The sequence below is a fragment of the Candidatus Fukatsuia symbiotica genome (assembly GCF_003122425.1).
GTDB classification, from domain to species: Bacteria; Pseudomonadota; Gammaproteobacteria; order Enterobacterales; family Enterobacteriaceae; genus Fukatsuia; species Fukatsuia symbiotica.
This window is the reverse complement of record NZ_CP021659.1, coordinates 2,763,581-2,821,251: the sequence shown is the minus strand read 5'-3', so window position 1 is coordinate 2,821,251 and position 57,671 is coordinate 2,763,581. Positions and strand designations below refer to the sequence as shown.

The following is a 57,671-nucleotide window of genomic DNA, read 5'->3' as shown; positions in this document are numbered from 1 at the left end:
GTCTTGGTGTCACCATTTAGTGAATAAACAACATGAAGGACGTTTTTACGCATTGAAAGGGTTGAAACCAAATGACGAGTTAGCGAACTTACCTGCAGGAATAACCACAGAATTAATAGTTAAATTGCAAATACCAAATCTGCCTGAAGCACGTCATTTAGTTATTTTAAAATAAGGTTACTACTGTGCTAACCGCCAGGTACGGAACAACTTAAATTTCCTTCTTCACACTTTAAGTAACGTTGGAAATCGTTGATCCGTAATTGAGTTTGAGAATTCAAACAGCTAAGCAAGATCATGGGATAAACGCTCCCTTGAGCCACACTAAACGAAAAGAAAATCGCATTCTGCATCGCAATAGGATAACCAGGCACGCTGGGCTTTAACTAAAAGCTCAGTGCCGTTTTTATCACCTTTCAGATGTTGAACGATCAGCTTGTAGAGAACATTGAGTTCTGCATCCGACTGTTTGTAGAGTTTGTCGTAACATTCATTTAACTCCCTCTGGCTACTGTTGGGATTATCGCAATTTTGCACAGCATAAACCCATTGTGTCGATGTGAGTAATAATAACGCCCACAAAAAAGAAAAAATAATGCCCATTTTTATGGTCTTCTTAAATAATAGGGAGGTTAAATAACCTTAGGTCAATACATACAATATTTTACTTGTAAAAACCGTAGATGAATCGCGTTTTTTAATAATACTTCACCTTTTCGTTACTTATAGATTGAATTCATTTGATTGCATCGTATAATTTGCTCGCTTTCGGTTGGTTGAGCTCCTTGTGTTCAAAGCTTAAATCGGGTTAAGCCATGAGTACCAGTAACACAGTAATTTTACTGCACTCGAGTGTATCAGAAAGACAAACAGCTCATAGCACAGTAGGTTTCGCAAGAGGTCTACAAATTATCAATAATTATCAGTGACGGTAGAGGCATCATGTCTGCATCAGGAGAAAGCCCCTCTCAACAAGAGTATATAACTCACCACCTGAATCACCTTCAGTTGGATCTCCGCACTTTTGAGCTAATCAATCCCGACTCTGTGGGTTCTGCCTCGTTTTGGACGTTGAACATTGATTCGCTGTTTTTTTCCTTTGTGTTGGGTCTCTTCTTTCTGCTTGTTTTCCGCAGGATAGCGGCAGGTGCCACCAGTGGTGTACCCGGTAAGTTACAGACCGCGGTTGAGTTAGTTATTGGCTTTGTTGACAGCAATGTGCGGGATATGTATCACGGCAAAAGCAAGGTTATCGCACCACTCGCCTTAACAGTGTTCGTTTGGGTAGTGTTGATGAATACCATGGATTTATTGCCGATTGATTTACTACCCTATATCGCTGAGCATATTTTTGGATTACCGGCGTTACGTGTGGTTCCTACCGCTGACGTAAGTATTACCGTATCAATGGCATTGGGTGTGTTCATTCTGATTCTATTCTATAGCATTAAAATGAAGGGGGTTGGCGGCTTCGTGAAAGAATTAACCCTGCAACCTTTTAATCACCCGATATTTATTCCAGTCAATCTGGTCCTTGAAGGTGTTAGCCTGCTGTCTAAACCTGTTTCACTGGGTCTACGACTGTTCGGCAATATGTATGCAGGTGAGTTGATCTTCATCCTGATTGCCGGTCTGTTACCTTGGTGGTCACAGTGGTTGTTAAGTGTGCCTTGGGCCATTTTTCATATCCTGATCATTGCGCTACAGGCCTTTATTTTCATGGTTCTGACGATTGTCTATCTCTCGATGGCATCTGAAGAGCACTGATTTTTTTATACTACTGTGTTTTAACTTAATATGGAGACTATCATGGAAAACCTGAATATGGATCTGCTGTACATGGCTGCCGCTGTAATGATGGGGTTAGCGGCAATCGGTGCTGCGGTCGGTATCGGCATCCTGGGTGGTAAACTTTTGGAAGGTGCAGCACGTCAGCCTGATTTAATTCCCTTGCTACGTACACAATTTTTTATCGTCATGGGACTGGTTGATGCGATCCCTATGATTGCCGTTGGTCTTGGTCTATACCTGATGTTTGCTGTTGCGTAAAAAAAGTAGCGTATTTCTCTCTACTATCAATTTATGCTCATCTATTAACTTTTAAAGAGGCATTGTGCTGTGAACCTTAACGCAACAATCCTCGGCCAGGCCATCGCGTTTTTTCTGTTCGTCATCTTCTGTATGAAGTATGTGTGGCCGCCGATTATGGCTGCCATTGAGAAGCGTCAAAAAGAAATTGCTGACGGTCTTGCTTCTGCGGAGCGTGCCAAAAAAGACTTGGACTTAGCGCAAACCAATGCGACTGACCAATTGAATAAAGCCAAAGCACAGGCTCAGGTGATCATCGAGCAAGCAAGTAAACGTAAAGCTCAGATCCTTGAAGAAGCGAAGACCGAGGCTGAACAGGAACGTAACAAAATTGTAACGCAAGCACAGGCTGAGATAGAGGCTGAACGTAAGCGCACTTATGAAGAGTTGCGTAAACAAATCGCAATGTTAGCAATAGCTGGCGCTGAGAAAATTATCGAACGTTCCGTGGATGACGCTATTAGTAGCGACATCGTTGATAAAATGGTTGCTGAACTGTAAGTGAGGGGCTAATGTCTGAATTTGTTACTGTAGCTCGCCCTTACGCCAAGGCTGCTTTTGATTTTTCTGTTGAGCATCAAGCGGTTGGACCTTGGCAAAATATGTTAGTGTTTGCTGTCGAAGTGGCGCGTAATGAACATATTGCCGAATTGCTTTCCGGTTCTTTGGCACCAGAGGCGATGTCAGAAATATTTATTGCCGTTTGTGGTGATCAACTTGACGAATTCGCTCAAAATTTTATTCGGGTTATGGCGGAAAATGGTCGTTTACGGGTTCTGCCCGAAATACTTGAACAGTTTATTCAGCTACGAGCCTTACTGGAATCAACCATCGACGTTGAAGTTTCCTCAGCGAGGGTGCTAAACGATATACAGCGAGAAAAAATATCTGCTGTGATGGAAAAGAAGCTGCTACGTAAAGTTAAGCTGAACTGCAAAATCGATAAGTCTGTCATTGCTGGTGTGGTTATTCGTGCTGGCGATATGGTGATAGATGGCAGTGTACGTGGTCGTCTTGGACATCTGTCAGACATCTTGCAGTCTTAAGGGGACTGAAGCACATGCAACAACTCAATTCCAATGAAATTAGTGAACTGATCAAAGAGCGGATTGCTCAGTTTAAGATAGTGAGTGAGACTCACAATGAAGGGACTATTATTTCCGTTAGCGATGGCATCATCCGTGTACATGGTTTAAAGGATGTGATGCAGGGAGAGATGGTCGCACTACCGGATAACCGTTATGCCATAGCATTAAACCTGGAACGTGATTCCGTGGGTGCCGTAGTAATGGGATCATACGCTGATCTTGCTGAAGGTATGAAAGTCAAGTGTACTGGTCGTATCTTGGAAGTGCCCGTTGGCCGCGGCTTGCTAGGTCGTATTATCAATACGTTAGGTGCACCTATCGATGGCAAAGGTCCAATAGAAAACGATGGTTTTTCCGCCATTGAAGCCATTGCACCTGGGGTAATCGAACGTCAATCTGTTGATGAACCGGTTCAAACAGGCTATAAATCTGTTGATGCGATGATACCCATTGGTCGTGGTCAACGTGAATTGATTATTGGCGATCGTCAAACGGGTAAAACGGCACTGGCGATCGATGCGATAATTAATCAACGCGATTCTGATATTAAGTGCGTTTATGTCGCTATCGGTCAAAAAGCCTCAACAGTAGCAAATGTCGTCCGCAAGCTCGAAGAGCATAACGCCTTAGCGAATACCATAGTAGTGGTAGCGACAGCCTCTGAATCTGCTGCGCTACAATATTTGGCACCTTACTCCGGTTGTGCTATGGGGGAATATTTTCGCGATCGTGGTGAAGATGCATTGATTGTTTATGATGACTTATCCAAACAGGCTGTAGCATATCGCCAAATTTCCCTGTTACTTCGTCGTCCACCTGGTCGCGAAGCTTACCCGGGTGATGTGTTTTATCTTCATTCGCGTTTGTTGGAGCGTGCTGCTCGTGTTAATGCTGCTTATGTCGATGTTTTCACCAAAGGCAAAGTAAAAGGTAAAACCGGTTCTCTCACGGCTTTACCTATCATAGAAACACAAGCCGGTGACGTTTCTGCATTCGTGCCAACAAACGTTATTTCGATTACTGATGGTCAGATCTTCCTTGAATCGGGTTTATTTAACGCGGGTGTTCGTCCAGCAGTTAACCCTGGTATCTCGGTATCCCGTGTTGGCGGTGCCGCGCAAACCAAAATCATTAAAAAATTGTCCGGTGGTATCCGTACCGCCTTGGCACAGTATCGTGAGCTCGCTGCTTTCTCCCAGTTTGCCTCTGATTTGGATGATGCAACACGTAAGCAACTAAATCATGGTCAAAAAGTGACTGAATTGCTGAAACAGAAACAGTATGCGCCTATGTCCGTTGCTCAACAATCTTTGGTGCTCTTTGCGGCGGAACAGGGTTATCTGGCGGATGTTGAACTGGCTAAGGTCAGTAGCTTTGAAGTGGCGTTATTGGCTTTTGCTGACCGTGAATACTTCGAATTCCTGCAACACATTAACCAAACTGGTGCGTATGACGATAAAATTGAGGGTAAGTTAAAAGATATCCTGGAAAAATTTAAGGCAACTCAGTCCTGGTAATAAGGAGAAGCAGCAATGGCCGGAGCAAAAGAAATACGTTCCAAGATCGCCAGTGTGCAAAACACGCAAAAAATCACCAAAGCCATGGAGATGGTTGCTGCCTCCAAAATGCGTAAATCGCAAGAACGTATGGCAGCTAGCCGCCCTTATGCGGAAACGATACGTAATGTAATTGGGCATCTCGCACTAGGTAATCTGGAATATAAGCATCCCTATCTAGAAGAACGTGAGATTAAACACGTGGGGTATTTGGTAGTTTCCACTGACCGTGGTTTGTGCGGTGGCTTGAATACTAACCTGTTCAAGAAATTGTTGGCTGAGATGCAAAATTGGTCAGAAAAAGGCATTAAATGTAATTTAGCCTTGATTGGATTGAAAGCAGTCTCTTTTTTTAGCTCTTTCGGTGGTAATAGTGTAGCAAGCAACATCGTTGCCGAGGTGACGGGGATGGGAGATAACCCGTCGCTGTCAGAACTTATCGGTTCAGTGAAAGTTATGTTGCAGGCCTATGATGAAGGCCGTCTGGATAAGTTGTATATTGTCAACAACAAATTCATCAATACCATCTCTCAGGAACCACAAATCGTACAGTTATTACCTCTCCTTCCTGCGGAAGAGGGTGAACTGGAGAAAAAATCCTGGGATTATCTGTATGAACCCGATCCTAAGGTCTTACTGGATAAGCTTTTGCGCCGCTATTTAGAATCGCAGGTTTATCAGGGGGTAGTTGAGAATCTGGCTAGCGAACAGGCAGCGCGCATGGTCGCGATGAAAGCCGCCACTGATAACGGCGGCAGTTTGATCAAAGAGTTACAGTTGATTTATAACAAGGCGCGTCAGGCTAGCATCACTCAGGAACTTACCGAAATCGTCGGGGGAGCCTCCGCGGTTTAAAGTAAAATTTTACGTGTTACGTAGAGGATTTAAGATGGCTACTGGAAAGATTATCCAGGTAATTGGCGCCGTAGTGGACGTCGAATTTCCTCAAGACGCGGTGCCTAAGGTGTACCATGCTCTTGAGGTGAAAGGAGCAGCGAGTAAGTTAGTGTTGGAAGTACAGCAACAACTCGGAGGTGGTGTTGTTCGTTGTATTGCAATGGGATCTTCAGACGGTTTACGGCGCGGATTACGGGTAATCAACCAAGGTAATCCGATCAAGGTACCTGTTGGTAAAGCGACGCTTGGTCGGATCATGAACGTGTTGGGTGAACCCATCGACATGAAAGGTGCCATTGGCGAAGAAGAACGTTGGGCGATCCACCGTGAAGCGCCTCGTTATGAAGAACTTGCCAATTCACAAGATTTACTAGAAACCGGGATCAAAGTAATGGATCTGATCTGTCCGTTCGCCAAGGGCGGGAAGGTCGGTCTGTTTGGTGGTGCTGGCGTGGGTAAAACGGTAAATATGATGGAGCTTATCCGCAACATTGCGATTGAGCATTCAGGTTACTCGGTGTTTGCCGGGGTTGGTGAGCGTACCCGTGAAGGTAACGACTTCTACCATGAAATGAAAGATTCTAACGTATTAGATAAGGTTTCTCTGGTATATGGCCAGATGAATGAGCCACCAGGCAACCGTCTGCGTGTGGCGCTGACTGGCCTCACTATGGCAGAGAAATTTCGTGATGAAGGGCGTGACGTTCTGTTTTTCGTCGATAATATTTATCGTTATACCTTGGCGGGTACCGAAGTTTCGGCATTGTTGGGGCGTATGCCATCAGCGGTAGGTTATCAACCCACTCTGGCAGAAGAAATGGGAGTGTTGCAGGAACGTATTACCTCGACGAAAACGGGTTCTATTACCTCAGTACAGGCTGTCTATGTGCCTGCTGATGATTTGACGGATCCATCACCTGCTACCACCTTTGCTCATTTGGATGCAACTGTTGTATTAAGCCGTCAAATTGCTTCTCTGGGTATCTATCCGGCAGTTGATCCACTTGATTCTACCAGTCGTCAACTTGATCCGTTGATTGTTGGTCAGGAGCATTATGATGTTGCTCGGGGGTTCAATCGATTCTACAGCGCTACCAGGAACTAAAAGACATTATTGCGATTCTGGGGATGGACGAATTATCGGAAGAAGATAAGCTGGTTGTCTCCCGCGCCCGTAAAATTCAGCGTTTTCTGTCGCAACCGTTCTTTGTTGCGGAAGTGTTTACCGGTTCTCCAGGCAAATTCGTCTCGCTAAAAGATACTATCCGTGGTTTTAAAGGCATTATGGACGGTGATTATGATCATCTGCCAGAGCAGGCGTTCTATATGGTTGGTACCATTGAAGAAGCTGTGGAAAAAGCCAAAAAACTGTAACACTGCTGACAGGAGGGTGACATGGCTACAATGACTTACCGTCTGGATGTGGTCAGTGCAGAAAAGAGGATGTTTTCTGGCCTAGTACAAAAAATTCAGGTGACGGGTAGTGAAGGAGAATTGGGCATTTATCCAGGCCATGCTCCGCTATTGACTTCCATTAATCCTGGCATGGTACGTATTGTTAAACAGTTCGGTGAAGAAGAATTTATTTATCTTTCTGGTGGCCTCCTTGAGGTGCATCCGAATGTTGTAATCGTACTGGCTGATACCGCTATTCGTGGGGAAGATCTCGATGAAGCAAAGGCGCTGGAAGCTAAGCACAAAGCAGAAAGCCATATTAATGATTCTCACTGTGATGTTGATTATGCCCAGTTATCTGCTGAACTGGCAAAAGAGATTGCGAAACTACGTGTAATCGAATTGATCAAAAAAGCGATGTGATCGTATTGATTAAGAAAGTGATGTACCTTTGGCCCACCCTTGGTGGGCTATGTTGTTTCATTAGACTTCTTGCAAAACCTCGTCCTATATTCAACCATTCAATTAGAGTAATCAGGTTATTTATGTCAAACAGTTTAAGTGTCGTCATTCTTGCTGCCGGTAAGGGAACACGGATGTACTCAGCACTGCCTAAGGTGTTACATCCACTGGCAGGCAAACCTATGGTGCGGCATGTCATTGACGCTGCCTTAGAATTAGGAGCGAGCAACATTCATGTGGTTTATGGGTATGGTGGCGAATTACTTAAAGAGACGTTGATTGATCTTGAATTGAATTGGGTCTTGCAACAGCAACAGCTTGGCACCGGACATGCTGTGCAGCAAGCAGCACCCTATTTTTCTGCTGATGAAGATGTTCTGGTGTTATATGGCGACGTGCCCTTGATCACAGTGGAAACATTAAAGCACTTGTTAGCGGTCAAGCCTACGGGAGGTATCGGTTTGCTGACAGTCAAGCGGGATGATCCCTGTGGTTATGGTCGCATTTTACGTGAAAACGGTGATGTTATCGGCATTGTCGAGCATAAAGACGCCAATAACAGTCAGCGAGCAATCAACGAAATCAATACCGGTATTTTGGTTGCTAATGGTGCTGATCTGAAACAGGGGTTGTCTATGCTAAATAATGACAACGCCCAAGGTGAATTTTATCTCACTGATATCATCGCGTTTGCTCATGCTGAGGGTAGAAAAATCGCTACCGTCCAGCCTGCTCGTTTTAGTGAAGTTGAAGGTATTAATAACCGCTTGCAGCTTGCACGTCTTGAGAGGGTATTTCAAATGGAGCAGGCAGAGAAATTACTTTTATCTGGCGTAACTTTGCTCGATGTGGCGCGTTTCGATTTACGTGGTGGTTTGACCTGTGGTTGCGACGTTACTATTGATACCAACGTGATTATTGAAGGTAGTGTCACCTTGGGAGATCGGGTACATATCGGTGCTGGATGTATTTTAAAAAATTCGCGGATTGGTGATGACTGTCAAATTAAACCTTATACCGTACTGGAAAATGCCTCTTTGGAGGCGACTTGCAGCGTTGGTCCTTTTGCTCGCTTACGTCCAGGGAGTGAGTTGGCTGAGGGGTGCAGGTTGGCAACTTTGTCGAGATTAAAAAGACACGTTTGGGCAAAGGCTCCAAGGCGGGTCATCTTTCTTACCTTGGAGATGCTGATATTGGTTCTGGCGTGAATATCGGAGCAGGAAGCATCACTTGTAACTATGATGGTGCTAATAAATATAAAACGATCATCGGTAATAATGTTTTTGTTGGTTCGGCTAGCCAATTTGTAGCACCGATTAAGGTGGCAAATGGGGCGACCATCGGCGCCGGTACGACAGTAACAAATGATATTGCTGAAAACGAGTTGGTACTCAGTCGTGTTAAACAATGCAATATTCAAGGTTGGCAGCGTCCGGTAAAAAAAATCGTTAAATAGGAATATAAACTGATGTGTGGAATTGTTGGTGCAGTAGCGCAACGTGATATTGCTGAAATATTGATTGAAGGTTTACGCCGTCTTGAATATCGCGGTTATGATTCCGCCGGTCTAACCGTGGTCGATAGCAAAGGTCAGATGAATAGTTTGCGTCGAGTGGGTAAAGTGCAGGTATTGTCTGATGCTGCTGTAATGCAAAAATTACAGGGTAGTACCGGCATTGCACATACCCGTTGGGCGACTCACGGTGAACCTTCAGAAGTCAATGCACATCCTCATGTTTCGCAACATATTTCTGTGGTTCACAACGGTATTATTGAAAACCATGAATCATTACGCGAGCTATTGATCAGTCGTGGTTATCATTTTACTTCTGAAACCGATACTGAAGTGATTGCTCATCTCGTGAATTGGCAGCAACAGCAAGGTGGTTCTCTGCTCGAGGTGGTTAAAGCTGTGATTGCTCAATTGCGCGGTGCTTATGGTGCAGTGATAATGGATAGTCGTGATCCTGGTCGTTTAGTGGCTGCTCGTTCAGGTAGTCCACTGGTGATTGGTTGTGGCGAGGGTGAAAATTTTATTGCCTCCGACCAATTAGCTCTGCTACCTGTTGCCCGTCGTTTTATTTTCCTGGAAGAAGGGGATCTGGCCGAAATAAGTGCCGATAATCTGAGTATTTTTGATAAACAGGGCAATGTAGTAAAACGCCCAGTAGTTGAATCGCAAACAAAGTATGATGCGGGTGATAAAGGAACCTATCGTCATTACATGGAAAAAGAAATCTATGAACAGCCGATAGCGATTAAAAATGCACTGGAAGGCCGTTTGAATCATGGTAAAGTCGATTTGTCAGAATTGGCTGAAAAACAGGAGTTACTGTCAGGGTACAACATATTCAAATTATTGCCTGTGGCACCTCTTACAATTCAGGGATGGTAGCACGCTATTGGTTTGAATCTTTAGCAGGCATAGCATGCGATGTTGAAATTGCCTCTGAATTCCGTTACCGCAAATCTTGCGCACGTACAAATAGTCTACTGATCACGTTGTCACAATCGGGAGAAACGGCAGATACGCTGGCGGCATTACGTCTGTCTAAAGAGCTTGGCTATTTAGGTTCATTGGCGATCTGTAACGTTTTGGCGTCTTCATTAGTACGTGAATCCGATATGGCATTGATGACTAAAGCCGGTACTGAAATTGGTGTTGCTTCTACCAAGGCATTTACGAGCCAACTAACCGTGTTGTTAATGCTGGTGGCCTACATTGGGTGTTTGCAAGGTCAAGAGGAAAGTCGGGAACATGATATTGTGCAGGCACTGCAAAAATTGCCTGCCAGAATAGAACAGATGTTGGCACTGGATAAAACCATTGAGATGTTGGCACAAAATTTTGCTGATAAAAAGCATGCGTTGTTTCTTGGGCGAGGTGATCAATATCCGATTGCTATGGAAGGTGCCCTAAAGCTAAAAGAGATCTCTTATATTCATGCTGAAGCTTACGCTGCCGGTGAGTTGAAACATGGCCCGTTGGCACTGGTCGATAATGAGATGCCGGTTGTTGTTGTCGCGCCAAATAATGAACTGCTAGAAAAACTGAAATCGAATATTGAAGAAGTACGCGCCCGAGGGGGCAGTTGTATGTCTTCGCTGATCAAAATGCGGGTTTTAGTGACAGTAATGGCATGAAAATTATTCCATTACCACATGTAGAAGAAATTATCGCGCCCATTTTTTATACCGTGCCACTGCAACTGCTTGCCTATTATGTCGCTCTGATTAAAGGCACCGATGTCGATCAACCGCGTAATTTAGCAAAATCGGTGACGGTTGAATAAGCGTTGTGAATCCTATCTTTATACAATTCTTCATTAGCTACTGTTATTCGTTAGTGAGTTGCTGATTAAGAGACTCTCTTGGCCTATTATTAGGCCTTGTTTTTTCTTAGTTAAAGAAATTAATTGAATTGAGGATAAATATTATGCTAAGCGTTGGTGCTACTGGTGCTGGAGAAGTTCCATACCAGTAGATGAGAGCTGATTCCATATCATCTCAGCCTGTTTCAGCAGGAAATGCTGGAGTAGTCCCAGAAGTACTGTTGGAAAAAGGAAAATTAAAAAACTGCCTGCTTGATTACATAGATATATTTTGGGCTAAAATAAAAGAACCGTTGAAAGAATTAAACGTAGGGTTCGAGCCAGGATCAAAGTTAAATGCAGATCATGTCTCAAGTATTAATAAGGCAGCAAAATCATTGAATGAAGCTGTAAAGAAATTAAGTAAAACGGAAAAAACTAAGATTACGTGTTTGGGCGATGAATATACTGTAGTAATACAATCTATAATTAAGATCTGCGAAAATACTGCAACATTTAAGCCTAATAAATTCAAACCTCTCATTACTTTACAAAATACTCTTATCGGCCTTATAAAAGAAGAAAGTTCTAAAAAAGAATCATTTTTGGAAAGATTAACAGGTGTATTTAGTTCTGGAGGACCAAGCAGTAGTGATACAATGAAACTACTTCAAGACTATTCATAAAAAATAACACTCTAATTAAGAATGAATAAGTGCCCCCTATATCGAGATAAAAATGTTTCATCAGATTGTTAATCACGAGATAGTGAGGCATTTATGGAATATATTACTAAACATTGTGAATGTGTCAACAAACGGCAGAAAAATCTTAATGTTTAATTAAAGTATTAGGATCTGTTGTTGTTGTCAGTGAAAATCTGAACATCTCGGAACGCCCATTTTTGTTATAAAGGAAGGATCCCATTTCAACATCAAGAAAATAAAAAATGGAAAGAGGTTGGGAAAAGCCCTTAATCATGCAAAAACCGTGATAAAAGTGTGAATCGGAAACTTTATTAAACATCAAGTTAATAAAAGTTACTTTTCTATCCAATTTTTGACCTACGATATTCTCGATTATAGTCAGTACAGCTATCAGGGTATCTTCTTCTTTAGGTTTTGGAATGGTAGTGTTATCCTTTCGTAAACTCCCTGTTTCTTTCATTAGATCGAAAAAATAGTTCCATACGGTATTTAATTCTTTAGACTTAATGAGTTGTTGCTTTAGTCCTGTGATTGAACATGTACTCATTTTTTTGTATATCCTTTATTCTCAAAAAGTATAATGGGAGGTAATGAAGCCTATAAATCTATCAGCTTTACCGGATATGTACAAAGACCCATTTGATAGAATACTGGTTTCTCAGTCGAAGGTTGAAAAGATGACGTCTATTACTGCGGATGACAAAATAATCGGCTTGGCTGAGAAAATGTATCTAAACCTATTGGCCTGCAATTAGAAAGCGGATCTTTGCATGAGCGAAATTATTTACGGTATTCATGCCGTCAAAGCTTTGTTAGAGCGTGAGCCACAACGTTTTCTCGAGGTTTTTATTCAAAAAGATAACCATGACCGTCGGTTACAAGCGTTGGTTTCTCAAGTGGAAGCCTGCGGTTTAGCGGTTCAGCACGCCAATCGAAAATGGCTGGATTCCCAGGCTGAAGGGGGTGTGCATCAGAGTATTGTGGTGCGAGTCCGTAAAGGACGTCAGTACCAGGAAAGTGATTTGCTTGGTTTGCTAGCCGGTATAGAGACAGAGACCCCCCTTTTACTGGTGTTGGATGGTGTTACCGATCCACATAATTTAGGCGCCTGTTTGCGAAGTGCAGATGTGGCAGGTGTGGATATGGTTATTGTACCTCGTAATCGCTCTGCTTCACTTAACGCCACGGTGAAGAAGGTAGCGAGTGGTGCAGCTGAAAGTGTACCCTTGATTACGGTAACTAATTTGGCACGCACCCTGCGGCTATTAAAAGAACAAGATATTTGTATTGTTGGTACGGCAGGTGAAGCGAAAGAAAGTGTATATCAAAGCAATTTGACTGGGCCTATGGCCTTAGTGATGGGATCAGAGGGGACAGGTATGCGTCGTTTGACTCGTGAGCATTGCGATAAATTAATCCGTATCCCGATGGTCGGTGTGGTGTCTTCTTTGAATGTTTCTGTTGCTACTGGTGTTTGTTTGTTTGAAGTGGTACGTCAACGTAGTCTTATTTGATTGGAAATCATTAGACTTCTTGCAAAAACTACTGTGTGGCGCGGATATTAGCAACGGCATAATAGCTGATTGTTAGACTACAGCGTAGCGCACGCCAAAAATCACTGATGTTGGTTGCACCGAGGAATAAAGCGCTACGTAACCCTAATCTGATAAAACGGCGAGCCAGCTCGGTATGTTCCGGTGAGCTGGCTATTTTTTTACGCATTAGCCCTAAAAAATGGCCGCTTTCACGGTTAGCATGGCGTAGTAATGCTTTGCGTAGCAAGGGATCATCCCCCGTAGTTGTTGCTCTGTCCAGCAATCCCTTAATGATGTCTACATAGCTGTTTGCCCTGTTGTATAGCGATTGGGCAGAGTGTGAATGAGTAATTGACAACGGATTGATGCGATAGCCATAAAATGGTGTCGCACAAAAGCCAATCCGCTGCGCGACTAGCGCCAGATCGGTGGTCCATAAAATATCTTCATGTACCATGTCGTGGATAAACGCCAGTTGGTTATTCACGATGAGATCCCGGCGAACAAATTGTAGCCATACATAATGCAGCCATTCATCTTGTTTAACACTATGAATAATCCATTGTCGACCACTTATTACCTGTCCTGGTGGATGATGATACAGTAAATCTTTTGTGCAACCTTTTGTTGTGTGAAGGGGCGCTTGTTTTGCGTGCTGCGCATGAGGATCAATCCTGAAGCGAAATCCGTTGCCGATGAGTAAATCGACATTTAATCTGTTCGCCTGTTGCACCCAGGTTTGTAACGTATCGGGAGCTAACCAATCATCTGCATCGACGAAAGCAACCCAATGACCACGCGCTTGTGCTAGAGCGCTGTTACGTGCAGCAGCAACCCCTTGATTCGATTGATTAATAATGACTAGTCTGGTATCGGTAGCGGCTATCTCCTGCAATATTACCAGGCTGTCATCTGTCGAACCATCATTGACCGCAATCATCTCCCATGACACACCGGATTGACTGCATAATGAATCCATTAAATCAGTAAGATAAGCAGCACAATTGAACACCGGTACAATAACGCTAACCTCGATTGGCTTCATACTTTTTTTTGTTCCGCTGCAAATTTCTGAGTCATTAGCTCTAGTTTTTCCTGTGCATCCAGCCAATCTATTTCAACCTTTTCCAGTTTGATTTTAGCCTGGGTTTGTTGTTGCAGGCATAGCGTCAGATCGGTTTTGCGAGCCATGTCGTATAACGTGACATCAGCGAGTTTTTCCGTAATGGTCGTCAATTCCGTATTTAATTTCTCTAGCTGTTGTTCCAGTGTCGTCACTTGTTTACGCAAGGGTTGACTTTGACTAAGGAACTCTGCATCGCGCCGTTTTTGGCCTTTAATGGGATTATGTTGCTGCGTTTGCTGACGTTGTAAATCGCCTAACCATTGTTGGTAATCATCCAAATCACCGGCAAAGGGTGCCACCTTGCCATCATGTACCAGATACAACTCATCAGTAGTTGAACGTAATAAATGACGGTCGTGCGAAACCACTACCAGTGCGCCCTCAAAATCAATCAATGCTTCGGTGAGTGCTTGCCGCATATCGAGATCTAAATGATTGGTGGGTTCATCGAGTAGCAATAAATTGGGACGCTGCCAGACAATCAACGCCAGTACTAGGCGTGCTTTTTCGCCACCGGAGAAACTGGCTACCGGATCAATCACCTGCCCTCTCTGAAAACCAAAACCAGCAAGATAGTCACGCAAACGCTGCTCTGTCTCATGGGGAGCCAAGCGATTAATATGCTGCAATGGTGATTCATCAGCCCGTAAATATTCCAGTTGATGTTGTGCAAAGTAACCGAGCTTAATTCCTCTGGATAAGCTGATTTCACCGCTTTGTGGTGTTAGGCTACCTGCCAGCAGCTTAATGAAGGTTGATTTCCCTGCGCCGTTACGTCCCAACAAACCGATACGTGAACCAGGGACTAAATTCAACTTGATCGATTGCAAAATAATCCGCTCACCATAACCGGCACTGACTTTCTCCATCTGTAGTAACGGATTGGGTAGGTTTTCTGGCGTGAAAAAATTAAAATGAAACGGGTTATCGACATGTGCTGGCGCGATTAATTCCATACGTTTCAACATCTTGATACGACTTTGCGCTTGTTTGGCTTTACTGGCTTTGGCACGGAAACGGTCAATATAATTTTGTAAATGTGCCCTTTTTTCTTGTTGATGCTGATAGATTGACTGTTGTTGCGAAAGTTTGGCCGCGCGTTGCCGTTCAAATGATGAATAATTTCCTCTGTATTCGTATAGTGTCTGCTGTTCAATGTGTAAAATTTCATCGATAATAGGATCAAGAAAATCACGGTCATGGGAAATAAGAATCAAGGTGCCGGGGTAATTTTTTAGCCACTTCTCCAGCCAGATAACAGCGTCTAAATCAAGGTGGTTGGTCGGCTCATCTAGCAATAACAGATCTGAACGGCAAATCAGTGCCTGAGCCAGATTAAGGCGCATTCGCCAGCCTCCGGAAAAGGTGTGTACCTCTTGTTGCAGCTGCTGTTGTGAAAATCCCAAGCCATTGAGTAGGCTGGCGGCGCGTGCTTGAATAGTCCAGGCCTGCATGGTGTCTAATTTTCCGTGTAGGTTGGCAATGGCAAGACCATCGTTTTTTTCGTTGGCTGTTTGCAGTTGGGCTTGCAATTGACGAAATTCACGGTCGCCGTCGATAACGTATTCTACTGCCGGTACATCCAAAGCAGGAGTCTCTTGATCGACCCAGGTTAAAGCCCAGTTATTGGGAAAAGTGACGTTACCGCCATCAGCACTGATTTCATTTTTCAGTAGCGCCAGTAGTGTTGATTTACCACAACCATTTTTGCCGATTAGACCGACCTTTCGACCCGGATTAACCGTTGCTGTCGCGTTGTTTAGTAAGACACGGGTACCGCGTCGAATTTGCAAAGAGGAGAAAACAATCATAGCGCGCCGTATGTGCAGAATATGTTAATTTGTAATTATCTTAAGATAGATTAAACCTCTTACGAAATTTAATCTTCGCATGGTAACGGAAAACCATCACCTTGACGACGCTTTAGAGAGGAATGATTTTGCAACCACCTAAAATCCTATTGTTATATGCTCATCCTGAACCACAAAGCTCGGTTGCGAATCGGGTTTTGCTGCAAGCTATTCAAAAATTAGAACATGTTACCGTGCACGATCTCTACGCGCATTATCCGGATTCTTTTATTGATGCCCAGTATGAACAACGATTGTTACAGGAGCATCATGTCATTGTGTTTCAACACCCTCTGTATACCAATAGTTGTCCGGCCTTGCTAAAAGAATGGCTGGATCGGGTATTAGTACGCGGTTTTGCCAATGGACCGACTGGAGGTGCTCTGAAGGGAAAATACTGGCGTTCGGTGATTACTACGGGTGAACCTGATGTGGCGTATCAGTTGGGTGGTTATAACCGTTATCCGATGAGTGATATCCTGCGGCCTTTTGAGCTGACAGCGTTGATGTGCCGCATGCATTGGATGATCCCGATTATCATTTATTGTGCACGGCGGCAAAATCCGGAGTTATTACAACAACAAGCCGATAAATATGCGCAGTGGCTGCAATCGCCATTTGATACCACAGGTACGGTTTTGCAAGAGGTCTAATAATGGAATATCCAATACTATTAATCGCTATCCTGCTGTTTTTATTTGCCGCTGTCGTTGCTGTGCCGATAGCTCAGCGTTTAGGGATTGGTGCTGTCCTGGGCTATCTCGTCGCCGGGATTGCTATTGGTCCTTGGGGATTGGGTCTTATCCGTGATGTCGATGAAATTTTGCATTTTTCCGAATTAGGGGTCGTTTTTTTGATGTTTATCATCGGATTGGAGCTTAAACCGGCAAAATTGTGGCAGCTTAGGCGCTCGATATTTGGCGTGGGTACCGGCCAGGTGGTGATCACTTCAATCATTCTCGGTGCTTTACTTTATGCAACTCATTTCGCTTGGCAAGCGGCGGTAATTGGTGGTATCGGTCTGGCGATGTCTTCTACCGCAATGGCGATACAATTGATGCGTGAAAAAGGGATGAATCACAACGAAGGGGGACAGCTTGGATTCTCGGTGTTGTTGTTTCAAGATATGGCGGTGATCCCAGCATTGGCGTTAATTCCTATTTTGGCAGGCAGCGGCGGAGAGAATAACGATTGGCTTAAAATCAGTATGAAAATGGTTGCTTTCGCGGGGATGTTGATCGGTTGTCGCTATCTGTTACGTCCCTTGTTTCGTTATATTGTCGCTTCAGGGGTACGGGAGGTCTTTACCGCTGCCGCGTTATTGGTCGTGTTAGGTTCGGCCTTATTTATGGATGCATTGGGTTTGTCTATGGCATTAGGCACTTTTATTGCGGGTGTTTTACTGGCAGAAAGTGAATTTCAGCACGAACTAGAAATTGCCATTGAACCTTTTAAAGGATTATTGCTCGGGTTATTTTTTATTTCGGTGGGAATGGCATTAAATATCGGTGTGCTCTTTAGCCATGTGTTGTTAGTGCTGGTGGGGGTCGTGACGCTGGTTTCTATAAAAGCCGTGGTACTCTATGCTTTGTCACGTCTTTTTGCTTTACGCCGCTCAGCACGCTTGCAATTTGCTGGTGTATTGAGCCAGGGAGGAGAATTTGCTTTCGTTCTGTTTTCTGCCGCATTTAGCCAAAAAGTGCTAGCGGCGGATCAATTGGCATTGCTGCTGGTGGTAGTAACACTATCGATGATGACGACACCCTTGCTGATGAAGATAATAGATTGGCTGCTCGCGCGCCGTTATAACACGTCGGAAGAAAATGATGAAAAGCCTTTTGTCGAAGATAATGATCCTCAGGTGATTATTGTTGGATTCGGTCGCTTTGGGCAAGTGATTGGGCGTTTACTCATGGCTAATAAAATGCGCATTACCGTATTGGAACGTGATGTTAGTGCCGTGAGTATGATGCGTAAGTATGGTTACAAAGTCTATTACGGTGATGCTACACAACTTGAGCTTTTACGTGCAGCGGGTGCAGAAAAAGCGAAGGCGATCGTCATCACCTGTCATGAGCCGGAAGATACTATGATATTGGTTCATCTCTGCCAGCAACATTTTCCTAATTTGAAAATCTTTGCCCGTGCAAGAGGTAGAGTGGAAGCACACGAACTGTTGCAAAATGGCATAGAAAATTTTACTCGTGAGACTTTTTCCAGTGCTTTGGAATTAGGACGCAAGACGTTATTAGAATTAGGTATGCATCCCCATCAGGCTTATCGGGTGCAACAGCATTTCCGCCGTTTAGATATGCGGATGCTACGTGAATTGATGCCTCATCATCATGGTGATGTGGCACAGATTTCTAGAGTGAAGGAAGCACGCCGTGAACTTGAGGATATTTTCCAGCGTGAAATGCAAAATGAACGGCGGCAATTAGATGGTTGGGATACATACGAATAATTTTGGAGATCGGTCATGACAATCATGCGTAAAAGGTTTATTGCGGGTGCGATTTGTCCACAGTGTCATGCGTTAGACACCTTGGCATTATGGCGAGAAGAGCAAAAGGAAGTGGTGGAATGTGTGCGCTGTGGTCATCATCAATATCAGCTCGATACGCCCTCGAAAGCTACCCGCTCTGGTGAGCATGTGATCGGTATGTTTCGTCCTCATTAGGCTTTTTGTAAAACCTACTGTGTGCTGCAAATTCTGCGTTACCTGGTGCTCGTAATCCTCATGTACTCGTGTACGCAGCGATTGCTGCGCGCCAGGCGCCGGTTTTGCAAGAAGCCTATTGATATCATCATCAATGAATTAGGGTGTGCTGTACTCGGTTTACAAATGCTATTCTTCAACCCTCTATCCTTTTATATTTTAAAATTTTATGTTACTTAAGTTATTGCGCTCTGTTATTTTAGGTCTGATTTTTGCCTCTATTTTACTGATATTATTACCGGTATTACGTTCGTTTTTTATGGAAAAAAACGAGGGTAGACAGGAGAGTGCTATTAAAGACGTTCCCATCAGTTATAGTCAGGGAGTAAGGCGCGCAGCTCCGGCGGTGGTCAATGTTTATAACCGTAGCCTGGGGAGTGCCACTCGGAATGGCCTCGCGATACGGACGTTGGGTTCTGGCGTTATTATGAGTGATAAAGGGTACATTGTTACTAATAAACACGTCATCAATCACGCAGAGCAAATTATTGTGGCACTACAAGATGGTCGCGTATACGAAGCCTCACTCGTTAGCTCAGACAGTTTGACCGATCTGGCGGTGTTAAAAATTGATGCAGATAATTTGCCGGTGATCCCGATTGATAGCCAACGCATAACACATATTGGTGATGTGGTGCTAGCGATAGGTAATCCCTATAATCTTGGGCAGACGGTCACTCAGGGTATCATCAGTGCGACAGGTCGTATTGGCTTGAGTGATTCTGGGCGGCAAAATTTTCTACAAACCGATGCATCAATTAACCGTGGCAACTCCGGTGGTGCCTTGATCAATACATTAGGCCAGTTGGTGGGGATTAATACTTTATCATTCGACAAAAGCAGTAACGGAGAAACGCCGGAAGGGATAGGCTTTGCTATTCCCGCTGCACTGGCAAGCAAAGTGATGCAAAAACTGATCCGCGATGGGCGTGTTATTCGCGGTTATATTGGTATCACGGGTAACGATTATCCGCCATTTAATGCGATTAATGCTAAACAAGGCGCGACACACGGCATTAAAGTGAACCAGATTTCACCCAGCGGGCCTGCTGCCACAGCGGGTGTACAGGTTGGCGATATTATTCTGAATGTTAATAACAATAAAGTCGTCTCTACCATAGAAACGATGGATCAGGTGGCTGAAATACATCCTGGTACGCCTGTTTCAGTACTGATATTACGTCATGGTCAGCAAATAATATTAAAAATAACCATCAGTGAATACCCGGATAATTGAATCGCTTTGATCTGATCAGTGGCAAAAAAAATCGTGTGTCATTGAGTGAAAGTTTATAGTTTGAGCGGAATATAAAAATAATATTTTTCATTATCTGGTATAAATGTATGCAATTTATTTTTTATGTTTTTGAGGTTGATGATGTTTATATTTGGGGCATTTCCTTATGTAACTCAATTTTTTACAAAAAAGAATCCTCCAACAAAAGAGGATTTAATTAAGACACTCTTTAATAGAATAGAACATTGTTTCTCTGATATTAAAGCATATGATAAATTCTCTAGTCTGTTTAAAGATAATAAGTACACAACATTATCTGAATGTGTCGACTCTTTTGTTGAATTAAAAGACATTGCTGACGAAGCTTATAGGGATAGATTTCATATCGAACAAAACAGCCAAACCTCAAATCTGGAATTTTTTGTTAATGGAAAATTAGTACGCGTATTTGAGTCTAAGCATTTTACTGCGGAAGAAAAAAATGTTAATAATCTTTTTGGTCAAAGAATAAATGATATTGAAGAATATAGAGAAAAAATTAATTTTTCAAAACAGTTGACGAATAAAGTTCAGGAATTGATTAATTCTATACCTATAGATGGTTGTGATCCGTTTGAACAGTTATCTAACGATTTACCTAGACAGAAATATTCTTTTGTAGGATTTAAGGTACCAGAAGTATTTGAAACATTAAAGATTGTATATGACTCTATTAAAGATAAAGATAAAGATAAAGATAAAGATAAAGATAAAAAACAAGCCATTGCATTAAATGTAGTTGCTTCGCAGACTTTTTCTGCACCGTTAATCAAAGTATTAGAGAAATATAAATCTCCATTCTATTATTATATGTTATTTAGTCCTTCTAATAAAGTTCAAGTCTGTCGTGAGGAGAGCGGCAGTATTACCGTGACGACCACATTATCATCAAAAACTGCTGATCAGATCGAATTTATTTTAAGAGAACAAGATTCTGAATACGATAAATTAGCTTATGAAGAAGTTGAATTTGAAGCTAAAATTTCGATTGATAAGGACGGGAACGTAGAATTTGTATCCCACAAATTCACGGCAAATGAAACACAACTTCGATCACATAGTCTATCGACTCAATTAGCTATATTAAGGCAGTTGAGATAAATAGCGAATGATTAAACCTGAAATCAGTGATCGGATAACAGCGAAAAAAAATTGAAGCCTTGGTTACCCGGGGCTTGTCATAAAACTGTAATAAATAATCCATCTTTCTGTCATTAAACTGCCCTATGTTCTCCTCTGCTATTGTTTTTATCTGATATACCCTTCGCCTTTCAAGTTACGGCGGCGTTGGCGGCTCGCACTCATCCCAGTCATGTACTATCTGTACACTCCTGGGATTCGATTGATTGCCGCCTTGCCGTAACTCGAAATGCATTGGGTATACAACGTTTTTTTGTCTGCATGAAAATAATTTTCATCCTGATTGGGAGAATGTATGAAACTGATACGTATCACCGTAGAAAATATCATTGCTGTGGTCTTATCTGTATTTACTCTGTCCGCCTTTGCTGCTGTTAACCTGACGGGTGCGGGTGCGACCTTCCCCACGCCTGTGTATGCTCAATGGGCGGATGCTTATCAGAAAGAAACGGGGAATAAAGTAAATTATCAAGGCATAGGTTCTTCAGGGGGTGAAAAACAAATTATCGCCAATACTGTGGCCTTCGGTGCTTCAGATAAGCCATTGTCTAACGATAAACTGGCTATTAATGGCTTATTTCAATTTCCTACTGTTATCGGTGGTGTGGTGATGGTGGTCAATCTGCCCGGTATTAAATCTAATGAATTAATATTGAATGGCCAAACATTAGGTGATATCTATTTAGGTAAGGTGACAAAATGGAATGATGCGGCGATTGCTAAACTCAATCCCGGAGTCACACTGCCGGATAAAAATATTGCCGTTGTGCGCCGCGCTGATGGTTCAGGCACCTCTTTTGTCTTTACCCAATATTTGGCAAAAGTGAATACCGAATGGAAGAAAAAAGTGGGTTTCGGTTCCAGTGTTAATTGGCCAGTAGGTCTTGGCGGTAAGGGGAATGATGGTGTTGCGGCATGCGTACAACGCTTGCCCGGTAGTATCGGCTATGTAGAATATTCTTACGTCAAGGAAACGGGTTTAGCCTATACCAAATTAGTTTCTGCCGATGGTCAGCCCGTCAGCCCGACAGTAATGAGTTTTAGTGCCGCCGCGAAAGAGGCGGATTGGAGCCAAACATTCGCGCAAGATTTGACTAATAAGAAAGGCAAGGATGTCTGGCCGATCACTTCAACGACGTTTATTTTGTTACATAAAGTACAAAAAGATGCCGTTAAAGGAAGAGAGGTACTGAAATTCTTTGATTGGAGTTACAAAAACGGCGCTAGACAAGCAAATGACCTTGATTATGCGATGCTGCCAGCCGAAGTGGTTGAACAAATCCGTGCTGCCTGGAAAACTCAGATTAGCACTGAAGAGGGTAAAACTTTATGAGCGTCGCTCAAGAAGATTTGGAACAGGCTTTACAAACCCTAATTACTCCCAGATGAGAAAAAAATCTATGGCTGCTTATAAGCCTACGATCAAAGCACCCAATCAGTACGGTGATATTATTTTTGGTACGCTGGTTAAACTGGCAGCGTTAGTTACCTTATTTTTGCTGGGCGGTATCATTATCTCGCTGCTGGTTGCTTCTTGGCCTAGCATTGAAAAATTTGGTTTTGCCTTTTTATGGGATAAAGAATGGGATCCTCCCGCTGAAAAATTTGGCGCATTGGTTCCTATCTACGGCACGATAGTGACTTCGGTGATTGCTCTGATTATTGCGGTTCCTGTGAGTTTTGGTATCGCGCTATTTTTAACCGAACTTGCTCCCCGTTGGCTGAAGCGCCCCCTTGGGATCGCCGTCGAATTGCTTGCCGCGATCCCTAGCATTGTCTACGGTATGTGGGGTTTGTTTGTCTTTGCTCCACTGTTTGCTCGCTATTTTCAAGAGCCAGTGGGTGATGTCCTTGCTGGAGTACCGATCGTTGGTGTGTTGTTCTCTGGCGCAGCATTTGGTATCGGTATTTTGGCAGCTGGCATTATTTTAGCCATTATGATTATTCCCTATATTGCCGCTGTGATGCGCGATGTCTTCGAACAAACGCCGGTGATGATGAAGGAGTCGGCTTATGGTATCGGTTGTACCACCTGGGAAGTTATTTGGCGTATTGTGCTGCCATTTACCAAAAATGGTGTTATTGGTGGAGTGATACTGGGGCTTGGTCGCGCACTTGGTGAAACTATGGCGGTTACTTTTATCATCGGTAATACGTATCAACTCGATAATTTTTCGTTATTTATGCCGGGTAACAGCATTACTTCTGCGCTAGCAAACGAATTTGCTGAGGCGGAGTCACCTTTACATACTTCAGCGTTGATGGAATTGGGACTCATTTTATTTTTGATCACTTTTATTGTTTTGGTCCTCTCTAAGTTAATGATTTTACGTCTAGCTAAGCAGGAGGGGGCGTTAACATGACAATACAAAACGAGGTAATCTTACAAAATAGTGAGAAATTAATAGAAACTCGACGCAAAAAACAGGCATGGCGTCGGCAAAAAAATTTGGTGGCGCTGCTACTTTCAATGACAACGATGATCTTTGGCTTGTTTTGGTTAGTATGGATTCTATTCACCACTGTGACTAAAGGAATCGATGGTATGTCACTGGCGTTATTTACCGAGATGACACCACCGCCTAATGCTGCGGATGGTGGTTTGGCTAACGCTATTGCTGGCAGTGGATTATTAATTTTATGGGCGACACTGATAGGTACACCGCTTGGCATTATGGCGGGTATCTATCTAGCAGAATATGGACGTCAATCCTGGTTAGCTGAAATAACACGTTTTATCAATGATATTCTGTTATCTGCTCCCTCTATTGTGGTGGGATTATTCGTTTACACCGTGGTAGTGACAAGGATGGAACATTTTTCCGGCTGGGCAGGGGTCATCGCATTGGCATTACTCCAAGTGCCTATTGTTGTTCGTACCACGGAAAACATGTTGAAACTGGTGCCAAATAGTTTGCGGGAAGCGGCTTATGCATTAGGAACACCCAGATGGCGTATTGTCACGGCTATTACCCTGAAGGCATCGATCTCTGGTATTCTGACAGGCATTTTGCTGGCTGTGGCTCGTATTGCCGGTGAAACCGCGCCCTTGTTATTTACTTCGCTCTCTAATCAATTTTGGAGCACAGACCTGCATCATCCTATTGCCAATTTGCCGGTAACGATATTTAAATTTGCCATGAGTCCGTTTAGCGAATGGCAGCAACTTGCTTGGGCAGGGGTAATACTGATTACGCTTTGTGTGCTGTTGTTAAATATTCTGGCGCGGGTTACGTTCGCTAAAAAAACAAACTGATGCGCCAAAAATCTGTAGCGTGGCTCCAGCAGCGTGGGTTATTAACCTGTTCGAAATCTCTTGTGCTCGCTGTGTTTTGGTCAAGTAATTCGTCAAAAACGAGTTCAAAATGCTCACTTACTCTATGTAAACTGCGCTTTTTCGCTCATTTTTTCCTCGTCTGAGCGTCGCTCAAGAAGATTTGTAACAGGTTCTTAAAGGAGAGACGTTTTAATGAGTAAGATCCCCGGTAGTAAACTTCAAGTTCGCGATTTGAACTTTTACTATGGCAAGTTTCATGCGTTGAAGAATATTTCGTTGGATATTGCTAAAAATCAAGTCACGGCCTTTATTGGTCCATCAGGTTGTGGTAAATCAACATTGCTGCGTACTTTTAATAAAATGTACCTGCTATATTCAGATCAGAGTGTCACTGGCGATATCCTGCTTGATGGAAAAAATGTTCTTATTGATCAGCAAGATATTGCATTATTGCGCGCCAGAGTGGGCATGGTTTTTCAAAAGCCAACCCCTTTCCCGATGTCAATTTACGATAATATCACCTTTGGTGTTCGCTTATTTGAGAATTTATCTCGCTCAGATATGGATGAAAGGGTGCAATGGGCGCTAGCGAAAGCGGCGTTGTGGAGTGAAACCAAAGATAAGCTGAGTCAAAGTGGTAATAGTTTATCGGGCGGGCAACAGCAACGCTTATGTATTGCACGCGCTATTGCCGTTCGTCCTGAAGTATTATTGTTGGATGAACCTTGTTCGGCACTTGATCCTATTTCCACCGGCAAAATTGAAGAATTAATTAGTGAATTGAAATCAGATTATACGGTGGTGATGGTGACACACAATATGCAGCAGGCGGCACGTTGTTCTGATCACACTGCATTTATGTATTTAGGCGAATTAATTGAATTTAGTGATACCGATACATTATTCACCGCTCCGCAGAAAAAACAGACGGAAGATTACATCACTGGCCGCTACGGTTAAAAACAGGACAGATCATGGATAACTTCAAACTGAATCAACATATCTCCGGTCAGTTTAATACAGAACTTGAACACATCCGTACCCAGGTTTTGAAGATGGGAGGTTTGGTAGAGCAACAGTTAAATGACGCCATCACTGCTATGCATAAGTTGGATGGTGATCGGGCAGAGCGGGTTATTAAGGGTGATGAGGAGGTCAATAAGATGGAAATCCTCATCGATGAAGCTTGTGTGCGTATCATTGCTAAACGTCAGCCTGCCGCCAGTGATTTACGTTTGATCATGGTGATCATCAAAACTATTTCAGAGTTGGAACGTATTGGTGATGTCGCTGATAAAATTTGTCGCACGGCGTTGGAAAACTTCTCTCAGCAGCATCAGCCGTTACTGGTGAGTCTGGAATCATTAGGGCGACATACGGTGAAAATGTTACATGATGTACTGGATGCTTTTGCCAGAATGGATCTGAATGATGCTACCCGCATTTATCGTGAAGATAAAAAAGTGGATCAGGAATATGAAGGAATTGTGCGTCAATTAATGACCTATATGATGGAAGATCCGCGGACTATTCCCAATGTTTTAACAGCGCTATTTTGCGCCCGTTCTATTGAGCGTATTGGTGATCGTTGTCAAAATATTTGTGAATTTATTTTCTACTTTGTTAAAGGGCAAGATCTTCGCCATCAGGGAGAGGATGCGTTGGAAAAATTGCTTGCTAATGATAAAAACGTTGACGATAAGAAAAAAAGAGCCAAATAAAATACTTTCCGTTTTGTATACTTTTATTTTTTGTGTAAAACCAAAATTAATAATATATGATGATTTCTATTAATTAAAACCAGAAAACTTCCGCTTTGTTTCCTTGACGGAAGTTTTTTATGTATGTAATAAATTGAATTATTAAAATAATTTAGATGAGATGGTTTATTTCCAGTCTCAATCTGTATTATTATTCTTGAAATATTTTATGGATCTGTGGGATTTATTTTTTTGTTCCTATGTTGTTATTTTGTACTGCGTACATGAGGATTGCGAGCATCAGGTAACGCAGAATTTACAGCACGTATTTAGAGGACGTAGTAGGTTTTGCAAGAAGTCTATTGTAATTGATGCTTTTCTGGCTGGGACGAATAACTATGAACCTATTTGTACGCAAGAATATCGTGTTATGTCTCTTGTGGAGCGGATGGGTTATTGGTTTAGTGGGCTATGTATTTTATGATTGTATCATTTGCCTACTTTTTGTTCCTGTATTGTTTTTTTTAGTTTTACTTTTTATGTTGATAAAAACCATGTTTAAAAAGAAAGTCAATAGTAATAATAATGAAATATCGTCAGCGACTAATGTCCCGCTGCCGGGTAATTCTCCTGTATCTAACCCATCTCAGGATTTGACTAAAACGAATACTATCATTGCTTCTGGTACACAGTTAAAGGGGAATGTCGATCTCGAAGGTGATATTCAAATTTATGGTGTTGTCATCGGTGATATTACTGTCACTGAGGGGACAATAAGATTAATGCGCAGCGGTAATATTGAGGGTAATTTAACCGCTCCTCATATTACTATTGATGGTCGTGTTGATGGCGTTTGTGTTTCTGATCATTTAGAAATACTTGAGCATGGTCGTTTAAAAGGTATTGTCAAAGGTACTAACTTTTCGATCAAAAAAGGTGGTGTGTTTATTGGTCAGTCTGAAATCAGCGAAGAACCGAATAACGCTAGAGGTAAAACACAGCAGAATGCCGCTTCATCAGTGGAACGGAAAAAATCTAAAGAGAGAGCCATCACAGATCCATTGTCTGATGATATTTTAGCTAATGCTTAATTAGAACCTGTTCGAAATCTCTTGTGCTCGTACCGTGAAATTACTGCGCGCCAGGTGCCCTGACTTCGCATAACGAACTATGATTTTGCAAGAAGTCTATTATTTTTAACTGAACCTACCAAGAAAAAAGTTATAAATATAGCTTTTTATATTATTTCCTAATCTATCGTGCTAATTGCTAGGCTGCGCCGATGTGCAATATTAATTATTTAAGGTTTGTTTAAAATCTTTCCTGCAAGGTGAAAAAGCTTAGTCTACGACTTACTTGCATACATGACTGGTTAGTTTTAATCTGTGACTTAGTGTGTATAGTGAATGTAGAACGGTATCTTGGGTTACGAGTGATGAGGTATCAGCGGACTCAGCAGATTTTGAACATGTTCTCAGGAGTGATTTGATGAAGAATTTTGCTATATTACTAATCCTGTTGACCAGTTTCGTTACTCTTTCTGGTGTGGCTTATGCTGATAAACTCGATGAGATTAAAGGGGCGGGTGTGGTACGTGTTGCCGTTTTCGATAGTAATCCGCCTTTTGGCTACGTGGATCCACTGACGAAAAAACTGGTGGGATATGACGTCGATATCGCCGAGGCTATCGCTAAAGCACTCTCGGTCGAATTAAAACTCCCGGTCGAATCGATCAAATTAGAATTGCGGGCGACCAATCCTGCTAACCGTATTCCATTGCTGAAATCGAAAAAAGTTGATCTGATCGCTGCTAATTTCACTATCACTCGTGAGCGAGAAAAAGAAGTAGATTTCAGTTTGCCTTACTTTGCTACCGGTCAAAAATTTATTGCTCGTAAAGGTGTATTAAAAACGCCGGAGGATATTAAGCAATTACGTATTGGCGCAGATAAAGGCACCGTGCAGGAAATTACCTTGCGTGAGCATTATCCTATGGCTAAAGTCATTTCTTATGATGATACACCTATAGCGTTTGCTGCGTTGCGTAATGGCAATGTTCAGGCAATTACTCAAGATGATGCCAAATTGGTGGGTTTGCTGGGTAATATACCTGTAGCACAGAAGGCTGATTTTGAAATTTCTCCTTTTAGTATCACGAAAGAATACCAAGGAGTAGCGGCGGCTAAAGGAGAAAAGCGCTTAATTGAGTTCATCAACCGAACGTTGATAAAGCTGGAAGAAGACGGTGATGCGCTCAATATTTATAACCGTTGGTTTGGCGCGGAAACCCGTTCAGCTCAGCCGCGCGGTGATTTTAAATTTGCTCTTCTTGATCAACAGCCAGTGGCCGATTGACTGGTGTATATTTGGCGGGTGTTCCCCGTCTGAATGTTGTTTTTCCAGCCCTACACTTTTTCCGGTGTAGGGCTGAGTATTTTTTTGTAGGTTTTGTAAGAATCTATTCCAAATCCTCTTGAGCGACGCTCAGACGAGGAAAAAGTGGGCGAAAAAGCGCAGTTTACATAGAGTCAATGAGCATTTTGAGCCCGTTTTTGACGAATTATTTGACCAAAACACGGCGAGCACAAGAGATTTCGAATAGGTTCTTAGAAGTTTAATGCCTTATTATGACATTGATGGACGTCACTTATGAAGTTGCAGTATCTCACTGATTGGCTATTGGCTCCGCAATATTTGCTTTGGTTATGGGATGGCTTTCTACTTACTTTGTGGATTTCTGCTTGTACGGTGGCCGCGGCGACATCATTAGGATTTTTACTGGCGGTAGCCAGAGATAGTCATCTAAAAATACTGCAATGGTCTGTCATTATTTACAGCTCTGTCTTTCGTAATACGCCGTTGTTGGTGCAGCTTTTTTTTTGGTACTTTGCTGTGGGTCAGCTACTGCCTCTGTCCTGGATGCAGTGGCTAAATACTGCCCATGAATTGATACTCTTTAATTTAGTCCTCCGTTGGCCGTCTTTTGAGTTTTTAAGCGGTTTAATCGGCTTAACGCTTTATTCAGCTGCATTTATTGCTGAAGAGTTACGTGCCGGTATCGCGGGTGTTGCTCGTGGGCAGAAATATGCAGCGCAGGCATTGGGATTAACGGGGTGGCAATCGATGCGTTATGTGATTTTGCCACAGGCATTAAAAATCGCTATGTCGCCGTTGCTTGGGCAATATATGAATGTGATTAAAAATTCATCACTGACTATGGCAATTGGTGTCGCTGAACTTTCTTATACTTCCCGTCAGGTAGAAACTGAAACATTGCGTACCTTCCAGGCTTTTGGTATTGCCACTGTACTGTATGTTGCCATTATTGCGTTAATTGAGGTTTGGGGTATGTGGCGTCAGCAACGAATGACAGTCAGGAAACATTAAGATGGATTTCACCATTATCATTGATAATTGGCGCTACCTGATGTGGGGCGTTTTTCCTGATGGTCGATTGGGTGGGGCGGCATTGACGTTATTGATCAGTCTAATGTCTGGGGTTGCTTCCGCTATTTTAGGAACTTTGTTGGGAATGCTACTGGCGATGGCGCGTGGCTTCTGGGGCGGAATTTTAGTTACTGTTCTTGGTTTTTTCCGTGCTATTCCCGTAATTATGCTGATTTTTTGGGCTTATTTTCTATTGCCTATTACCTTTGGTATTGATATCCCTGAAATCACTACCGTGGTTTGTGCGCTAACGTTGATTGCATCAGCTTATCTGGCTCATGCAGTAAAAGCGGGGATAATGGCAGTGGGGACCGGTCAGTGGCAGGCGGGTTTATCATTGGGATTTAACCAACGTCAGGTTTTATGGTTTATTGTGTTACCACAGGCATTGCGTATGATGGTTCCTTCATTTATTAATCAATGGATTTCATTGATTAAAGATACTTCTCTGGCCTATATCGTGGGCGTCAACGAACTGACATTCTTAGCAACACAGGTCAATAATCGTAGCATGGTTTATCCGATGGAAATTTTTATGTTTGTAGCACTTGTTTATTTTATGCTCTGTCTCAGCCTGGATCTGATGGTGAATGCCATCAGCCGACGCTTTAAGTTATCCCAGTATTGTCAACAAAAAAGTGCACGATGAATAGCAAGCGCTGCGGTTGGGTCACTTCGGATACATCATATATCGCTTATCACGATACCGAATGGGGTATTCCACAAAGGCAAAATCAAGTGCTATTTGGCATGTTATGTTTGGAGGCACAACAATCGGGTCTTTCGTGGATCACTGTGCTTAAGAAACGTGCTCATTACCAGCAGCGCTTTTATTATTTTGATCCTCAGGCAATTGCATTGATGGGATCAGAGCAAGTAGAAATGTTGATGCAAGATAGCGGTATTATTCGTCATCGTGGTAAAATCCAGGCCATTATCACCAATGCTAGGGCTTATTTGGCAATGGTAGCACGTGGAGAAGATTTTTCCGGTTTCATCTGGAGTTTCGTTAACGGTCAACAGCAAGTTAATCGTTGGTGGTGCCAAGATGAGATACCGGCGACCACGCCGGTGTCTGATGCTATGTCCCATGCACTGAAAAGACGGGGGTTTAAATTTATTGGCCCTACGGTTTGCTACGCTTTTATGCAAGCCAGTGGCTTGGTGAATGATCATCTTGTCAGTTGTTTTTGTCATCCTGATAACGTGGTTGGATGATTTTTTGTGCAAGAAATCTATTTACGGAGATATCATTCACGAGGACATTAATTAACGGACAATAGTGCCTAATAAAATGCCTACGGCACCGAAATCTGCATCGCAGAAGGTGGCATTGGCAAAACCGATATCACCCAGGACGGGCAATAAAAAAACAGGTAGGATGCTGATTAACAGTCCTTGAGTAAAAGCGCCCAGTATAGCGCCACGTCGACCACCCGTTGCATTACCGAATACTCCAGAGGCTCCGCCGGTAAAAAAATGCGAGACAACGCCTGGAATAATTACCGTCATGTTAAGCAGGTACAGTGTGAACATACAAAGAACCCCTGCGGTAAAACTGCTTAAAAAACCAACTAATACTGCGTTAGGGGCATAAGGGAAAACTACTGGACAATCCAGCGCCGGTTTAGCATGAGGGACTAATTTATCGGAAATACCCTTGAATGCCGGAACAATTTCAGTGATTACCATGCGAACGCCCCGCAAAATAATGTAGACACCAGCAGCAAAGGTGATCGACTGCATCAGGGAAAACATAAACCAGTTTTTACCGCCACTGAGATTTTTTACGGCATCATTACCGGCAAATAAACAAGTGATGACAAAAATAATACTCATAATGAAAGCAATTGCTACCGGGGTATCATGTAAAAACAACAAATTTTTAGGGACGTTCATATCCTCGGTGGAGTGTTTTTTATTACCCAATTTACTGCCAATAAAACCTGAAAGGATGTAGGACAACGTGGAAAAATGACCAATGGCGACATCATCCGATCCTGTGACTTTTTTCATATAAGGGTGAGCGATAGCTGGAAAGAAAACCATTGATATACCAACTATTAGAGAGCCGACGGTAATGAGGGGCAAACCTGTCATCCCTGAGGTTACTAAAATAACGGCGACCATCATCGACATAAAAAGGGTGTGATGACCGGTGAGAAAAATAAACTTCCAGGGTGTAAAGCGTGCGATCAAAATATTAATCAACATGGCGAAAAACATGATCATCGCCATTTCTTTGCCAAAATTTTCTTGGGCAACAGCAACAATGGCTTCATTATTAGGGACGATACCTTGAATACCAAAAGCATGTTGAAAAATATTGGCAAAATCACCGAGAGAAGATACGACCAAAGAGGCACCTGCACTTAGAATAACAAGACCCATAATGGTTTTAACGGCACCTTGAATACATTCTGTCAGGGTTTTTTTTTGGGCAAGCAGGCCAACTAGTGCGATTAAACTGACCAATATTGCTGGTTCAGCAAACACATCGTCCATTAGAAAACGAAAAAAATCCATCTATACCTCCAGTTATAAAATATTTAATTCGATTAATGCTACTGATAGTCGTTCTTTCATAATTTTTTTATCAATTACATTATCTAATGAGACGATTTTTCCAGCGATAGATTGAGCCACTAATTGTTCTGTGATATCGCGAGTGCCGACAAAAATGTCGCTGTTCATTCCTTTGGCTGAATTGAGATCAACATGGTTAACCTTGGCGGCTACGGCTAATTCGGTGAGAATACTTTTGATACTTATTTTCATCAGCAGGCTAGTACATAAGCCAATGCCAGAGACTACTGTAATCTGTGTCATTATCTATCCATGAATTTTCCAACGATGAAACGTTTAATCAGATAGTAACATTAATAACGCGCGATAATGGCAAGAATATCATGTATGTTTTCAGCGCTTAATATGGCATTAATATCGTCCTGATTGGCGAATAATTTTGCTAGCTGAGAGATGGCATTAATATGGCTATGGCTGTCAGTCGCGGCTAAAACGATTAATAATTTTACCGGATCATTTCTTTGTGTATTGAAGGCAACTCCCTGAGAAATAAGTGTTAATGACAATGATAATTTATTGACTCCTTCTTCTGGCCGCGCATGTGGCATAGCAATACCTGGTGCTACCACGTAATAAGGGCCAATTGCCTCATGTGATCGATAAATAGCCTCGACATAATGTGGCTCGATAGCATTATGATTAATTAAAGGTTGACAAGCTATAGCAATGGCATCCCGCCAGTTATTGGCTTGCTCCACGATTTGAACAACATCTGACGTTAGTAGTTCTCTTAACATGAAAGCTTTACTCCTCGTGACTGTTAGCTCGAGAATAAATATTTTCTAGAATTATTAATGTGATGAATGTCAACAGATAGGGTTTTCACCCTATATCATTAAGTTAGATTTATTTTTTTATTTATGTACCCTTTTGGCTGCTGCGCTCCGTGTGTCTTGACTTCACAGCATGTATTGGGTTTTGCAAAAAGTCTATTGTAGTTAAGTGGTTGTTCTGTTCATGGATTGAATGGCGGTCAATGCGATGGTGTAAACAATGTCGTTTACCAGTGCACCACGAGACAGATCGTTCACTGGTTTGCGCATCCCTTGTAACATGGGGCCAATGGAAATCAAATCGGCAGAGCGCTGTACCGCTTTGTAAGTGGTATTGCCGGTGTTGAGATCAGGGAAAATAAACACGGTAGCCTTGCCAGCCACGGGTGAATTAGGTGCCTTGGATTTGGCCACATCCGCCATAATGGCGGCGTCGTATTGTAATGGCCCATCAATAATCAAATCGGGGCGTTTTTCTTTTGCCAAACGTGTGGCTTCGCGGACTTTTTCTACATCACTACCAGCACCAGAATTTCCGGTAGAATAAGAGATCATCGCCACTTTCGGTTCAATACCAAACGCTTCAGCTGAATCTGCAGATTGAATCGCGATCTCAGCGAGTTGAGCGGCGCTGGGATCAGGATTGATGGCGCAATCACCGTACACAAGGACTTGATCAGGAAGTAACATAAAAAATATTGATGAAACCAGTGAACTGCCTGGCGCCGTTTTTATCAATTGTAATGCTGGGCGGATGGTGTTGGCTGTGGTATGCAATGCTCCAGAAACTAATCCGTCGACTTTATTTTGCTCTAGCATCATCGTACCCAGCACCACATTATCTTCCAGTTGCTCACGCGCGACTACTTCAGTCATTCCTTTATCTTTACGCAGTTCAACCAGCCGTGAAACATAGTGTTCACGTACTACAACGGGATTGATTAATTCGATGTTTTTACCTAATTCAATGCCCTGTGTTGCCGCAACTCGACGAATTTCTTCAGGGTTGCCTAAGAGTACCGGTGTGGCGATGCCACGTTCGGCACAAATGGAAGCTGCTTTCACGGTACGAGGTTCTTCTCCTTCAGGGAGCACGATACGTTTAGCTGCTTCACGCGCCAGTTCTGTCAGTTTGTAGCGGAATGCAGGCGGTGATAAACGGCGTGAACGTGTAGAAGCAATACTAAGTGAATTGATCCATTCACTGCTGATATGACTGGCGATATAATTTTGTAATTTTTCAACACGTTCATGATCATCTGCTGATACTTCCAGACTGAAACTTTGTAGATTTAGCGATGTTTGCCAACTGTTGGTATTGACCATAAAGATGGGTAGACCTGTCTGGAAAGCACGTTGACAGAGTTGCCTGATAGAATCATCCATTTGATACCCTCCGGTAAGCAAAATAGCACCAATGGCAACACCGTTCATCGCTGCCAAGCAGGCAGCAACCAGCACATCTGGGCGATCCGCTGAGGTGACAAGCAACGCACCTGGGCGCCAATGTGCTAGCATGTTGGGGAGACTACGAGCACAAAAAATGATGGATTTAACGCGGCGTGTGTTGATATCACCTTGATTAATGATACTGGCATTAAGGTGTCGACAGATATCGATGGCGCGAGTGGCAATGAGATCAATACTCCAGGGTATGCAGCCGTATAATGGTAGCGGACTTCTGTTAGATAGCTGGCTTGGCTGAATCGTTGTCACCTCGTTTTTGTTGGAACTATCAAAAATTTCATATAAATCAGGGCGAGTACGACCTTGCTTATCAATGGGTGCATTCAATTTGTTGATGATCACACCGGTAATATTTTTATTTTCGATACCCCCGAAACTAGAGGCGGCGAGTTCGATCTGTTCTTTTAGCTGACACGGTGAGTGATTGCCTAGTGCCAAAACGAAAACAATTTCAGCATTCAAGGTTTTGGCGATCTGGTAATTCAGTGTATTGGCAAAAGGATGTTTACGGGTTGGAACCAGGCCTTCGATCAATATCACCTCGGCATTTTGCGTATTTTTGTCGTAACGCGCGACTATTTCATCCATTAATAGGTCTTGTTGGTTAGAACTTAACAGTGTTAGTGTCTCAACCTCACTCATCTTCAGCGGTTCAGCAGCATGGATACTGGAGTTGGCTCGGATAATTGTCGTGGTGTGATCCGGTGTGTCGCCATCAGAACGTGGTTGGGCAATAGGTTTGAATACACTGAGACGAACACCTTTTTGCTCTATTGAGCGAATAACACCCAGGCTGACACTGGTTAAGCCAACACCTGTACTTATGGGGATCAACATAATTGTATGAGACATAGCCACACCTCTAAAAACCTGTTCGAAATCTCTTGTGCCCACCGTGTTTTGGTCACGTCATTCGTCAAAAACGAGCTCAAAATGCTCATTGACTCTATGTAACCTGCGCTTTTGTGCCTATTTTTTCCTCGTCTGAGCGTTGCTCAAGAAGATTGGAACAGGCTCTTAGGCAGTTGTATTCTGAATCTGTTTATGCGGTCAAACGCGCGGTATCTCGTGCGATTACCAGCTCTTCGTTGGTTGTGATAACTAAAGCTGGCCGACTGCCTTCTTGGCTGATGAAGCCGGATTTGCCGAAACGCGTCGCTGTATTTTTTTCTGAGTCAACGGCAAAACCCAGGAGCGCCAGTTTGTTCAGTGTTAGTTCACGTACTAGCCCTGAATTTTCACCGATACCACCGGTAAAAATAACGGCATCCAAACGGCCTGCCATCAGTGCGCTATAGGCGCCGATGTATTTTGCTAAACGATGACAGAAAACGTCCATCGCCCGTTTGGCTTCGACTGTGATGTGGTAATTGTCTTCAATATAACGGCAATCACTTGTTACTTCGGTTAATCCCAGCAACCCGGATCTTTTGGTAAGTAACTTATCAATTTGATCAATATTCATCTTGCATTGATTATGAAGATAAAAAATAATCGCAGGATCCAGATCGCCGCTACGTGTCCCCATCACCAAACCTTCCAAGGGTGTTAATCCCATCGAAGTATCAACACAGCGACCATTACGTATCGCTGTGACTGACCCGCCGTTACCCAAATGGCAACTGATGACATTGAGTTCTTCTAGCGGTTTACCCAGTTTTTTTGCTGCTTCTTGACTGACATATAAATGGCTAGTCCCGTGGGCGCCATAACGACGGATACCCTGTTCTTGATACAGTTTGTATGGCAAAGCATAGAGGTAAGATTCTTCCGGCATCGTCTGATGGAAAGCGGTGTCGAATACCGCCACATTTTTTTCTTTCAAATGAGGGAAAGAACGGAATGCTTCCCGGATGCCAATTAGATGAGCAGGATTATGTAAGGGGGCAAATGGGATCGCAGCTTCGATACATTGGATGACATCATCGTCAATAATCATTGACTCAGCGAGTTCTGCACCGCCGTGGACAATGCGATGCCCAATGGCATTCAGTTGAGCAGAAAGATCTGGTTTTTTTTTCAGAATTGTATTAACAATGAAATCCAGTGCTTCTTTGTGGGTTGCCTTAGCGGCCAATGTTGTTTCCTGTTTAATACCCTCGATTCTCCACTGAATACGGGCTTCCGGAAGGGATAAGCATTCAGCTAAACCAGACAGGTGTTCTGTACTGCTGTTCGTATCGATAATCGCGAATTTTAATGAGGAGCTACCGCAATTCAGAACCAGTATTAGCTTATTCGACATGGAAGTACCTATTTTTTTGTTTACTGGCTAAATTAAACCACAAGTTTAAAGGGAGAGAGATCGACTAGAATAGACCTCTTGCAAAAGCTGAAAGCCGAAGGTGACTTGAAAGCCATAGGCTACCCGAAACCGTAGTTCGTTATATGAAGTTTCAGGCACAGGGCGCGTAGCAATCGGAGTGTACACAGAGTACAAAGAGATTGCGAGTGCTGCGCAACGCAGGAGATTTTAATTTTTTCGGTAAAAATAGAGGTAAGTTATGACGAACAATCCCTCGGATCCGGTGATAGGCTGGTTTCAGATACTCCAACGTGGGAAGAAATATATGAAAACCTGGCCGTTAGACAGACGCCTGGCACCGATTTTTGCCGAAAATCGTGTCGTTAATATGACGCTCTTCGGCATCCGTTTTATGCCACCGTTGGCGATTTTTACACTAACTTGGCAGATAGCGTTAGGGGGCAGCTGGCTCCGGCTATTGCCACGGCATTCTTTGCCTGTAGTTTACCATTGCAGGGATTATGGTGGTTGGGTAAGCGATCGATGATGCCATTGCCGCTAACTTTGTTACAGTGGTTTCATAGTGTGCGCCAGAAATTAAGCGAAGCGGGTAAGAGAGTGGTGCCTGTTGAAACAACGCCAACTTATCAATCGTTGGCTGAATTACTTAAATCTGCGTTTGGGCAGTTAGACGAAACATTTTTCGACGACTTGTGATGCGAATTTAGACTCATTTCCTGCAGTGACATACTGAAACTTGGCACAAAATTTTGCATAAAATAGGTCAATTCAGAGGACGGTTCTTTCAGCAGTTTTTTTTCTAATCGTGCTTTAGCCGGAGCAAATTCTTTATTACCGGCTGATAATTCTTCCAGGCATTTTAGATAAGCCGATAAATCATCGGCTTGTTTTACTAATTGTTTTTCATCCTTGCTACAATAACATTCGTCGAGTAGATAACGAAAATCATCTTGTAATTCTTTTGGTAACATTTCTATCAATGTTTGTTGGGCAATATTTTCAATCTTTTTATATTCATGGGCGATTTGCTGATTGTAATATTTTATTGTTGTTGGTAAATCGCCGGTGATAATTTCGCTAGCGTCGTGATACATCGCCAGCAGTGCTACTCGCTCGGCATTGAGTTTGCCATCGAATTTACGGTTTTTAATGACAGCCAAGGCATGAGCAATAAAGGCAACCTGTAAGCTGTGCTCGGAGACATTTTCGATACGCACATTGCGCATTAACGGCCAGCGGTGGATCAGGGTAAGACGAGATAAATGGGCGAAAAAATGACTCATAGCGAATGCTCCACGTTATTCAACCACTTCATTTTTATTTATTTTATTGTGATACCGGATATTTGCTAAGTAGGCGGTAAGCATATAGACAACACCCGAGATGAGCAATGAATTTGATAGACTTTTCACCGTCTGAGTATTGCTCAGACGATTTCGCATAGGTGCTTAGTGAGTTGTACTGGCTAGATGGATAATCACTTCTGCTTATATTTTTTAAAAAATTGCGCTAGCTTTCCGATTGCCGTCGTCAATTCATCGACAGCGGGTAGGATGACAATACGAAAGTGATCCGGATCAGGCCAATGAAATGCGCTACCATGCACCAATAATACTTTTTCTTGCGACAGTAGATCCAACACCATTTTTTCATCGTTGTACACCTTAAAGCGTTTATCAATACGTGGAAACATGTAGAGCGCTCCACGAGGTTTAACGCAACTCACGCCTTCGATCTGATTGATCTGCTCCCAGGCTTGGTTACGTTGTTCATACAAACGTCCCCCTGGCTTAATAAATTCATTGATACTCTGATAGCCCCCTAATGCTGCCTGGATGGCATGTTGCATTGGCACGTTGGCGCAGAGGCGCATTGAAGACAGCATGTCCAAGCCTTCGATGTAGCTTGTCGCGTGTTTTTTGGGGCCATTTAATACCATCCAGCCTTGGCGAAAACCAGCGACACGATAGGTTTTGGATAAACCGCTAAAAGTCACGGTGAACAGATCAGGGGCCAGGGTAGCAATAGGATGATGTATCGCATCGTCATAGAGGATCTTGTCGTAGATTTCATCGGCGAAAATAATCAGATCATGTTCACGAGCGATTGCCACGATATCCTTTAATAGATCTTTGCTATAAACTGCCCCCGTTGGGTTGTTTGGGTTGATGATCACAATGCCGCGAGTATTTGGCGTGATCTTTTTGCGAATGTCACCAAGATCAGGAAACCAATCAGCACCTTCATCACAGAGGTAATGTACCGCTTTACCGTTCGATAATGATACCACGGCAGTCCATAGTGGGTAGTCAGGTGCAGGTATGAGCATTTCGTCGTCAGTATTGAGTAATGCTTGCATTGCTTGCTGGATAAGCTCGGAAACACCGTTACCAATGTAAATATCTTCCACTGTCAGATCATGCATTCCCTGTGCTTGATAGTACTGCATGATGGCTTTACGTGCCGAATATAGCCCCTTGGAGTCACAATAGCCTTGAGCCGTCGGTAGATTACGGATAACATCGACTAAAATTTCATCGGGTGCACTGAAACCGAAAGGTGCTGGGTTGCCAATGTTGAGCTTCAGTACTTTATGGCCTTCCCCTTCAAGGCGTTTTGCTTCTTTTAGTACTGGGCCACGAATGTCGTAACCCACGTTTTCCAGTTTGCTGGATTTCTTAATCGGTTTACTAGATTTCTCAATAAGTAACATAAAAATAAGCCTTCTGTTGGTTAAAATCGATCTTTCACATGAGAACAAGGCAGATGCCGCTCAATGTACTCCGACGTTGCAGGTTTTTGAAGACTTACGCTTCTGTATTAGACTTCTTGCAAAACCGTAGTGTGTTATGCGAATTTAAGGTGCTTGGAGCACAGTAACCCGCAGTGTACATGCGAGTACGTGAGGATTGCGAGCACCAGGTAGCACAGAATTTGCAGTATGTAGTAGGTTTTGCAAGATTTTGAGTAGGCTTTCCAGAAGGCAATAAATTTTTAACTGTAAGAAAAAGTGACTTGATATTGCTTATTTTTAGTATGGGGATGTTAAAAATTTTATTTCACTATTAATTTTGTAAATTATTAAATAGATTTAATGACAGAATGGCTTGTTTATTTATCGTCATTGCGTTATCAGTTTACTAATACACGTAAAATGTTATAGCAATAGCTTAAAGATATTTTTTATATTTAATTGTTTTTTTCTGTGTATTACTAAATAATATTTGTTAGTTGGCCATTAGCAACAGGACAACATTGATATCTTAGAGCTTATTCGAAATCTGTTGTGCTCGCTGATACTTCGTCAGAAATGAATTCAGAGTGTTTATTTACTTTTTTTATACTGTCTGTAAAAAGGATTGGTAAAACGCAATTGGCAGTAAGTTAAAAAATGCGGCGTTTAGAACACTTAGCGGGTAACGAATTGTTTTTTTTCACCTCTTGGTAATGATGGATGAACCCGGCACGAGATTTTTTGATAGTATATTTCTGCTTTTTGACAGAAAATTTTTTGAACCGATCCCATTTTTCACGATAAGATAAATTGTCGGTGTACAAAAGGATGATTAAAACATGGTAACGTTTAATTGCCCGGGTGAATTGCTTACGCTTTGTGATTAAATATACAGGGTTTTGAACGACAGGGTTTTTTGGAGGCATATGGATGAAAATAAATAAATGGGGTACCCCGATTTTAGTGGTATTAAGTTTTATTGCCAGTACTCAGGTGTTGGCTAAAGATACCATTGCACTGGTTGTTCCTACTCTAGATAATCCATGTAATCCATTTTTTATTTCAATGAAAGAAGGGGCACAAAAGGAAGCAGATAAATTGGGTTATACTTTAGAGGTGTACGATTCAAGAAATAATTCAGCTACAGAGCTACTCAATGTTCAATCTTTGACAATGCGTTCCGACGTTAAATTCTTGTTAATCAGTACGGTTAATTCCAATGCGGCAGGTAACTCGGTTAAGTTGGCAAATGAGGTTAACATTCCAGTTATCACACTGGATCGCATAGCGCATGGTGTCACAGTAAAAAGTCATATTACTTCTGATAATATCCTGGGTTCAAAAATGGCGGGTGATTTTATTGCACGTAAACTGGGTGATGGTGCTAGAGTTGTACAACTGGAGGGGATCGTTGTTTCTTCAGGAGTGCGTGAACGTGCTGAAGGTTTTAGGCAATCAGTAAAGCAACATAAGTTTAACTTATTGGCCAGCCAACCGGCGCACTATGATCGCACAGACGGGATGCATGTGATGCAAGAGTTGTTAACTCTTTACCCTAATATTCAGGCCGTATTTGCGCAAAATGATGAAATGGCGTTGGGTGCTTTGCAGACTTTGCAGAACCTGAAAAGAATGGATGTGCTAGTGGTAGGATTCGACGGCACTGATGAAGCGGTTAAAACGGTTAAAAGTGGTGAAATGGCGGCGACCATTGCTCAGCAACCGGAACAGATTGGCGCGAAAGGTGTGGAAATGGCCGATAAAGTACTAAAAGGCGAAAAAATACCTGACATTATTCTGATAGGTTTGAAACTGGTAATGAGCAAGTAAAGTAAAATAAAGGTTGCAACTATGATGATGGTGTAGGTAGTCAATAATATTGATTATCTTCGATTATTGGTAATGGCGTGCATTGCTATCACCGTGGTTGCGAATTCTTTCATAACTCTGCGGTATACATCGCGTTTGAAAGAAACAACCTGACGTACTGGGTACCAGTAACTCACCCAGAGCCAGCCGTCAAGCTCGGGGACATTACTGCATTGCATATTGATATCGGTATCATTCCCTATCAGTTGTAACAAAAACCAGCGTTGTTTTTGACCGATACACACCGGCTTTGTATCCCAACGTACTAAACGTTTAGGTAATTTGTAACGTAACCAGTTGCGGCTCGAAGCCAGTACACGAACATTTTTTCTACTGAGACCGACCTCTTCAAAGAGTTCACGGTACATCGCCTGCTCTGGTGTTTCGCCGGGGTTGATCCCGCCCTGAGGAAATTGCCAAGAGTGCTGACCATGACGCCGAGCCCATAGAACCTGCCCTTGTCGATTACAGATTACAATACCAACATTCGGGCGGTAGCCGTCATCATCAATCACCAGACCACCTCGATCAGCTTAGAATTTAAAGATACCCCGATTGTTTCACAATAGCTACAAGCGGTAAACTACTGCTTATTGGTTCATGTAAGATGACAATTTTTGCGTGCAATTTGTGGATATATAAAAATTTTCTATGTCAAGATCATAAATTGAAAGAACAGTGTCAATTTAATAAGGTTATCCCAAAAATCTGTGGATAAACAGGTAAAATCCTGTTTATTATTGTTGAAAACTGGTGCATAAAATAAAAATGACAAAAATGACCGCCATCTACCTGTTAAAAAAACATCATCTAATTCATGCTATTATTTGCTATCGCTTAGCCTGATAAGGGAATTTGCATGCTGGTTTAGTTTTTAGTTTGTTTTTTAATCTGTTGATAGGTTTTGCTGCACAATTGGTTTTGAAATGAGGTCTCGTGTGTATTTACTCTCTCCGTTACCACCATGTGATGAACATCAGCTCTTTCTTCGTGCTCAAGCGCTGTCTGGTTTCACTTTGGGGGAGCTGGCAAGGCGAATTCAGTGGACTATCCCTGCTAATTTGAAGAAAAAAAAAGGTTGGGTAGGCATGTTGTTGGAATTCTACCTGGGTGCTAAGGCTGGTAGTAAACCGGAGCAAGATTTTGCTGACATCGGTATTGAGCTGAAAACCATCCCGGTTAGTGCTCAAGGTGTACCGTTAGAAACCACTTTTGTTTGTATTGCTCCATTGACTGGTAATAGTGGTGTTATTTGGGATAGCTGCCATGTTCGTAACAAACTTTCCAGAGTATTATGGGTACCTGTGGAAGGAGAGCGGCATATTCCTTTGGCTGATCGCCGTATTGGTGCTCCTCTGCTCTGGAGTCCGAATGCCGAGGAAACAAAACGACTTCGCCATGATTGGGAAGAACTGATGGATTTGATCGTCCTGGGTAAAGTTGAGAGTATTACTGCCCGCCACGGTGAAGTTTTGCAATTGCGTCCCAAGGCCGCCAATCGCTACGCTTTAACGGAAGCGATTGGTGAAAAAGGACAGCCAATCATGACATTGCCCCGTGGTTTTTATCTGAAAAAGGCTTTTACCCGTGAATTGTTGGCTCGCTATTTTCTGCTTTAAAAACGGGTAATTACGCAGTCTTGATTATGATTAAGCGAGATAATGCGTATAATCCTGCTTTTGTGTTTTATAGGGCGTATAGGTAATGTTCGAATGGATTGCCGATCCTGATGCCTGGTTGGCTCTGGGCACACTAACTATCCTGGAGATTATTCTTGGTATAGATAATATTATTTTCCTTTCTCTGGTAGTGGCAAAATTACCTAAAGCGCAACAGAGTCAAGCCAGGCGGATTGGTTTGACCGCAGCGATGTTGATGCGTCTGGCTTTGCTGGCTTCTATTACTTGGGTCATTGGTTTGACTAAGCCGCTGTTTACTGTTGTAGAGCATGATATTTCAACACGTGATTTAATCTTACTCTGCGGCGGGTTGTTTCTGGTTTGGAAGTCAACTAAAGAAATCTACGAATCCATTTCTGGGGATGAAAATTATCACAGCAGTAATGTCAGTTCCTTTGCGGGTGCCATTGTGCAAATTATGTTGCTGGATATTATTTTTAGTTTGGATTCTGTGATAACGGCTGTTGGGCTCTCTGATCATTTGTTTATCATGATGGCTGCGGTCGTGATTGCTGTCGGAGTGATGATGTTTGCTGCTCGGCCTATCGGAGAGTTTGTCAATCAGAATCCGTCGGTTAAAATGCTAGCGCTTGCTTTTTTGATTTTGGTGGGCGTGACTTTAGTGTTGGAAAGTTTTCAAATGCGAGTGCCGAAAGGGTACATTTATTTCGCCATGTTTTTTTCAATAGGAGTTGAGACGCTAAATTGGTTACGTGGTAAAAAAAATCGCATGACTCGTTAAAAAATTGTTATAAAACGGGTTTTTTGACGTGGCTTGGTTAAACTTGGTTACCTTAGGCGGAGACATACACAATGGTGGCTGCCTAAGAACCTGTTCGAAATCTTTTGTGCTCGCTGATACTTCGTCAAAAACGGGCTCAAAATGTTCATTTACTCTATGTAAACTGCGCTTTTTCGCCCATTTTTTCCTCGTCTGAGCGTCGCTCAAGAAGATTTGGAACAGGTCCTAAGATCTCTTGCGATATATGCAACTACAGCAACATACGTAGCATACGACGTAGTGGTTCAGCGGCTCCCCACAATAACTGATCACCGACAGTAAATGCGGATAAATACTTCTCCCCCATGTTGAGTTTACGTAGACGTCCAACCGGAGTATTCAGCGTGCCGGTGATCGCAGCTGGTGTAAGTTTACGTTTAGTCAGTTCTGGCTCGTTGGGGATCACCCGTACCCATTCATTATGTTGAGCAATAATTTTTTCAATGTCTTCTAGCGATGTGTCTTTTTTTAATTTCAGGGTGAATGCCTGGCTATGGCAACGTAGTGCCCCTATGCGTACACATAGGCCATCGATTGGGATCACCGTGCTGGTGTTGAGGATTTTATTGGTTTCCGCCTGACCTTTCCATTCTTCACGGCTTTGACCATTAGATAACGCACTATCTATCCATGGGATCACACTGCCTGCCAACGGTACAGAAAAACAATCTGTGGGTAAGGAACAATTACGGATCTGTGCCGTCACTTTACTTTCAATCTCGAGGATGGTTTTTGCCGGATTTAGCAATTCGTTTGCTACACAACCATGCAATTTACCCATTTGTCTGATAAGTTCATTCATATGGCGTGCACCTGCGCCAGAAGCGGCCTGATAAGTTGCCACAGAAGCCCATTCTACTAAATCATCAGCAAACAAACCGCCCAGCGACATCAGCATTAGGCTCACAGTACAATTGCCTCCGACAAAGGTTTTGATACCGTTGTTTATACCTTGCTCAATCATAGGCTTGTTAACTGGATCTAAAATGATAATGGTGTCTTCTTCCATGCGCAGCGATGAAGCAGCATCGATCCAATAGCCTTTCCAGCCTTTTTTACGCAGTTTGGGATGAATTTCTTGGGTGTAATTTCCTCCTTGGCAGCTGATAATGATGTCTAATGCGTACAATGTGTCAATATCATCAGCACGGTGTAATTCATGGCATCGACCCCCTATCTCAGGTGTTTTCTGGTTTTTTTCCGAAGAAGTAGAAAAAAATACAGGGTGGATAACGTCAAAATCTTTTTCTGCCTCCATTCGTTCCATTAATACTGAACCGACCATACCACGCCAGCCGATAAAACCAACTTTTTTCATAATTGTTACGTTCCAAAGTAAGATTATGTAAGGATTGCACAAGCTAATAATCCCTTCAAAGGGAAAACAAAGGAAATAAAAATTTTTGGTTTTCCCCTTGAAGGGAGTGACAATGCCCCCACTTAGTAGGTCATGGTACCGCTGATGACAGTAAATGGGTATCAATCCTGCATCTGATACGGACTTTTTATAGGAGAGCGATAAATGACACAACAACAAATAAACATTCGTCCATTACATGATCGCGTTATAGTTAAGCGCAAAGAAGTTGAAAATAAATCGCCTGGGGGTATTGTTCTGACGGGTTCAGCGGCGGGTAAATCAACACGTGGTAAAATCCTTGCGGTTGGTAACGGGCGTATTTTGGACGACGGGAAGGTCAGGCCTTTAGACGTGAAAGTGGGTGATGTCATTGTCTTTAATGATGGCTACGGGGTTAAAGTAGAGAAGATTGATGGCGAAGAAATGTTGATCATGTCAGAAAGTGACATTTTGGCCGTTGTTGTTGAAAATAAGTAGTACGATCAATCAATTTTCTGAACTAAACGAATTTGAGGGAAAGAATAATGGCAGCTAAAGACGTAAAATTTGGCAATGATGCTCGCGTAAAAATGTTGCGTGGCGTGAATATTCTTGCTGATGCAGTAAAAGTTACCTTGGGGCCCAAAGGCCGTAACGTAGTTCTAGATAAATCTTTTGGCTCTCCAAGCATCACTAAAGATGGTGTTTCTGTTGCCCGTGAAATCGAACTGGAAGATAAGTTTGAAAACATGGGTGCGCAGATGGTCAAAGAAGTGGCTTCTAAAGCGAATGACGTTGCGGGAGATGGCACAACTACGGCAACAGTGTTGGCACAAGCTATCGTTACTGAAGGTCTGAAAGCTGTTGCTGCAGGTATGAACCCGATGGATCTGAAACGCGGTATCGACAAGGCGGTAGACTCAGCAGTCGAAGAGTTGAAAAAATTGTCAAAACCTTGCGCTGATCCAAAAGCCATTACTCAAGTGGGTACTATTTCCGCGAACTCCGATGAGGTTGTTGGTGAATTGATTGCAGAAGCGATGGGCAAAGTGGGTAATGAAGGTGTTATCACGGTTGAAGAAGCTAGTGGTCTCTATAATGAGCTTACCGTCGTGGAAGGTATGCAGTTTGATCGTGGCTATTTGTCACCTTACTTTATCAATAAGCCAGAAGGTTCTTCCGTAGAGCTCGACAATCCTTTTATTCTATTGGTTGATAAGAAAATTTCTAATATCCGTGAACTTCTGCCAGTATTAGAAGCGGTGGCAAAAGCGGGTAGATCCCTATTGGTTATTGCAGAAGATGTTGAAGGTGAAGCATTGGCAACGCTGGTGGTAAACACTATGCGTGGTATTGTCAAGATTGCTGCGGTTAAAGCCCCGGGCTTTGGTGATCGTCGTAAAGCCATGCTGGCGGATATTGCTGTTTTAACCAAGGGTATCGTCATCGCTGAAGAAGTGGGGTTGGTTCTGGAAAAAGTGACTCTGGAAGATCTTGGGCAAGCAAAACGTATTATTATCACTAAAGATACTACTACCATTATTGATGGTGTGGGTGATAAAGGTATGATTGCGGCTCGTGTAGTTCAGATTAAAGCACAAGTTGAAGAAGCTTCATCTGACTACGACAAAGAAAAACTGCAAGAACGTGTCGCTAAACTTTCTGGTGGCGTGGCTGTTATTAAAGTCGGTGCAGCTACTGAAGTTGCAATGAAAGAGAAAAAAGCTCGTGTGGAAGATGCTCTGCATGCAACCCGAGCGGCTGTAGAGGAAGGTGTGGTACCTGGTGGTGGTGTGGCCTTGATTCGTGTTGCTACTGCTCTCAGTGAGCTGAAAGGTGACAATCAAGACCAGAATGTGGGTATTACTGTTGCTCTTAAAGCGATGGAAGCGCCGTTGCGTCAGATCGTGGTTAATGCTGGTGAGGAAGCTTCTGTTATTGCTGATAAGGTAAGAAAAGGTAGTGGTAACTTTGGTTACAATGCACAAACTGAAGAATACGGTGATATGATCGAAATGGGTATTTTGGATCCAACCAAGGTTACTCGCTCTGCGATACAGTATGCTGCGTCCATTGCTGGCCTGATGATTACTACCGAGTGTATGGTATCTGATTTGCCACGTGACGAAAAAGGTGCCGATATGGGCGCTGGTGGAATGGGCGGTATGGGTGGTGGAATGGGTGGTATGATGTAATTCCCCACTGCTTGATAGAGGACATTGATTCTTTATAGGCAGCTTATCCGCAGTGAAAGCGAGCAGGGTTACCCTGCTCGTTTGTGTTTTTGTGTTGGTTAGAATTGTGTCTGTGTTAAAAAATATTTTCCCTCGTTCGTTTTCTCCACGAGATCTAGAGTTATATCGCCTCGCCGCTCCGGTTAGTTGGCTAGACAGCGTGGTTATTTTAGTTCGCGTACTTTACAGTTTTTACCTTTAATTTTTCCTTGCTGTAACTGTAGCAAAGCACGTTTTACACTCGTTTTACGGATAGCTACGTAAGCATGTGCAGGGAATATAGCTATTTTTCCTACATCAGCAGCGGTTAAACCGGCATTTCCTGTTAGGGCACCTAAAATGTCTCCGGGGCGTATTTTGGCTTTACGACCACCGTCGATACACAAAGTGATCATTTCTGCTTCCAGTATGACACTATTATTGCAACTATCGGTCGTACGTATTTTCTCAGTGGGCATCCAGCTTAGTTTCGTGTGCAAATAGTCTTCTATGGCGTGTGCTCTGTTCATCTCTTGTGGTGTACAAAGCGTTAGAGCAAGGCCATTTTTCCCCGTTCGGCCGGTACGTCCTATACGATGAATATGTACCTCTGGATCAAAAGCCAATTCAAAGTTAACCACTAATACCAAATCTTTAATATCCAAACCACGGGCGGCAACATCAGTCGCAACTAGAATACGGCAGCTATGGTTAGTAAACCGAACTAATACTTGATCTCGCAAAGATTGTTCTAAATCTCCGTGTAAAGCCAATACACTCATACCACAGGATCCAAGGGTTCGATAGACATCCTGGCAATCTCGTTTGGTATTACAAAATACTACACAAGAACTTGGTTGATAATGTCTGAGTACCGTAATCAGTAGTGGCAAACGCTCTTCACAGGTAGTTTCGTAAAATACCTGTTCAATAGAGGTTTCGTTTTCTTGTTGTGCAACGACCACATTTAATGGATGACGCTGTATTTTTGCGCTAACTTGTTCAATTCCGACAGGATAAGTAGCGGAAAATAATAGAGTTTGGTATTGTTGCGGAGCGTAATTAATAATCTTATCGATGGTTTCACTAAAACCCATATCCAGCATGCGGTCAGCTTCATCCAGCACTAGTACTTTTAGCCCCTTTAATATTAAGGTAGTTTTACTCAGATGTTCCTGGATACGACCCGGGGTACCGACCACAACATGAGGAGCATGCACCAGAGAATTGAGCTGTTGCCCCATCGGCTGACCACCACAGAGGGTTAAAATTTTAATATTTTGTGTAAAACGGGCTAAACGGCGTAGCTCTTTACTGATTTGATCTGCCAATTCACGTGTTGGACAGAGTACCAAAGCTTGCGTGACAAATGCTCCCATAGCAATTTTATCCAGCAAACCGATGCCAAACGCTGCCGTTTTACCGCTGCCGGTTTGGGCCTGGGCACGGACATCCTGTCCTTTAAGGATTGCCGGTAATACTGCTGCCTGTATCGGTGTCATTTCGTTGTAATCCAATTCTTTAAGATTCGACAACTGTTCGGCAGGCAGCGTTAATGAAGAAAAACCAGTAGTACTCACAATGGTGACTCCTGACGATATATCGATTTAGTCGCTTTCTCAAGGTCGTCATCAAGGTCGTCATCAAAAAACAGGGTCACTTGAGGATCGTCTTTATGTTGCATCCGAATTTCTTGTGCTACTAACGTGATCGCTTCAGCGCTACTCATTCCCGTTGATATCAATTGGTGAACTTTTTCCGCTGCTTTTTGTTGTTCCTGATGGGAAATCGAGGGCATGTCCGTTAACATGAATTTATCTCCTGCAAATAATATGCAAGTATACTCCTTCCTCTGCGCTATCTGTATTTAACGCATTCGAGAAAGATAAATTATGCTTATATTTATTAAAACGTTATTGAATTTTACTTCATCTAAAGGCTAATTATTCAATGAATTACCGTTGTGTGGTAACCGAAAGATATCAATTCTGTAAAGTTTATTTTTAATAATAGTCGATAATTACAACAGTTCCACTCGGGATAAATTGTAAAATTAAGTAATAATGTGGCACGTAAGATTGAAAAATGATTTATGTGCATCGTATTCGTTGTGCTTAATTTTTTTGCTGTTATTTAATGGCTCTGCTGGTAGCTAGATGACAATCAATAAAAACACAACGGGTTGGATGATATGAAAAGTTCTTGTCAAAGAGAAATCATATTGCCCAATTGCATTTCTTGTGTAAAGATCCGTACTGTAACAATATCTCTGGGTGAACGATTCTACTTCCCCGAGTACGCTGGGTAGCGTAAGCGGATACACTGCTTCTTTGCATCATAAATTTAAAAATAACTTCCTTAAATGAAAGAAATTTCTCTCAGTAAGAAAGATATTTTTCTCGGAATCTATTCGAAATCGTTATGAACGACGCTCAGACGAAGACGAAATGAGCGAAAGTTTACATAGGGTCAATGAGTATTATTCTGAGTACATTTTTGGCGGAGTGTCAGCGAGTGTAATAGATTGCGAATATGCTTATGGCGTGGTCAAAACTTAAGAGATGGTTGTCCTATATTTATTTGTATATCGAGAAGATTATTCATCATGACAAAAACAGATTATTTAATGCGTTTAAGAAAATGTAGGACTCTTGCTACCTTAGAGAGGGTAATTGAAAAGAATAGGTACGAACTTTCTGATGATGAGCTAGAATCGTTTAATTCTGCTGCGGATCATAGATTGGCAGAGGTTATTGCGGATAAATTTTTCGATAAGGTTCCGTCTTCGATGTGGCAACATGTCAGGTAATGTGCGAGATCTTGTTCAGTTACGCTGAAAGTATGGATGCTTTTACTTGCAGTGGTTAATCACTTTGCTGAGATACAGCATGTTACTCTTGAACTCGCAAAGCAAAATAGATATTACAGCATGAAAAAACAGGTTTTATTTTTACCTGATGAAGTTGCCACCGTTGCATTGGGTTCCGTTTTGGCGTCTGTTTGCAATAGTGCTAGCGTTATTTATCTTCTCGGTGAGTTAGGCAGTGGAAAAACCACCTTCAGCCGTGGTTTTCTTCGTGCCTTGGGCCATCGTGGTAGTGTAAAAAGTCCTACTTATACTTTGGTTGAACCTTATATTTTAACACCAAGAGCAGTTTATCATTTCGACCTGTATCGTTTAGCTGATGCGGAAGAATTGGAATTTATGGGTGTCCGTGATTATTTTGATCAACAGGCTATCTGTTTGGTGGAATGGCCACAAAAAGGAGCCGGTTTTTTGCCCAAAGCAGATATTAAGCTTCATTTAGCTTATCATCAGCAAGGGCGTCAGGCCCGGTTAGTGGCTTGTTCTGACTACGGTGTCGAACTATTACAGCGTTTAGCTGCTGAGTCACGGTATTCAAACAATGATATTTAACTGGCGTTACAGTGTTCCCCTTTTGTTTGTTGCTATTTTTTGCGTTTTGGTCGTCCCCGTTTTTTCTTGGGCGATGAAATTAACCGATATCAACGTTAGTAACGGGTTTACTGAGAGCAAAGTGATACTGAGTTTTGATCAACGCCCAGTGTATGATTTTTTTCTGTTACAGGATCCTGAGCGATTGGTGCTGGATGTTCGGCAAAGTGGCACTGTTTCAGGTTTACCTTTGGCGTTCCGTGAACCTCATCTGTTAAAAAAAATTCGTTCTAGTCAACCCCGAGACACACAAAGTACTCGTCTAGTATTTGATTTGACGCGAAAAGTGAAAACCAATGTGCTCGCTAAGCAAGCGGGCAACGTGTATCAGGTGATTTTCACCCTGATCGCTGAAGGAAAGACACCAGCTCGTGAAATAGCATCTATGCTGCAACCTAAATCCTCTAGCGAGAGTAATAATCCATTTAATAATCAGCCAGTAGGGATCGGCAAGAATAGTGTCGGCACTGTTACTACAGGTGTTACGACTACTGGAATGATGACCACAGGATCAGCCCGTACGGTGAAAACGGCAGGTTCATCTGTCAGTAATCGTGGCGCTAGCGGTTTGGTTATTGTTGCCATCGATGCCGGACATGGTGGCCAAGATCCAGGTGCTGTTGGTCAAAATGGTTTGCAAGAGAGGCATGTTACTATTAGTGTTGCACGTAAATTAGCGGCTTTACTCGATAACGATCCGTTGTTTAAACCGGTATTAACCCGTAATGGCGATTATTTCCTCTCGGTAATGGGGCGTTCTGATGTAGCACGTAAACAAAAGGCTAATGTATTGGTGTCTATTCACGCCGATGCTGCCCCAAACCGCCGCGCGAGGGGCGCGTCAGTTTGGGTGTTATCTAATCGCCGTGCTAACAGTGAACTTGGTAATTGGTTGGAACAACACGAAAAACAGTCGGAGCTGCTTGGTGGTGCGGGTGATCTGCTAGCTAGTCCTTCAGCCGATCCGTACCTAAGCAAAGCAGTGTTAGATTTGCAATTTGGTCATTCTCAGCGTGTTGGTTATGCCATCGCGGCTAGTATGCTACGTGAATTGAAACGTGTTGGCTCCATTCATAAAGTTGAACCTGAACATGCCAGCCTTGGGGTATTACGTTCACCCGATATTCCTTCGGTATTGGTGGAAACCGGCTTTATTAGCAATAGCATGGAAGAACGGTTGCTTGGTAGTGATGAGTACCAGGGTAAAATTGCTCAGGCGATTTATCAAGGTTTACGCAATTATTTTTTGGCGCACCCGTTACAGGTTTCGCCGACTCGACGTTGAAGATCCCTGGTAATGATGAGCGCATTTTTGATGAAGTATCAGCGATGGCAACAGATTTCGGATAGGCTCTAACATACATTAGCAAAAGGAACGATGATGCCGATTCAGATATTACCACCACAACTTGCTAATCAGATCGCTGCAGGAGAGGTGGTGGAACGACCTGCATCGGTAGTCAAAGAGTTACTAGAAAACAGTTTGGATGCGGGTGCGACGCGCATTGACATCGATATCGAACGTGGTGGCACGAAACTTATTCGTATTCGAGATAATGGTTGTGGCATTGCTAAAGAAGAACTGTCGTTGGCATTGGCTCGACACGCCACGAGTAAAATACGTTCATTGGAAGATCTGGAAACCATTCTTAGTATGGGGTTTCGTGGTGAGGCACTGGCTAGTATTAGTTCGGTATCCCGCTTGATGTTAACTTCACGTACGGCTAAACAAGCAGAGGCCTGGCAGTCTTATGTGGAAGGACGTGATATGGCGGTGACTATCAAACCAGCTGCTCATCCGGTCGGTAGTACGCTTGAGGTATTAGATTTGTTTTATAATACGCCGGCGCGTCGCAAATTCATGCGCACGGAAAAAACCGAATTTGGTCATATTGATGAAGTAGTTCGGCGTATTGCCCTGGCACGCTTCGATGTTACCATCAATCTTGGTCATAATGATAAGTTGATACGTCAGTATCGATCTGCCCTCGATCCATCACAATATGAGCGTCGATTAGCGAGTATCTGTGGTGCGGCATTTTTACAACATGCGTTAGCCATTTCGTGGCAGCATGGCGACTTGGCTATTGGTGGCTGGGTGGTGGATCCTGCCGTCAAACGTTCCTTGAATGAAATACAATATTGTTATGTTAATAAGCGCATGATGCGTGATCGAGTGATAAACCATGCCATCCGCCAAGCTTATCAGGATTTATTAAAAGATGGTCAGCAACCCTCTTATGTGCTCTATCTGGACCTCGATCCCCATCAGGTCGATGTCAATGTGCATCCGGCAAAACAAGAGGTGCGATTCCATCAAGCCAGGCTGGTGCATGATTTTATTTATCAGGCTGTCACTGCAGTTTTGCAACATAAGGCTCGACAACAGGGAGATCTACCATTAGAGGTTCTGCAATCTGGCACTCAACCTGTGTTGAGTATCGACACTGCGTTAGAAACACCTGGCTGGCAGCCTAAAACTCGTGTTTCTGCTGGATTGAATAAATACGCACAACCAGAATCGCTTAAAGAACCCCATCAGCATACTGATAGCGATAAATTGGTTGCGCGGGAGCAATGGGGAGCCGTCTATGCTAATCATCATGGTGTTAACCGTAATAGTTCTTGTCATAGTTTTGGTCGGGTGCTCAGCATTTTTCTGCCCTGCTATGCGTTAATTGAGTATAGTGATCAGAGAATCGCATTGTTGGCTTTATCGGTGGCTGAGCGTTGCTTGAAACAAACACAGCTTAACCGACTGCCACAGGCATTACGGGCACAGCCTTTGCTCATTCCGTTAAAGCTTAATCTGGATAAAACCGAAATCATGGCATATCAGCACCATAAAAATTTACTGTCCATGATGGGAATTGAGCTGACGATCACGCAAAATCGAGTGACTTTACATGCGGTATCGTTACCGTTACGTGACCAAAATTTACAAAAATTGATACCAGAATTGTTAATCTATTTGTCTAAGCAGGATAAAATATCGTCAGAAGTACTGGCTACGTGGATTGCTAGGCATCTTAGCAGTGAGCATAAGATGTGGAATGTTTCACAAGCGATACAGTTATTGACTGATGTTGAACGTCTTTGCCCTCATCTGGTGCGATCTCCGCCAGCAGAACTTTTACAATTTATTGATATACAGTCTACATTGGCAATGTTACTACATGAACAAAATTGAGAATGTAACCCGCCCCAGTGCAATCTTTATTATGGGGCCGACTGCTTCTGGTAAGACGGTGTTATCAATAGCATTGCGGCAATATTTGCCGGTAGAATTGATCAGTGTCGATTCTGCACTAATTTACCGTGGCATGGATATTGGCACTGCGAAGCCCAGTGCTCAAGAATTAGCACTGACTCCGCACCGCTTGATTGATGTTTGTGATCCAGCCGAGTCTTATTCTGTCGCAAATTTTCGTCGAGACGCATTGAAAGAAATGGCTGAAATCAGCGCTACCGGGCGTATTCCATTACTGGTAGGTGGCACCATGCTATATTTCAAAGCCCTTTTGGAGGGCTTATCACCCTTACCCTCAGCAGATCCTGTGATACGTCAGCAACTTGAGCAGCAAGCGGTAAAATTGGGATGGGAAGCTTTACACCAGCAGTTAGCGAGTGTGGATCCGCTTGCAGCGCAACGAATTCATCCAAATGATCCTCAAAGACTCATCAGGGCACTGGAAGTTTTTCTTATTTCGGGTAACACTTTAACGGAATTGATGAAAACTTCCGGTGAAACTTTGCCGTACAGGGTTTATCAATTTGCAATTGTGCCTGTGCATCGTGATTTTTTGCACCAGCGGATCGAATCTCGTTTTCATCATATGCTGGATGCTGGATTTGAAGCAGAGGTTAAGGCGCTCTTTGATCGTGGGGATTTACATAAGGATATGCCATCCATGCGCTGTGTTGGTTATCGCCATATGTGGTCTTACTTCGCCGGTGATTATGGCTATGATGACATGGTTTACCGCGGAATTTGTGCGACACGTCAACTCGCAAAACGTCAAATAACCTGGCTACGGGGTTGGAATGCTGTTCAGTGGTTCGATAGTGATAAACCACAGCAAACTTTAGATTCTATAATACAAGTTGTTAGTATATAGCATGAGCTATTGTGTACAATCGCTCAAAATGTCAGGGCGAAAATTTTTACGTAGTTTCTTTTCGAGCCACTAGTTGCTTACTTAAAAACAACAAATAATAAGGAAAAGATGGGATGGCTAATAAGGGACAATCTTTACAAGATCCTTTCCTAAACGCGTTACGTCGTGAAAGGGTTTCGGTTTCTATTTATTTGGTGAATGGTATTAAACTTCAGGGACAGATTGAGTCTTTTGACCAGTTTGCTATCGTGTTAAGAAGTAAGGTGAACCAAATGGTCTACAAACATGCTATTTCTACTGTCGTGCCCGATCGTCAGGTGTCACTCCATAAGGATAATAATCCTACCGTTTCTGCTGCAGCAACAGCGGCCGAAAAACGATGATGCTGAATAACACGCCTGGTTGGTGAACGAGGATGGAAAACAGTATAGAAAATATAACTTTATGTTTTCCAAGCTAGCTACTTTTATCCGCTTGAGAGGTTGTGCACTTGTTTGACCGTTATGAAGTAGGGGATCGGGCTATCCTGGTGCATATCTTTTTTTCTCAAAAAAAAGATAAAGATACAGAAGATTTGCGCGAGTTCGAATCACTGGTCTCTTCAGCGGGGGTTGAGGCGGTGAGCGTTATCACGGGTAGTCGCCAATTTCCCCATGTAAAGTATTTCGTTGGTAAGGGTAAAGCCGAAGAAATCGCCGCTGTTGTCAAAACGACGGGGGCATCTGTTGTACTGTTTGATCATGTTCTTTCTGCTGCGCAAGAAAGAAATCTGGAACGTTTGTGTGCATGTCGAGTGATTGATCGAACCGGTTTGATTTTAGATATTTTTGCTCAACGTGCCCGTACTCATGAAGGTAAGTTGCAAGTTGAATTGGCGCAATTACGTCATATTGCCACTAGATTGGTACGTGGTTGGACGCATTTGGAACGTCAGAAAGGGGGCATAGGGTTAAGAGGGCCTGGTGAAACTCAGCTGGAAACTGACCGTCGTTTATTACGTGACCGTATCAGTTTGATTCTAGGTCGGCTGGAACGGGTAGCAAAACAGCGTGAACAGGGGAGGCGGGCACGTAGCAGAGCGCAAGTTCCTACAGTTTCGCTAATCGGTTACACTAACGCGGGTAAATCTAGTTTATTTAATCGAATGACGGCAGCCGATGTCTATACGGCTGACCAGCTCTTTGCTACTCTCGATCCTACCTTGCGCTGCATCAACGTGACGGATGTGGGGGAGACCGTATTGGCGGATACCGTTGGTTTTATCCGGCATTTGCCGCATGATTTGGTCGTTGCTTTTAAAGCGACACTACAGGAAACGCGGCAAGCCTCATTATTGTTACATATTGTTGATGCTGCGGATCTGCGTGTTGATGAAAATATGATGGCGGTTGATGTAGTGCTAAAGGAAATTACCGCTGATGAAGTTCCTCGACTCTTAGTGATGAATAAAATTGACAGGTTGTCTGGAGTGATGCCACGTATTGATCGTAACGAAGAAAATGTACCCGTCCGAGTGTGGGTCTCAGCGCAAACCGGAGCTGGCATTTCGTTGCTCTTTCAAGCGCTGAGCGAGCGTCTTAGTGGTGAGGTAGCACAGTATGAATTGAAATTACCGCCCGAGGAGGGCCGTCTACTTAGCCGTTTACACCAACTGCAATCAATTGAAAAAAAATGGGTAATAGAAGAAAGTGGGCACGTTGGTATGTTAATTCGGATGCCTGTGGCCAAGTGGTGCCGTTTGTGTAAGGAAGAACAAAAATTAGTCGATTATATTGTTTAGCCCATAGCGACGGTTAATCGTGTATTATTGTGGGATTAAATTTTGTGTAATGGAGTGTTTGTCTCTTGGAGCAAACTCTTGGTCTAAAGAAAACCAATCATAGAATGGAGCTAAAACATGGCGTGGAATCAGCCCGGTAATAACGGACAGGACCGCGATCCGTGGGGAAGCAGCAATAATAGCGGCAACTCTAGCGGAAATAATAATAAAGGTGGTAGTAAGCAAAAGCCGCCTGATCTTGGCGATATCCTCCGTAAGCTGAGTACGAAATTAAGCGATTTCGGTGGCAAAGGCAAAGGTAGTAATAATACCAGTGTATCGGGTTGGGGTTTGGCCGTATCGTCAGTACTGTGGCTATAGTGATGATTGTCATATGGGCAGTCAGTGGTTTTTATACCATCAGGGAAGCTGAACGTGGTGTAGTGACTCGTTTGGGGAAATTAAGCCATATCGTACAGCCTGGATTGAATTGGAAACCCACTTTTATCGATGAGGTCACTCCGGTTAATGTTGAGTCAGTACGAGAGCTAGCGGCAGCCGGTGTTATGTTAACTTCTGATGAAAATGTCGTTCGGGTTGAAATGAATGTTCAGTACCGGGTCACCGACCCTGCCGCTTACCTGTTTAGTGTGGTCTATCCTGGCGACAGTTTACGTCAGGCAACCGACAGTGCTGTACGGGGAGTTATCGGGAAATTCACCATGGATAAAATCCTGACGGAAGGGCGTACCATCGTTCGTAGTGAGACTCAACGTGTCCTGGAAGAAACTGTTCGACCCTATAAAATGGGGATTACTTTGCTCGATGTTAACTTCCAAGCTGCTCGTCCGCCAGAAGAAGTAAAAGCAGCTTTTGACGATGCAATTGCAGCTCGTGAAAACGAACAACAGTATATTCGTGAAGCGGAGGCCTACGCCAACGAGGTTCAACCTCGTGCCAACGGTCAAGCTCAGCGTCTATTGGAAGATGCTAAAGCTTACACTTCACGTACCGTGTTAGAAGCACAAGGTGAAGTTGCCGGTTTTGCCAAATTGT

50 protein-coding genes and 7 pseudogenes (2 of these 57 running past the window's edge) are annotated in these 57,671 nt (G+C 43.0%); 42 read left to right on the top strand and 15 right to left on the bottom strand.

Annotation, left to right across the window (positions count from 1 at the left end; translation table 11 throughout):
* Positions 1 to 175: the final stretch of a 16S rRNA (guanine(527)-N(7))-methyltransferase RsmG gene (rsmG, locus tag CCS41_RS13745; RefSeq protein ID WP_072549857.1), read on the top strand. 443 nt of this gene lie to the left of the window's left edge; the window shows 175 of its 618 coding nt (coding positions 444-618); the start codon falls outside the window, past its left edge; it ends in the stop codon at positions 173 to 175.
* Between the two features lie 149 nt (positions 176 to 324).
* Here rsmG and CCS41_RS13740 read toward each other — a convergent pair whose 3' ends face one another.
* Positions 325 to 603: a lysozyme inhibitor LprI family protein gene (locus CCS41_RS13740; RefSeq protein ID WP_205411440.1), complete on the bottom strand. Its 279-nt coding sequence runs from the start codon at positions 601 to 603 to the stop codon at positions 325 to 327.
* 339 nt (positions 604 to 942) lie between these two features.
* Here CCS41_RS13740 and atpB point away from each other — a divergent pair, with 339 nt between their 5' ends.
* The 11 genes and pseudogenes from atpB to CCS41_RS13685 all read left to right on the top strand — a co-directional run bounded on the left by atpB (position 943) and on the right by CCS41_RS13685 (position 11,483).
* Positions 943 to 1,767 carry a F0F1 ATP synthase subunit A gene (gene atpB / locus CCS41_RS13735; protein WP_072549797.1) on the top strand — a complete coding sequence of 275 codons (825 nt, stop codon included), beginning with the start codon at positions 943 to 945 and terminating at the stop codon, positions 1,765 to 1,767.
* Between the two features lie 42 nt (positions 1,768 to 1,809).
* Complete coding sequence (gene atpE / locus CCS41_RS13730) at positions 1,810 to 2,049, top strand: F0F1 ATP synthase subunit C (RefSeq protein WP_072549798.1); 240 nt, start codon at positions 1,810 to 1,812, stop codon at positions 2,047 to 2,049.
* 69 nt (positions 2,050 to 2,118) lie between these two features.
* A complete protein-coding gene (gene atpF / locus CCS41_RS13725) occupies positions 2,119 to 2,589 on the top strand; it encodes a F0F1 ATP synthase subunit B (RefSeq protein WP_072549799.1) in 471 nt (156 codons plus the stop codon).
* Positions 2,590 to 2,600: 11 nt separating this feature from the next.
* A complete protein-coding gene (gene atpH, locus CCS41_RS13720; protein WP_072549800.1) occupies positions 2,601 to 3,134 on the top strand; it encodes a F0F1 ATP synthase subunit delta in 534 nt (177 codons plus the stop codon).
* 14 nt (positions 3,135 to 3,148) lie between these two features.
* Positions 3,149 to 4,693 (top strand): F0F1 ATP synthase subunit alpha, encoded by a 1,545-nt coding sequence (gene atpA / locus CCS41_RS13715; RefSeq protein WP_072549801.1) that lies wholly within the window; start codon positions 3,149 to 3,151, stop codon positions 4,691 to 4,693.
* Between the two features lie 15 nt (positions 4,694 to 4,708).
* Positions 4,709 to 5,587, top strand: a complete 879-nt coding sequence (atpG, locus tag CCS41_RS13710) for a F0F1 ATP synthase subunit gamma (RefSeq protein ID WP_072549802.1) — start codon at positions 4,709 to 4,711, stop codon at positions 5,585 to 5,587.
* A gap of 34 nt (positions 5,588 to 5,621) precedes the next feature.
* Positions 5,622 to 7,003 (top strand): annotated as a pseudogene (gene atpD, locus CCS41_RS13705) (F0F1 ATP synthase subunit beta).
* A 30-nt stretch (positions 7,004 to 7,033) separates the two neighbouring features.
* On the top strand, positions 7,034 to 7,447 hold the full coding sequence (locus tag CCS41_RS13700; RefSeq protein WP_162860106.1) for a F0F1 ATP synthase subunit epsilon: 414 nt from the start codon (positions 7,034 to 7,036) through the stop codon (positions 7,445 to 7,447).
* A gap of 122 nt (positions 7,448 to 7,569) precedes the next feature.
* Positions 7,570 to 8,942, top strand: a pseudogene (gene glmU, locus CCS41_RS13695) (bifunctional UDP-N-acetylglucosamine diphosphorylase/glucosamine-1-phosphate N-acetyltransferase GlmU).
* Positions 8,943 to 8,954: 12 nt separating this feature from the next.
* Positions 8,955 to 10,779: pseudogene (gene glmS / locus CCS41_RS13690) on the top strand (glutamine--fructose-6-phosphate transaminase (isomerizing)).
* A 191-nt stretch (positions 10,780 to 10,970) separates the two neighbouring features.
* On the top strand, positions 10,971 to 11,483 hold the full coding sequence (locus tag CCS41_RS13685; RefSeq protein WP_072549807.1) for a hypothetical protein: 513 nt from the start codon (positions 10,971 to 10,973) through the stop codon (positions 11,481 to 11,483).
* Between the two features lie 145 nt (positions 11,484 to 11,628).
* Here CCS41_RS13685 and CCS41_RS13680 read toward each other — a convergent pair whose 3' ends face one another.
* A complete protein-coding gene (locus CCS41_RS13680; protein WP_205411439.1) occupies positions 11,629 to 11,964 on the bottom strand; it encodes a hypothetical protein in 336 nt (111 codons plus the stop codon).
* Between the two features lie 310 nt (positions 11,965 to 12,274).
* Between CCS41_RS13680 and rlmB the strand changes: the two genes are divergently transcribed.
* The gene (gene rlmB, locus CCS41_RS13675) at positions 12,275 to 13,018 is read left to right on the top strand and encodes a 23S rRNA (guanosine(2251)-2'-O)-methyltransferase RlmB (RefSeq protein ID WP_072549809.1); all 744 of its coding nucleotides are present in this window, start codon (positions 12,275 to 12,277) and stop codon (positions 13,016 to 13,018) included.
* A 28-nt stretch (positions 13,019 to 13,046) separates the two neighbouring features.
* Here rlmB and CCS41_RS13670 read toward each other — a convergent pair whose 3' ends face one another.
* Positions 13,047 to 14,084: a glycosyltransferase gene (locus CCS41_RS13670; RefSeq protein WP_072549810.1), complete on the bottom strand. Its 1,038-nt coding sequence runs from the start codon at positions 14,082 to 14,084 to the stop codon at positions 13,047 to 13,049.
* Complete coding sequence (locus tag CCS41_RS13665) at positions 14,081 to 15,976, bottom strand: ABC transporter ATP-binding protein (protein WP_072549811.1); 1,896 nt, start codon at positions 15,974 to 15,976, stop codon at positions 14,081 to 14,083. The genes CCS41_RS13670 and CCS41_RS13665 overlap by 4 nt, the downstream gene beginning before the upstream one ends.
* A gap of 125 nt (positions 15,977 to 16,101) precedes the next feature.
* Between CCS41_RS13665 and kefG the strand changes: the two genes are divergently transcribed.
* The 15 genes from kefG to CCS41_RS13590 all read left to right on the top strand — a co-directional run bounded on the left by kefG (position 16,102) and on the right by CCS41_RS13590 (position 30,792).
* Positions 16,102 to 16,668: a glutathione-regulated potassium-efflux system ancillary protein KefG gene (kefG, locus tag CCS41_RS13660; RefSeq protein WP_072549858.1), complete on the top strand. Its 567-nt coding sequence runs from the start codon at positions 16,102 to 16,104 to the stop codon at positions 16,666 to 16,668.
* A 2-nt stretch (positions 16,669 to 16,670) separates the two neighbouring features.
* A complete protein-coding gene (gene kefB / locus CCS41_RS13655) occupies positions 16,671 to 18,479 on the top strand; it encodes a glutathione-regulated potassium-efflux system protein KefB (RefSeq protein ID WP_072549812.1) in 1,809 nt (602 codons plus the stop codon).
* A 15-nt stretch (positions 18,480 to 18,494) separates the two neighbouring features.
* Positions 18,495 to 18,695 (top strand): YheV family putative zinc ribbon protein, encoded by a 201-nt coding sequence (locus CCS41_RS13650; protein ID WP_072549813.1) that lies wholly within the window; start codon positions 18,495 to 18,497, stop codon positions 18,693 to 18,695.
* Between the two features lie 208 nt (positions 18,696 to 18,903).
* Complete coding sequence (degS, locus tag CCS41_RS13645) at positions 18,904 to 19,971, top strand: outer membrane-stress sensor serine endopeptidase DegS (RefSeq protein WP_072549814.1); 1,068 nt, start codon at positions 18,904 to 18,906, stop codon at positions 19,969 to 19,971.
* 138 nt (positions 19,972 to 20,109) lie between these two features.
* Positions 20,110 to 21,111, top strand: a complete 1,002-nt coding sequence (locus CCS41_RS13640) for a hypothetical protein (RefSeq protein WP_162860090.1) — start codon at positions 20,110 to 20,112, stop codon at positions 21,109 to 21,111.
* A gap of 334 nt (positions 21,112 to 21,445) precedes the next feature.
* Entirely contained in the window at positions 21,446 to 22,483 is a 1,038-nt protein-coding gene (gene pstS, locus CCS41_RS13635; RefSeq protein WP_072549816.1) for a phosphate ABC transporter substrate-binding protein PstS, read from the top strand.
* Between the two features lie 67 nt (positions 22,484 to 22,550).
* Positions 22,551 to 23,513: a phosphate ABC transporter permease PstC gene (pstC, locus tag CCS41_RS13630; protein WP_072549859.1), complete on the top strand. Its 963-nt coding sequence runs from the start codon at positions 22,551 to 22,553 to the stop codon at positions 23,511 to 23,513.
* Complete coding sequence (pstA, locus tag CCS41_RS13625) at positions 23,510 to 24,406, top strand: phosphate ABC transporter permease PstA (protein ID WP_072549817.1); 897 nt, start codon at positions 23,510 to 23,512, stop codon at positions 24,404 to 24,406. Before pstC ends, pstA begins: the two co-directional genes overlap by 4 nt.
* 213 nt (positions 24,407 to 24,619) lie before the next feature.
* Entirely contained in the window at positions 24,620 to 25,387 is a 768-nt protein-coding gene (gene pstB / locus CCS41_RS13620) for a phosphate ABC transporter ATP-binding protein PstB (RefSeq protein WP_072549818.1), read from the top strand.
* A gap of 14 nt (positions 25,388 to 25,401) precedes the next feature.
* Positions 25,402 to 26,148, top strand: a complete 747-nt coding sequence (gene phoU / locus CCS41_RS13615) for a phosphate signaling complex protein PhoU (RefSeq protein WP_072549819.1) — start codon at positions 25,402 to 25,404, stop codon at positions 26,146 to 26,148.
* Between the two features lie 377 nt (positions 26,149 to 26,525).
* A complete protein-coding gene (locus CCS41_RS13610; protein ID WP_072549820.1) occupies positions 26,526 to 27,218 on the top strand; it encodes a bactofilin family protein in 693 nt (230 codons plus the stop codon).
* 397 nt (positions 27,219 to 27,615) lie between these two features.
* The gene (locus CCS41_RS13605; RefSeq protein ID WP_072549821.1) at positions 27,616 to 28,482 is read left to right on the top strand and encodes an ABC transporter substrate-binding protein; all 867 of its coding nucleotides are present in this window, start codon (positions 27,616 to 27,618) and stop codon (positions 28,480 to 28,482) included.
* Between the two features lie 294 nt (positions 28,483 to 28,776).
* Positions 28,777 to 29,514 carry an amino acid ABC transporter permease gene (locus CCS41_RS13600; RefSeq protein WP_072549822.1) on the top strand — a complete coding sequence of 246 codons (738 nt, stop codon included), beginning with the start codon at positions 28,777 to 28,779 and terminating at the stop codon, positions 29,512 to 29,514.
* A gap of 1 nt (position 29,515) precedes the next feature.
* The gene (locus CCS41_RS13595; RefSeq protein ID WP_072549823.1) at positions 29,516 to 30,223 is read left to right on the top strand and encodes an amino acid ABC transporter permease; all 708 of its coding nucleotides are present in this window, start codon (positions 29,516 to 29,518) and stop codon (positions 30,221 to 30,223) included.
* Positions 30,220 to 30,792 (top strand): DNA-3-methyladenine glycosylase I, encoded by a 573-nt coding sequence (locus CCS41_RS13590; RefSeq protein WP_072549824.1) that lies wholly within the window; start codon positions 30,220 to 30,222, stop codon positions 30,790 to 30,792. Before CCS41_RS13595 ends, CCS41_RS13590 begins: the two co-directional genes overlap by 4 nt.
* Positions 30,793 to 30,843: 51 nt before the next feature.
* On the opposite strand, the gene CCS41_RS13585 is transcribed toward CCS41_RS13590, so the two are convergent.
* The 5 genes from CCS41_RS13585 to CCS41_RS13565 form a co-directional block, all read right to left on the bottom strand.
* Positions 30,844 to 32,100: a PTS ascorbate transporter subunit IIC gene (locus CCS41_RS13585; protein WP_072549825.1), complete on the bottom strand. Its 1,257-nt coding sequence runs from the start codon at positions 32,098 to 32,100 to the stop codon at positions 30,844 to 30,846.
* 12 nt (positions 32,101 to 32,112) lie between these two features.
* Positions 32,113 to 32,403, bottom strand: a complete 291-nt coding sequence (locus CCS41_RS13580) for a PTS sugar transporter subunit IIB (RefSeq protein ID WP_072549826.1) — start codon at positions 32,401 to 32,403, stop codon at positions 32,113 to 32,115.
* Positions 32,404 to 32,453: 50 nt separating this feature from the next.
* Positions 32,454 to 32,897, bottom strand: coding sequence for a PTS sugar transporter subunit IIA (locus tag CCS41_RS13575; RefSeq protein ID WP_072549827.1), 444 nt, complete (start codon positions 32,895 to 32,897; stop codon positions 32,454 to 32,456).
* Positions 32,898 to 33,098: 201 nt separating this feature from the next.
* Positions 33,099 to 35,252, bottom strand: coding sequence for a phosphate acetyltransferase (pta, locus tag CCS41_RS13570; protein WP_072549828.1), 2,154 nt, complete (start codon positions 35,250 to 35,252; stop codon positions 33,099 to 33,101).
* A 190-nt stretch (positions 35,253 to 35,442) separates the two neighbouring features.
* Positions 35,443 to 36,645: an acetate kinase gene (locus CCS41_RS13565; protein ID WP_072549829.1), complete on the bottom strand. Its 1,203-nt coding sequence runs from the start codon at positions 36,643 to 36,645 to the stop codon at positions 35,443 to 35,445.
* Positions 36,646 to 36,904: 259 nt separating this feature from the next.
* Here CCS41_RS13565 and yfbV point away from each other — a divergent pair.
* Positions 36,905 to 37,362 (top strand): annotated as a pseudogene (yfbV, locus tag CCS41_RS13560) (terminus macrodomain insulation protein YfbV).
* A gap of 2 nt (positions 37,363 to 37,364) precedes the next feature.
* On the opposite strand, the pseudogene yfbR reads toward yfbV, so the two are convergent.
* Together yfbR and CCS41_RS13550 are read right to left on the bottom strand one after the other, a co-directional pair.
* Positions 37,365 to 37,949, bottom strand: a pseudogene (yfbR, locus tag CCS41_RS13555) (5'-deoxynucleotidase); the annotation flags it as partial.
* A gap of 194 nt (positions 37,950 to 38,143) precedes the next feature.
* Complete coding sequence (locus CCS41_RS13550; RefSeq protein ID WP_072549831.1) at positions 38,144 to 39,379, bottom strand: pyridoxal phosphate-dependent aminotransferase; 1,236 nt, start codon at positions 39,377 to 39,379, stop codon at positions 38,144 to 38,146.
* Between the two features lie 951 nt (positions 39,380 to 40,330).
* Here CCS41_RS13550 and rbsB point away from each other — a divergent pair.
* A complete protein-coding gene (gene rbsB / locus CCS41_RS13540; protein WP_072549833.1) occupies positions 40,331 to 41,230 on the top strand; it encodes a ribose ABC transporter substrate-binding protein RbsB in 900 nt (299 codons plus the stop codon).
* Positions 41,231 to 41,283: 53 nt separating this feature from the next.
* Here rbsB and rppH read toward each other — a convergent pair whose 3' ends face one another.
* Positions 41,284 to 41,784 (bottom strand): RNA pyrophosphohydrolase, encoded by a 501-nt coding sequence (gene rppH / locus CCS41_RS13535; protein WP_072549834.1) that lies wholly within the window; start codon positions 41,782 to 41,784, stop codon positions 41,284 to 41,286.
* A 411-nt stretch (positions 41,785 to 42,195) separates the two neighbouring features.
* Between rppH and mutH the strand changes: the two genes are divergently transcribed.
* The gene (gene mutH / locus CCS41_RS13530; RefSeq protein ID WP_072549835.1) at positions 42,196 to 42,888 is read left to right on the top strand and encodes a DNA mismatch repair endonuclease MutH; all 693 of its coding nucleotides are present in this window, start codon (positions 42,196 to 42,198) and stop codon (positions 42,886 to 42,888) included.
* Between the two features lie 85 nt (positions 42,889 to 42,973).
* Positions 42,974 to 43,690, top strand: coding sequence for a TerC family protein (locus CCS41_RS13525; protein WP_072549836.1), 717 nt, complete (start codon positions 42,974 to 42,976; stop codon positions 43,688 to 43,690).
* 250 nt (positions 43,691 to 43,940) lie between these two features.
* Here CCS41_RS13525 and asd read toward each other — a convergent pair whose 3' ends face one another.
* Entirely contained in the window at positions 43,941 to 45,047 is a 1,107-nt protein-coding gene (gene asd / locus CCS41_RS13520) for an aspartate-semialdehyde dehydrogenase (protein ID WP_072549837.1), read from the bottom strand.
* 219 nt (positions 45,048 to 45,266) lie between these two features.
* Here asd and CCS41_RS13515 point away from each other — a divergent pair, with 219 nt between their 5' ends.
* Both CCS41_RS13515 and groL read left to right on the top strand, forming a co-directional pair.
* A complete protein-coding gene (locus tag CCS41_RS13515) occupies positions 45,267 to 45,566 on the top strand; it encodes a co-chaperone GroES (RefSeq protein WP_072549860.1) in 300 nt (99 codons plus the stop codon).
* 47 nt (positions 45,567 to 45,613) lie between these two features.
* Entirely contained in the window at positions 45,614 to 47,263 is a 1,650-nt protein-coding gene (groL, locus tag CCS41_RS13510; protein ID WP_072549838.1) for a chaperonin GroEL, read from the top strand.
* A gap of 203 nt (positions 47,264 to 47,466) precedes the next feature.
* On the opposite strand, the gene dbpA is transcribed toward groL, so the two are convergent.
* Complete coding sequence (gene dbpA, locus CCS41_RS13505) at positions 47,467 to 48,861, bottom strand: ATP-dependent RNA helicase DbpA (protein ID WP_072549839.1); 1,395 nt, start codon at positions 48,859 to 48,861, stop codon at positions 47,467 to 47,469.
* On the bottom strand, positions 48,858 to 49,091 hold the full coding sequence (locus CCS41_RS13500; protein WP_072549840.1) for a YoaH family protein: 234 nt from the start codon (positions 49,089 to 49,091) through the stop codon (positions 48,858 to 48,860). The genes dbpA and CCS41_RS13500 overlap by 4 nt, the downstream gene beginning before the upstream one ends.
* 795 nt (positions 49,092 to 49,886) lie before the next feature.
* On the opposite strand from CCS41_RS13500, the gene hha reads away from it, so the two are divergent.
* The 8 genes and pseudogenes from hha to hflK form a co-directional block, all read left to right on the top strand.
* Positions 49,887 to 50,090: a hemolysin expression modulator Hha gene (gene hha, locus CCS41_RS13495; RefSeq protein ID WP_072549841.1), complete on the top strand. Its 204-nt coding sequence runs from the start codon at positions 49,887 to 49,889 to the stop codon at positions 50,088 to 50,090.
* Between the two features lie 120 nt (positions 50,091 to 50,210).
* Complete coding sequence (gene tsaE, locus CCS41_RS13490; RefSeq protein ID WP_072549861.1) at positions 50,211 to 50,699, top strand: tRNA (adenosine(37)-N6)-threonylcarbamoyltransferase complex ATPase subunit type 1 TsaE; 489 nt, start codon at positions 50,211 to 50,213, stop codon at positions 50,697 to 50,699.
* Positions 50,689 to 52,011 (top strand): annotated as a pseudogene (amiB, locus tag CCS41_RS13485) (N-acetylmuramoyl-L-alanine amidase AmiB); the annotation flags it as partial. The gene tsaE and the pseudogene amiB, both read left to right, overlap by 11 nt.
* A 108-nt stretch (positions 52,012 to 52,119) precedes the next feature.
* On the top strand, positions 52,120 to 53,928 hold the full coding sequence (gene mutL / locus CCS41_RS13480; protein WP_119797687.1) for a DNA mismatch repair endonuclease MutL: 1,809 nt from the start codon (positions 52,120 to 52,122) through the stop codon (positions 53,926 to 53,928).
* Positions 53,915 to 54,856, top strand: a complete 942-nt coding sequence (gene miaA / locus CCS41_RS13475; protein ID WP_072549844.1) for a tRNA (adenosine(37)-N6)-dimethylallyltransferase MiaA — start codon at positions 53,915 to 53,917, stop codon at positions 54,854 to 54,856. The genes mutL and miaA overlap by 14 nt, the downstream gene beginning before the upstream one ends.
* A 113-nt stretch (positions 54,857 to 54,969) precedes the next feature.
* A complete protein-coding gene (gene hfq / locus CCS41_RS13470) occupies positions 54,970 to 55,239 on the top strand; it encodes an RNA chaperone Hfq (protein WP_072549845.1) in 270 nt (89 codons plus the stop codon).
* 107 nt (positions 55,240 to 55,346) lie between these two features.
* Complete coding sequence (hflX, locus tag CCS41_RS13465; protein ID WP_072549846.1) at positions 55,347 to 56,636, top strand: ribosome rescue GTPase HflX; 1,290 nt, start codon at positions 55,347 to 55,349, stop codon at positions 56,634 to 56,636.
* Between the two features lie 117 nt (positions 56,637 to 56,753).
* Positions 56,754 to 57,671 (top strand): annotated as a pseudogene (hflK, locus tag CCS41_RS13460) (FtsH protease activity modulator HflK) (it continues 329 nt past the right edge of the window).

What these genes read in the sequence shown, in the direction of transcription:
- rlmB (WP_072549809.1), top strand. Translation starts at nt 12,275, where the DNA reads ATGAGCGAAATTATTTACGGTATTCATGCCGTCAAAGCTTTGTTAGAG.
- CCS41_RS13580 (WP_072549826.1), bottom strand. Translation starts at nt 32,403, where the DNA reads ATGACACAGATTACAGTAGTCTCTGGCATTGGCTTATGTACTAGCCTG.
- asd (WP_072549837.1), bottom strand. Translation starts at nt 45,047, where the DNA reads ATGAAAAAAGTTGGTTTTATCGGCTGGCGTGGTATGGTCGGTTCAGTA.
- CCS41_RS13665 (WP_072549811.1), bottom strand. Translation starts at nt 15,976, where the DNA reads ATGATTGTTTTCTCCTCTTTGCAAATTCGACGCGGTACCCGTGTCTTA.
- atpE (WP_072549798.1), top strand. Translation starts at nt 1,810, where the DNA reads ATGGAAAACCTGAATATGGATCTGCTGTACATGGCTGCCGCTGTAATG.
- pstS (WP_072549816.1), top strand. Translation starts at nt 21,446, where the DNA reads ATGAAACTGATACGTATCACCGTAGAAAATATCATTGCTGTGGTCTTA.
- rbsB (WP_072549833.1), top strand. Translation starts at nt 40,331, where the DNA reads ATGAAAATAAATAAATGGGGTACCCCGATTTTAGTGGTATTAAGTTTT.
- phoU (WP_072549819.1), top strand. Translation starts at nt 25,402, where the DNA reads ATGGATAACTTCAAACTGAATCAACATATCTCCGGTCAGTTTAATACA.
- CCS41_RS13595 (WP_072549823.1), top strand. Translation starts at nt 29,516, where the DNA reads ATGGATTTCACCATTATCATTGATAATTGGCGCTACCTGATGTGGGGC.
- CCS41_RS13585 (WP_072549825.1), bottom strand. Translation starts at nt 32,100, where the DNA reads ATGGATTTTTTTCGTTTTCTAATGGACGATGTGTTTGCTGAACCAGCA.
- CCS41_RS13590 (WP_072549824.1), top strand. Translation starts at nt 30,220, where the DNA reads ATGAATAGCAAGCGCTGCGGTTGGGTCACTTCGGATACATCATATATC.
- CCS41_RS13610 (WP_072549820.1), top strand. Translation starts at nt 26,526, where the DNA reads ATGAACCTATTTGTACGCAAGAATATCGTGTTATGTCTCTTGTGGAGC.
- miaA (WP_072549844.1), top strand. Translation starts at nt 53,915, where the DNA reads ATGAACAAAATTGAGAATGTAACCCGCCCCAGTGCAATCTTTATTATG.
- pstB (WP_072549818.1), top strand. Translation starts at nt 24,620, where the DNA reads ATGAGTAAGATCCCCGGTAGTAAACTTCAAGTTCGCGATTTGAACTTT.
- groL (WP_072549838.1), top strand. Translation starts at nt 45,614, where the DNA reads ATGGCAGCTAAAGACGTAAAATTTGGCAATGATGCTCGCGTAAAAATG.
- CCS41_RS13670 (WP_072549810.1), bottom strand. Translation starts at nt 14,084, where the DNA reads ATGAAGCCAATCGAGGTTAGCGTTATTGTACCGGTGTTCAATTGTGCT.
- CCS41_RS13565 (WP_072549829.1), bottom strand. Translation starts at nt 36,645, where the DNA reads ATGTCGAATAAGCTAATACTGGTTCTGAATTGCGGTAGCTCCTCATTA.
- mutL (WP_119797687.1), top strand. Translation starts at nt 52,120, where the DNA reads ATGCCGATTCAGATATTACCACCACAACTTGCTAATCAGATCGCTGCA.
- CCS41_RS13550 (WP_072549831.1), bottom strand. Translation starts at nt 39,379, where the DNA reads ATGTTACTTATTGAGAAATCTAGTAAACCGATTAAGAAATCCAGCAAA.
- kefB (WP_072549812.1), top strand. Translation starts at nt 16,671, where the DNA reads ATGGAATATCCAATACTATTAATCGCTATCCTGCTGTTTTTATTTGCC.
- pstA (WP_072549817.1), top strand. Translation starts at nt 23,510, where the DNA reads ATGACAATACAAAACGAGGTAATCTTACAAAATAGTGAGAAATTAATA.
- atpA (WP_072549801.1), top strand. Translation starts at nt 3,149, where the DNA reads ATGCAACAACTCAATTCCAATGAAATTAGTGAACTGATCAAAGAGCGG.
- atpB (WP_072549797.1), top strand. Translation starts at nt 943, where the DNA reads ATGTCTGCATCAGGAGAAAGCCCCTCTCAACAAGAGTATATAACTCAC.
- mutH (WP_072549835.1), top strand. Translation starts at nt 42,196, where the DNA reads ATGAGGTCTCGTGTGTATTTACTCTCTCCGTTACCACCATGTGATGAA.
- pta (WP_072549828.1), bottom strand. Translation starts at nt 35,252, where the DNA reads ATGTCTCATACAATTATGTTGATCCCCATAAGTACAGGTGTTGGCTTA.
- CCS41_RS13685 (WP_072549807.1), top strand. Translation starts at nt 10,971, where the DNA reads ATGAGAGCTGATTCCATATCATCTCAGCCTGTTTCAGCAGGAAATGCT.
- CCS41_RS13700 (WP_162860106.1), top strand. Translation starts at nt 7,034, where the DNA reads ATGACTTACCGTCTGGATGTGGTCAGTGCAGAAAAGAGGATGTTTTCT.
- tsaE (WP_072549861.1), top strand. Translation starts at nt 50,211, where the DNA reads ATGAAAAAACAGGTTTTATTTTTACCTGATGAAGTTGCCACCGTTGCA.
- atpG (WP_072549802.1), top strand. Translation starts at nt 4,709, where the DNA reads ATGGCCGGAGCAAAAGAAATACGTTCCAAGATCGCCAGTGTGCAAAAC.
- CCS41_RS13605 (WP_072549821.1), top strand. Translation starts at nt 27,616, where the DNA reads ATGAAGAATTTTGCTATATTACTAATCCTGTTGACCAGTTTCGTTACT.
- CCS41_RS13640 (WP_162860090.1), top strand. Translation starts at nt 20,110, where the DNA reads ATGATGTTTATATTTGGGGCATTTCCTTATGTAACTCAATTTTTTACA.
- CCS41_RS13575 (WP_072549827.1), bottom strand. Translation starts at nt 32,897, where the DNA reads ATGTTAAGAGAACTACTAACGTCAGATGTTGTTCAAATCGTGGAGCAA.
- hha (WP_072549841.1), top strand. Translation starts at nt 49,887, where the DNA reads ATGACAAAAACAGATTATTTAATGCGTTTAAGAAAATGTAGGACTCTT.
- hfq (WP_072549845.1), top strand. Translation starts at nt 54,970, where the DNA reads ATGGCTAATAAGGGACAATCTTTACAAGATCCTTTCCTAAACGCGTTA.
- degS (WP_072549814.1), top strand. Translation starts at nt 18,904, where the DNA reads ATGTTACTTAAGTTATTGCGCTCTGTTATTTTAGGTCTGATTTTTGCC.
- CCS41_RS13525 (WP_072549836.1), top strand. Translation starts at nt 42,974, where the DNA reads ATGTTCGAATGGATTGCCGATCCTGATGCCTGGTTGGCTCTGGGCACA.
- CCS41_RS13740 (WP_205411440.1), bottom strand. Translation starts at nt 603, where the DNA reads ATGGGCATTATTTTTTCTTTTTTGTGGGCGTTATTATTACTCACATCG.
- pstC (WP_072549859.1), top strand. Translation starts at nt 22,551, where the DNA reads ATGGCTGCTTATAAGCCTACGATCAAAGCACCCAATCAGTACGGTGAT.
- CCS41_RS13680 (WP_205411439.1), bottom strand. Translation starts at nt 11,964, where the DNA reads ATGAAAGAAACAGGGAGTTTACGAAAGGATAACACTACCATTCCAAAA.
- CCS41_RS13600 (WP_072549822.1), top strand. Translation starts at nt 28,777, where the DNA reads ATGAAGTTGCAGTATCTCACTGATTGGCTATTGGCTCCGCAATATTTG.
- CCS41_RS13650 (WP_072549813.1), top strand. Translation starts at nt 18,495, where the DNA reads ATGACAATCATGCGTAAAAGGTTTATTGCGGGTGCGATTTGTCCACAG.
- atpH (WP_072549800.1), top strand. Translation starts at nt 2,601, where the DNA reads ATGTCTGAATTTGTTACTGTAGCTCGCCCTTACGCCAAGGCTGCTTTT.
- CCS41_RS13500 (WP_072549840.1), bottom strand. Translation starts at nt 49,091, where the DNA reads ATGTTAACGGACATGCCCTCGATTTCCCATCAGGAACAACAAAAAGCA.